This window comes from Lysinibacillus sp. DFXJR4 (assembly GCF_057196045.1).
Window position 1 is genome coordinate 1 of record NZ_JBXUNW010000019.1, and the last position, 57671, is coordinate 57671.

Annotated in this window: 53 protein-coding genes and 1 other annotated feature (1 of these 54 running past the window's edge); of the genes, 24 read left to right on the forward strand and 29 right to left on the reverse strand. The window is 36.3% G+C overall.

The genetic code is table 11. From position 1 onward, the window contains the following. Positions 1 to 214: 214 nt before the first annotated feature. From AC2CGN_RS22330 to AC2CGN_RS22350, 5 genes are all read right to left on the reverse strand, one after another. Positions 215 to 895 carry a cyclase family protein gene (locus AC2CGN_RS22330; protein WP_484516317.1) on the reverse strand — a complete coding sequence of 227 codons (681 nt, stop codon included), beginning with the start codon at positions 893 to 895 and terminating at the stop codon, positions 215 to 217. After that, a complete protein-coding gene (locus AC2CGN_RS22335) occupies positions 896 to 1960 on the reverse strand; it encodes a zinc-dependent alcohol dehydrogenase (RefSeq protein WP_484516319.1) in 1065 nt (354 codons plus the stop codon). Between the two features lie 40 nt (positions 1961 to 2000). Beyond that, positions 2001 to 2864 (reverse strand): 3-hydroxyacyl-CoA dehydrogenase NAD-binding domain-containing protein, encoded by an 864-nt coding sequence (locus tag AC2CGN_RS22340; protein WP_429986601.1) that lies wholly within the window; start codon positions 2862 to 2864, stop codon positions 2001 to 2003. Positions 2865 to 2879: 15 nt separating this feature from the next. Continuing rightward, entirely contained in the window at positions 2880 to 3512 is a 633-nt protein-coding gene (locus tag AC2CGN_RS22345; RefSeq protein WP_484516321.1) for a carboxymuconolactone decarboxylase family protein, read from the reverse strand. Positions 3513 to 3695: 183 nt separating this feature from the next. Continuing rightward, entirely contained in the window at positions 3696 to 5027 is a 1332-nt protein-coding gene (locus AC2CGN_RS22350) for a short-chain fatty acid transporter (RefSeq protein ID WP_286924485.1), read from the reverse strand. A 110-nt stretch (positions 5028 to 5137) separates the two neighbouring features. Here AC2CGN_RS22350 and AC2CGN_RS22355 point away from each other — a divergent pair, with 110 nt between their 5' ends. After that, a complete protein-coding gene (locus AC2CGN_RS22355) occupies positions 5138 to 5464 on the forward strand; it encodes a DUF3870 domain-containing protein (protein ID WP_429983832.1) in 327 nt (108 codons plus the stop codon). Positions 5465 to 5499: 35 nt separating this feature from the next. Here the strand turns inward: AC2CGN_RS22355 and AC2CGN_RS22360 are convergent, their stop codons facing one another. From AC2CGN_RS22360 to AC2CGN_RS22380, 5 genes are all read right to left on the reverse strand, one after another. Then, positions 5500 to 6693 (reverse strand): thiolase family protein, encoded by a 1194-nt coding sequence (locus AC2CGN_RS22360; protein ID WP_484516324.1) that lies wholly within the window; start codon positions 6691 to 6693, stop codon positions 5500 to 5502. Between the two features lie 11 nt (positions 6694 to 6704). Further along, positions 6705 to 7340, reverse strand: a complete 636-nt coding sequence (locus AC2CGN_RS22365) for a 3-oxoacid CoA-transferase subunit B (protein ID WP_484516326.1) — start codon at positions 7338 to 7340, stop codon at positions 6705 to 6707. Beyond that, positions 7333 to 8019, reverse strand: coding sequence for a CoA transferase subunit A (locus AC2CGN_RS22370; RefSeq protein WP_484516328.1), 687 nt, complete (start codon positions 8017 to 8019; stop codon positions 7333 to 7335). Before AC2CGN_RS22370 ends, AC2CGN_RS22365 begins: the two co-directional genes overlap by 8 nt. Positions 8020 to 8032: 13 nt before the next feature. Beyond that, on the reverse strand, positions 8033 to 8749 hold the full coding sequence (locus tag AC2CGN_RS22375; protein WP_429983830.1) for a carboxymuconolactone decarboxylase family protein: 717 nt from the start codon (positions 8747 to 8749) through the stop codon (positions 8033 to 8035). A gap of 199 nt (positions 8750 to 8948) precedes the next feature. Then, a complete protein-coding gene (locus AC2CGN_RS22380) occupies positions 8949 to 9782 on the reverse strand; it encodes an alpha/beta fold hydrolase (protein ID WP_429986599.1) in 834 nt (277 codons plus the stop codon). Positions 9783 to 9992: 210 nt separating this feature from the next. Between AC2CGN_RS22380 and AC2CGN_RS22385 the strand changes: the two genes are divergently transcribed. The 4 genes from AC2CGN_RS22385 to AC2CGN_RS22400 all read left to right on the forward strand — a co-directional run bounded on the left by AC2CGN_RS22385 (position 9993) and on the right by AC2CGN_RS22400 (position 13240). Further along, positions 9993 to 10571, forward strand: a complete 579-nt coding sequence (locus tag AC2CGN_RS22385; protein ID WP_484516331.1) for a dienelactone hydrolase family protein — start codon at positions 9993 to 9995, stop codon at positions 10569 to 10571. 13 nt (positions 10572 to 10584) lie between these two features. Continuing rightward, complete coding sequence (locus AC2CGN_RS22390; protein ID WP_429983827.1) at positions 10585 to 11541, forward strand: LytTR family transcriptional regulator DNA-binding domain-containing protein; 957 nt, start codon at positions 10585 to 10587, stop codon at positions 11539 to 11541. Between the two features lie 146 nt (positions 11542 to 11687). Beyond that, positions 11688 to 12536, forward strand: a complete 849-nt coding sequence (locus tag AC2CGN_RS22395; protein WP_484516333.1) for an ABC transporter ATP-binding protein — start codon at positions 11688 to 11690, stop codon at positions 12534 to 12536. Next, complete coding sequence (locus AC2CGN_RS22400) at positions 12533 to 13240, forward strand: ABC transporter permease (RefSeq protein WP_484516335.1); 708 nt, start codon at positions 12533 to 12535, stop codon at positions 13238 to 13240. Before AC2CGN_RS22395 ends, AC2CGN_RS22400 begins: the two co-directional genes overlap by 4 nt. 14 nt (positions 13241 to 13254) lie before the next feature. Here the strand turns inward: AC2CGN_RS22400 and ldmS are convergent, their stop codons facing one another. Beyond that, the gene (gene ldmS, locus AC2CGN_RS22405; RefSeq protein WP_484516337.1) at positions 13255 to 14409 is read right to left on the reverse strand and encodes an L-aspartate--L-methionine ligase LdmS; all 1155 of its coding nucleotides are present in this window, start codon (positions 14407 to 14409) and stop codon (positions 13255 to 13257) included. A gap of 106 nt (positions 14410 to 14515) precedes the next feature. After that, complete coding sequence (locus AC2CGN_RS22410) at positions 14516 to 15106, reverse strand: GNAT family N-acetyltransferase (protein ID WP_484516339.1); 591 nt, start codon at positions 15104 to 15106, stop codon at positions 14516 to 14518. 95 nt (positions 15107 to 15201) lie between these two features. Here AC2CGN_RS22410 and pdxR point away from each other — a divergent pair, with 95 nt between their 5' ends. The 4 genes from pdxR (at position 15202) to AC2CGN_RS22430 (ending at position 19839) form a co-directional block, all read left to right on the forward strand. Next, positions 15202 to 16560: a MocR-like pyridoxine biosynthesis transcription factor PdxR gene (pdxR, locus tag AC2CGN_RS22415; protein ID WP_484516341.1), complete on the forward strand. Its 1359-nt coding sequence runs from the start codon at positions 15202 to 15204 to the stop codon at positions 16558 to 16560. Positions 16561 to 16722: 162 nt separating this feature from the next. Then, positions 16723 to 17241: a DUF3221 domain-containing protein gene (locus tag AC2CGN_RS22420; RefSeq protein WP_484516343.1), complete on the forward strand. Its 519-nt coding sequence runs from the start codon at positions 16723 to 16725 to the stop codon at positions 17239 to 17241. A gap of 474 nt (positions 17242 to 17715) precedes the next feature. Next, the gene (locus AC2CGN_RS22425; protein ID WP_484516345.1) at positions 17716 to 18519 is read left to right on the forward strand and encodes an EcsC family protein; all 804 of its coding nucleotides are present in this window, start codon (positions 17716 to 17718) and stop codon (positions 18517 to 18519) included. Positions 18520 to 18573: 54 nt separating this feature from the next. Continuing rightward, a complete protein-coding gene (locus AC2CGN_RS22430) occupies positions 18574 to 19839 on the forward strand; it encodes a hypothetical protein (protein ID WP_484516347.1) in 1266 nt (421 codons plus the stop codon). A 47-nt stretch (positions 19840 to 19886) separates the two neighbouring features. On the opposite strand, the gene AC2CGN_RS22435 is transcribed toward AC2CGN_RS22430, so the two are convergent. Then, positions 19887 to 20855 carry a quinone oxidoreductase family protein gene (locus AC2CGN_RS22435; RefSeq protein ID WP_484516349.1) on the reverse strand — a complete coding sequence of 323 codons (969 nt, stop codon included), beginning with the start codon at positions 20853 to 20855 and terminating at the stop codon, positions 19887 to 19889. Positions 20856 to 20930: 75 nt separating this feature from the next. On the opposite strand from AC2CGN_RS22435, the gene AC2CGN_RS22440 reads away from it, so the two are divergent. The 3 genes from AC2CGN_RS22440 to AC2CGN_RS22450 all read left to right on the forward strand — a co-directional run bounded on the left by AC2CGN_RS22440 (position 20931) and on the right by AC2CGN_RS22450 (position 24805). Continuing rightward, complete coding sequence (locus AC2CGN_RS22440; RefSeq protein WP_484516351.1) at positions 20931 to 22568, forward strand: ABC transporter substrate-binding protein; 1638 nt, start codon at positions 20931 to 20933, stop codon at positions 22566 to 22568. Then, complete coding sequence (locus tag AC2CGN_RS22445; protein WP_484516353.1) at positions 22565 to 22972, forward strand: hypothetical protein; 408 nt, start codon at positions 22565 to 22567, stop codon at positions 22970 to 22972. Before AC2CGN_RS22440 ends, AC2CGN_RS22445 begins: the two co-directional genes overlap by 4 nt. 255 nt (positions 22973 to 23227) lie before the next feature. Continuing rightward, positions 23228 to 23493 (forward strand) — a binding site (T-box leader). Positions 23494 to 23560: 67 nt separating this feature from the next. After that, positions 23561 to 24805 carry an MFS transporter gene (locus AC2CGN_RS22450; RefSeq protein WP_484516355.1) on the forward strand — a complete coding sequence of 415 codons (1245 nt, stop codon included), beginning with the start codon at positions 23561 to 23563 and terminating at the stop codon, positions 24803 to 24805. 78 nt (positions 24806 to 24883) lie between these two features. On the opposite strand, the gene AC2CGN_RS22455 is transcribed toward AC2CGN_RS22450, so the two are convergent. After that, positions 24884 to 25612, reverse strand: coding sequence for an IclR family transcriptional regulator (locus AC2CGN_RS22455; protein WP_286924509.1), 729 nt, complete (start codon positions 25610 to 25612; stop codon positions 24884 to 24886). Positions 25613 to 26017: 405 nt separating this feature from the next. Between AC2CGN_RS22455 and AC2CGN_RS22460 the strand changes: the two genes are divergently transcribed. Further along, positions 26018 to 27622: a M20/M25/M40 family metallo-hydrolase gene (locus tag AC2CGN_RS22460; protein WP_286924510.1), complete on the forward strand. Its 1605-nt coding sequence runs from the start codon at positions 26018 to 26020 to the stop codon at positions 27620 to 27622. Positions 27623 to 27704: 82 nt separating this feature from the next. Beyond that, positions 27705 to 29201 carry an alanine/glycine:cation symporter family protein gene (locus AC2CGN_RS22465; protein ID WP_484516358.1) on the forward strand — a complete coding sequence of 499 codons (1497 nt, stop codon included), beginning with the start codon at positions 27705 to 27707 and terminating at the stop codon, positions 29199 to 29201. 123 nt (positions 29202 to 29324) lie between these two features. On the opposite strand, the gene AC2CGN_RS22470 is transcribed toward AC2CGN_RS22465, so the two are convergent. The 4 genes from AC2CGN_RS22470 to AC2CGN_RS22485 form a co-directional block, all read right to left on the reverse strand. Next, positions 29325 to 30347: a methyl-accepting chemotaxis protein gene (locus AC2CGN_RS22470; protein ID WP_484516359.1), complete on the reverse strand. Its 1023-nt coding sequence runs from the start codon at positions 30345 to 30347 to the stop codon at positions 29325 to 29327. Between the two features lie 70 nt (positions 30348 to 30417). After that, on the reverse strand, positions 30418 to 31602 hold the full coding sequence (locus AC2CGN_RS22475) for an NAD(P)/FAD-dependent oxidoreductase (protein WP_283870443.1): 1185 nt from the start codon (positions 31600 to 31602) through the stop codon (positions 30418 to 30420). A 45-nt stretch (positions 31603 to 31647) separates the two neighbouring features. Continuing rightward, positions 31648 to 32076, reverse strand: a complete 429-nt coding sequence (locus tag AC2CGN_RS22480) for a helical membrane plugin domain-containing protein (RefSeq protein ID WP_205446557.1) — start codon at positions 32074 to 32076, stop codon at positions 31648 to 31650. Positions 32077 to 32650: 574 nt separating this feature from the next. Further along, positions 32651 to 33274: a TetR/AcrR family transcriptional regulator gene (locus AC2CGN_RS22485; RefSeq protein WP_054771559.1), complete on the reverse strand. Its 624-nt coding sequence runs from the start codon at positions 33272 to 33274 to the stop codon at positions 32651 to 32653. A 442-nt stretch (positions 33275 to 33716) separates the two neighbouring features. Here AC2CGN_RS22485 and AC2CGN_RS22490 point away from each other — a divergent pair, with 442 nt between their 5' ends. Further along, on the forward strand, positions 33717 to 35903 hold the full coding sequence (locus AC2CGN_RS22490; protein ID WP_429983810.1) for an MMPL family transporter: 2187 nt from the start codon (positions 33717 to 33719) through the stop codon (positions 35901 to 35903). A gap of 108 nt (positions 35904 to 36011) precedes the next feature. On the opposite strand, the gene AC2CGN_RS22495 is transcribed toward AC2CGN_RS22490, so the two are convergent. Then, positions 36012 to 37526, reverse strand: a complete 1515-nt coding sequence (locus AC2CGN_RS22495; RefSeq protein ID WP_429983808.1) for a DHA2 family efflux MFS transporter permease subunit — start codon at positions 37524 to 37526, stop codon at positions 36012 to 36014. 155 nt (positions 37527 to 37681) lie between these two features. Between AC2CGN_RS22495 and AC2CGN_RS22500 the strand changes: the two genes are divergently transcribed. Then, positions 37682 to 38587, forward strand: a complete 906-nt coding sequence (locus AC2CGN_RS22500; RefSeq protein ID WP_429983806.1) for a TetR/AcrR family transcriptional regulator — start codon at positions 37682 to 37684, stop codon at positions 38585 to 38587. Positions 38588 to 38632: 45 nt separating this feature from the next. Here the strand turns inward: AC2CGN_RS22500 and AC2CGN_RS22505 are convergent, their stop codons facing one another. Continuing rightward, positions 38633 to 40282 carry a sensor histidine kinase gene (locus tag AC2CGN_RS22505; RefSeq protein ID WP_429983804.1) on the reverse strand — a complete coding sequence of 550 codons (1650 nt, stop codon included), beginning with the start codon at positions 40280 to 40282 and terminating at the stop codon, positions 38633 to 38635. Beyond that, a complete protein-coding gene (locus AC2CGN_RS22510; protein WP_429983802.1) occupies positions 40279 to 40980 on the reverse strand; it encodes a response regulator transcription factor in 702 nt (233 codons plus the stop codon). Before AC2CGN_RS22510 ends, AC2CGN_RS22505 begins: the two co-directional genes overlap by 4 nt. A 103-nt stretch (positions 40981 to 41083) precedes the next feature. On the opposite strand from AC2CGN_RS22510, the gene AC2CGN_RS22515 reads away from it, so the two are divergent. The 3 genes from AC2CGN_RS22515 (at position 41084) to AC2CGN_RS22525 (ending at position 43418) form a co-directional block, all read left to right on the forward strand. Beyond that, positions 41084 to 42247, forward strand: coding sequence for a DUF418 domain-containing protein (locus tag AC2CGN_RS22515; protein WP_429983800.1), 1164 nt, complete (start codon positions 41084 to 41086; stop codon positions 42245 to 42247). 180 nt (positions 42248 to 42427) lie between these two features. Then, a complete protein-coding gene (locus AC2CGN_RS22520; RefSeq protein ID WP_429983798.1) occupies positions 42428 to 42982 on the forward strand; it encodes an SLOG family protein in 555 nt (184 codons plus the stop codon). A 121-nt stretch (positions 42983 to 43103) separates the two neighbouring features. Further along, positions 43104 to 43418, forward strand: coding sequence for a hypothetical protein (locus tag AC2CGN_RS22525; RefSeq protein ID WP_429986583.1), 315 nt, complete (start codon positions 43104 to 43106; stop codon positions 43416 to 43418). Between the two features lie 83 nt (positions 43419 to 43501). Here AC2CGN_RS22525 and AC2CGN_RS22530 read toward each other — a convergent pair whose 3' ends face one another. The 3 genes from AC2CGN_RS22530 to AC2CGN_RS22540 all read right to left on the reverse strand — a co-directional run bounded on the left by AC2CGN_RS22530 (position 43502) and on the right by AC2CGN_RS22540 (position 47228). Beyond that, complete coding sequence (locus tag AC2CGN_RS22530; RefSeq protein WP_484516365.1) at positions 43502 to 44896, reverse strand: L-cystine transporter; 1395 nt, start codon at positions 44894 to 44896, stop codon at positions 43502 to 43504. Between the two features lie 516 nt (positions 44897 to 45412). Then, positions 45413 to 46369: a GGDEF domain-containing protein gene (locus AC2CGN_RS22535; protein WP_429988469.1), complete on the reverse strand. Its 957-nt coding sequence runs from the start codon at positions 46367 to 46369 to the stop codon at positions 45413 to 45415. After that, the gene (locus AC2CGN_RS22540) at positions 46347 to 47228 is read right to left on the reverse strand and encodes an EAL domain-containing protein (protein ID WP_484516367.1); all 882 of its coding nucleotides are present in this window, start codon (positions 47226 to 47228) and stop codon (positions 46347 to 46349) included. Before AC2CGN_RS22540 ends, AC2CGN_RS22535 begins: the two co-directional genes overlap by 23 nt. 322 nt (positions 47229 to 47550) lie before the next feature. Here AC2CGN_RS22540 and AC2CGN_RS22545 point away from each other — a divergent pair, with 322 nt between their 5' ends. The 4 genes from AC2CGN_RS22545 to AC2CGN_RS22560 all read left to right on the forward strand — a co-directional run bounded on the left by AC2CGN_RS22545 (position 47551) and on the right by AC2CGN_RS22560 (position 51447). Beyond that, positions 47551 to 47736 (forward strand): hypothetical protein, encoded by a 186-nt coding sequence (locus AC2CGN_RS22545; RefSeq protein WP_283870429.1) that lies wholly within the window; start codon positions 47551 to 47553, stop codon positions 47734 to 47736. After that, entirely contained in the window at positions 47726 to 49144 is a 1419-nt protein-coding gene (locus AC2CGN_RS22550) for an amidase (protein WP_429983788.1), read from the forward strand. The genes AC2CGN_RS22545 and AC2CGN_RS22550 overlap by 11 nt, the downstream gene beginning before the upstream one ends. A gap of 157 nt (positions 49145 to 49301) precedes the next feature. Then, positions 49302 to 50459: a PucR family transcriptional regulator ligand-binding domain-containing protein gene (locus AC2CGN_RS22555; RefSeq protein ID WP_484516369.1), complete on the forward strand. Its 1158-nt coding sequence runs from the start codon at positions 49302 to 49304 to the stop codon at positions 50457 to 50459. Between the two features lie 106 nt (positions 50460 to 50565). Continuing rightward, the gene (locus AC2CGN_RS22560) at positions 50566 to 51447 is read left to right on the forward strand and encodes a DMT family transporter (RefSeq protein WP_286924524.1); all 882 of its coding nucleotides are present in this window, start codon (positions 50566 to 50568) and stop codon (positions 51445 to 51447) included. Positions 51448 to 51485: 38 nt separating this feature from the next. On the opposite strand, the gene AC2CGN_RS22565 is transcribed toward AC2CGN_RS22560, so the two are convergent. Continuing rightward, entirely contained in the window at positions 51486 to 52058 is a 573-nt protein-coding gene (locus tag AC2CGN_RS22565) for a YitT family protein (protein WP_286924525.1), read from the reverse strand. A gap of 229 nt (positions 52059 to 52287) precedes the next feature. Here AC2CGN_RS22565 and AC2CGN_RS22570 point away from each other — a divergent pair, with 229 nt between their 5' ends. After that, positions 52288 to 53583, forward strand: coding sequence for a DUF2252 domain-containing protein (locus AC2CGN_RS22570; RefSeq protein WP_484516371.1), 1296 nt, complete (start codon positions 52288 to 52290; stop codon positions 53581 to 53583). A 49-nt stretch (positions 53584 to 53632) separates the two neighbouring features. Here AC2CGN_RS22570 and AC2CGN_RS22575 read toward each other — a convergent pair whose 3' ends face one another. The 4 genes from AC2CGN_RS22575 to AC2CGN_RS22590 all read right to left on the reverse strand — a co-directional run. Continuing rightward, on the reverse strand, positions 53633 to 54154 hold the full coding sequence (locus AC2CGN_RS22575) for a DUF2179 domain-containing protein (protein WP_286924527.1): 522 nt from the start codon (positions 54152 to 54154) through the stop codon (positions 53633 to 53635). Between the two features lie 116 nt (positions 54155 to 54270). Then, positions 54271 to 55656: an aspartate ammonia-lyase gene (locus AC2CGN_RS22580; protein WP_429983780.1), complete on the reverse strand. Its 1386-nt coding sequence runs from the start codon at positions 55654 to 55656 to the stop codon at positions 54271 to 54273. A gap of 260 nt (positions 55657 to 55916) precedes the next feature. After that, a complete protein-coding gene (locus AC2CGN_RS22585) occupies positions 55917 to 57026 on the reverse strand; it encodes a Zn-dependent alcohol dehydrogenase (protein WP_429983778.1) in 1110 nt (369 codons plus the stop codon). Positions 57027 to 57051: 25 nt separating this feature from the next. Then, positions 57052 to 57671 carry the 3' portion of an aldehyde dehydrogenase family protein gene (locus AC2CGN_RS22590; RefSeq protein ID WP_429983776.1) on the reverse strand. The gene runs 892 nt beyond the window's last position, so only the last 620 of its 1512 coding nucleotides appear in the window; its start codon lies off the right edge, out of view — the gene reads right to left on this strand; its stop codon occupies positions 57052 to 57054.

Below are 57671 nucleotides of genomic sequence, written 5' to 3' on the forward strand. Positions count from 1 at the left end.
GAAAGCAAAGCGACAGCTACAAAGCACTCAGTCGGAACGGAGATCAACCCCTCGTTTTGAAAAAGGGCTATACTTTTAATTTGTTACCTTGATTTCATTGACATAATAGTATTTCAACAACATGAAAATAGTATGCTAATAATCAGCATACTACTTTGAACTTTTTATTTATCTTTTGAAATGGTTTATAAATCACTAAACATTGCAATGCTAATTATTTAAGAAAGGCAACAGCTCTAACTGGTGAGGCTGTTGCATTTTTTAATTTCAGTGGTAATGCCATAAAAGTAAAATGTTCATGTAAAGGTAGATGTTCAAGATTTACTAGGTTTTCTACTATATATATAGGTGCACTTAACAGCTTTAAATGTACCTCACGTTTCATATTGTCATGTACATCAATATTGGCTAAATCTAGACCAATACATTTTACCTGCTTCTCCAACAACCAATCACCAGCACAGGTTGCGAATGCATGCTCTGCAAAAAAATCTCCCTCTCCCCATTTTTCAGTTCGAGTACGCACAATAACAATATCACCAGGATTCACAGAAACCCCCTGTGTCTCTTCTGCATGTTTCAACAACTCTGCTGTTACTGGCTCATATGGTTTTTTAATAGGAGATACATCTAATAGGACTGCTTCACCGAATGTCTTAGTTAAGTCCATTTCAGCAGTCGATTCACCGTTTCTAATAAAGTGGATTGGTGCATCAATATGTGTTCCACTATGGTCTGACATACGTAAAAAGCGTGATTCAAAGCCCTCACATGGTTCAATATAACGGTGACCAGAGTTTTCAAAGGTAGATTCCTCTTGAATAGCAATTGGTGGGTGAGATGTGTATGAAACTAAGCCGTCATAAATTTCTAAAGTTAAATCAACAATCTTCATCTATATCTCCTCCTTAAACTCAATAACGACCTTGCCACTTACTTTATTTAACGCACTTTCAAAGCCCTGTATACTGTCTTTAAATGGTACTGCACAATCGACCAATTGTTGGAAAGGGAAGTTCGGATTTGCTGCCATCTGCAATACAGCTTTGTAATTCTCCTGTGTAATGCCATAGCTTCCTTTAATCATAATCTCACCACGTACAATTTGATCCATGGGCACAGAAAACTCAACTGAATTAATACCTACAAGTACAAGTTGCCCACCTCGCTTGAGTAAACGGATTGCCTCAGTAGGGACAGTTGGGTGACCTGAACAATCAATAATCGCATCGTAACCAGAAAACATATCATCAACTAATTCATTTGAAGAGGTGAATGTTGCTTGTACGCCTATATTTTTCGCTAATTGTAGGCGACTTTGATCCTCTAGTATGCCTAGCATATGAACTTCTTTATTTCCAGACCCCACTAATATAGCTGCTACACCTAATCCTATCGGTCCTGGTCCAACTACCAGTATGGATTTCTTCTCAAATTCAGGAATCTTTAGCACTGCGGTATAACTTACTGCTAATGCTTCTGAGATTGCCGCCACCTGATCGGATACTGCATCATCTATAACAATAATGTTACGGCTATCTACTACCATATATTCTGCCATACCGCCATCTTCACGGAATCCGTAGCGCAATGCCTCGGAGGGTGTTTTTACAAATTTATAGTCATTAAAATCACAACAATTCGTGTCACCGTTCCTACAAAAATCACAAATACCACAGCTTTTATAAGGATTAACAACTACTCTTTTATTTAAGAAAGAAGGATGAACATCATCACCTAGTTTCATAACCACCCCTGTGACTTCATGTCCTAATACTAATGGATAATTGACCCAGTCATATCCACCATGGCCATCATACATATGAAGATCACTACCGCATATTCCAACTGCATTTACCTTTAATAAACACTCATTGTGCTTTAATTCAGGGACTTTATATGTTTTAAATTGAACATCTTTTTTCTCTGATGTACATTTTACTAATGCTTGATATTCCATACTTTCAGGTCAACTCCTATTCAACTTTTGACAGCTACTGCTATTGAATTAGCTTTATTATATCCCTCAATGTCTTTTCCTTTTTTGCTAAGTACTGTTGTTTATCAATGGATGACCAATTATAAAAGCCTTGCTCTGTTTTCATACCTAATTGCTTTGCATTGATTTTATCTTGATGGATTGTTAAAGGCTCTGTCCCATTCTCCAACGTTGGGTAAACGTAATTGACAATAGCATAATGTGTATCTAATCCGTTAATGTCTCGTTGTTCGAGTGGTCCTGTGTCTGCTAGACGAACACCTATGCTCATTTTAGCGATAAAATCTAACTCCTGCGCAGAAACGATTCCCCTCTCAACTAATGACATTGCCTCACGTGCAAGTGCACTTTGTAAACGGTTTGCTACAAAACCTTCAATTTCTCGTTTTAGTAGTACAGGTTTTTTCTTAGTATCTTGTAAAAACAGCATTATATCGTTTGCTACTTCCTTTGCTGTATAAGGACTAGGAATGACCTCTACTAAAGGTGTGATATCAGCTGGCGAAAAAAAATGTGTTCCTATCAAGCGCTCTTTATGCACCATTTTTTCTGCAACGTCACTAATAAGATAACTCGATGTATTGGTACAAAACGTTATATCTTTTGAAAAGAATGAATCTAATTGTTCAAATAAAGTTTGTTTGACCTGTAAATTTTCTATAATGGCTTCTATGACATAATTTAAGCCATCTATTTTTTCAAGTTGATGCAGAAAAGTAATATTTTGAAATTCAGGCTGTTTCTTTAACTGTTGTAATCTTTCTACATCTGGCTCATATAGGAATACGCTTACATTATTTTGTTCTAAATATTTTGCAACTGCAGAGCCCATAAAGCCCCCACCAATGATTAGAACTCGTTTCATGGTTAAATCCCCTTTTTAAGCTTTTCTATCGGTATCATTCCAAATGGCTTTTAAACCAACTGCATAAATACATAGTGCTTTGATCTCGTCAAACATAGCAGCATTTGCTCCAAGTGCTGAGGCATTTGATTTATGGATTGAAATCCCCTTGTCATATGCATCACAAACATTAATGGCATATAAGAATAATTCCTTTAGCAAACGTGATACTGCCCCATCACGTAGAGAAGTCGTACGAAGATTGCTATACTTCAACAATATATCCGGTGCATATTCAATTAAATATTGAATCCAGTTCGGCACAACCTCGAATTCTGTTTGATAGTAGTTAATACATTCCTGCTGTGAAGAAAATGTAGCTACTTCATCTATACTTACTAGATGGATTTTGCTTTCCTCTGAAAGACTAACTGCATATGCAATTGCCTCTATACCAGACAACCATGTTGGAATACCTCTTGAAATAATTGCTGATGCAATAAGCTCCGCAATTTCAACAACGCTATTGCCTGCTTCAACTGCTAACTCTACACAATGCATCATTTCCTTTTCTTCACGTCTAGCCGCAAATAACCCAACCATTAGTAATGCTTTATTCTTTTTTGTTAAAGCCCCTTCTACTAAGAGGGCTTGATATATGATAGACATTCATACTCCTCCTTGTTTGGAGAGCCTTCAAATCATTTCGCCTTGGCATAATTGTAGCTGCCGCTTTGCTTTCGCTTCAGAAAACATTTGTTGCTGTCGCTTCGCTTACGCGTATAAAACATCTTTCGCTATGCTTTCGATACAAATAACATTTGCTAAATGAAGATAAAGGCTCTCTGTCTACTAAAATAAGTATGACCAAGCTAAAGTAGCAATAATATAGATAACCCCAACAAAGAACATAATCATAACAAGGAAGCCCATAATATCTTTTAGCTTTAAACGTGAAAGTGCTAATGCTGGTAATATCCAGAACGGCTGTACTAGATCGTTCCAAGCATTCCCTAACATAACAGACATGGATGTCTCTGCTAAAGATGTTCCTAATTCTTTTGCTGCATCAATCATGAATGGTCCTTGAACTGCCCAGTGTCCACCTGCAGATGGTGCAAAGAAATTTATAAAGAAGGAACTAATTAAGCCCCAAAACGGTAATGTTTGTTCATTTGATAAATCAACAAATACCTTGGCAATTGTATCTACTAAACCAGAAGCAGCCATAATAGCCATGATACCTGCATAGAATGGGAATTGAAGTACAATCCCTGAAATTGTTTTAATACCATCTGCTAAATGCTCAGCATATTTTGCAGGTGTACCTAGTAAAATAATTCCCACGAATAAAATAATGAAGTTTAATATATTTAAATTTAGCGAACTGCCATTTGTAAAATAAATAACAATGTAAATTAGTCCAAGAATACCTATTGCATATGCTAAAATACGGCTATTATTTAATTTATTAGCCAGTGTATTCTCTTCTAATAGATTTAACTTTGCCTTAGGCTGATCCGCATATAATGCAGGGTCAATTTCAATCACATTACTTGGATCTTTAGGATGTAACATCGCATTAAATAAAGGTAATGTAATTAAAAGGACGATTGTAGTTAAAATCATTGGTACACTGAAAATTGTCTCAGAAAGTGTAACTAGGCCCATTGAATCCTCTAAAAAATGCCCAGGTGTTGAAATGAGGATTGGGATAGAAGCTGATAAACCTAATCCATAAAAAGTAAAGCCAGAGTATGCTGCAGCAATAATTAATGGATAATGAACTCCCTTAACTTGTAATGCTAATTTTTTCGCAATAATCCCACCAATTACTAAACCAAAACCCCAGTTTAAATAACTACCAATACCGCCTACAAGTGTTGCCACTATAATTGCAGTCTTAGGTGTATGAACCATACTGGCAATTTTATTTAAAAATTTATCAGTGATAGGAGCTGTAGCTAGTACATAACCCATAGCAAGAATAACGGCCATTTGTGTTGTGAATGCTAGTAAATCCCAAAATCCGCCACCCCAGGCTGTCGTTAAATCTACAAAGCTAATATCCTCAACAACTAATGCTAAAACAAATGTTACTAATGTTAACCCAATTGCAAATACAAAAGGATCTGGCAAATATTTCTTCATAATATTTGTGAAAAAATTCGTTAACTTTTCCATACTATTCTCCCCCTTGTTGTGTATGACTAAGTAATTTTTGGGAAGTGGCTCTTCCACGATAAAAAATGGTAAACTATAATCACAATCTATCCATTTTGGAGGTCATTTCCTTGCAAAAACTTACTAGTATTTTAGTGACTGCTTATGCAAAAGCTCCCCAAGGCACATCCATGTATGAAATGTACAAGCATGCTGGCATTGTGTTAGAAATTGATAAAGAAACTCATCATATTATTAATGCAGAATTTACATTTATCACTGGACTTGCCCAAGATTTCTTTAAACGTATGTTGATTGGCTTTGATCTTACAGCCAATATTGACGAGTTAATTGCTCGTGTAGATGACCACTATTATGCTCCATCAAGCGGTTCTGTTGTAGTGGCACTAAAATCTGCACAAAAGCGATACCTAGAAAAAATTCAAAAGGATTACTAAATATCTAGCACCGAGTCAAAATACTCGGTGTTTATTTATAGCTGGCAATTTTCAACGATAGTTGTTATACCTAGACCCCCAGCTATACATAAAGTGACTAGCCCATATCGCTTACCTGTTCGTTCTAGCTCATGAATGAGCTTTGTCATTAGAATAGCACCTGTTGCACCAATTGGGTGTCCCATTGCAATAGCCCCTCCATTGGGGTTAACACGATTGATATCTAATCCAAGCTCTCTGATTACTGCGATTGATTGGGCAGCAAAGGCTTCATTTAATTCAATGACATCTATATCCTGTATCGTTAAGTTCGCTTGCTTTAAAGCTTTGATTGTTGATGGTACTGGACCAATTCCCATGATTGTAGGGTCTACGCCAGCAGATGCTTGGGCAAGAATTTTTACTTTTGGTCGATATCCTAGCTCTAATGCTTTTTCTTTGGACATTAGTAACAATGCAGACGCACCATCATTCCGTCCACTACTATTTCCAGCAGTAACAGATCCACCTTTACGGAAAACAGGTTTTAGTGTACTCAACTTCCCTTCACTTGATAAAAATGGATGCTCATCTTTGTTAAAAATCTCAACTGTTTTTCTCTTTTTCACTTCATACGGAACAATTTGTTCAATAAAATACCCTTCTTGCTGAGCATTAGCTGTTCGCTCCTGACTTCGATGAGCAAAGGTATCCTGTTCATTACGAGTAATAGCATATTTCTCGGCTAAATTTTCTGCTGTTTCGCCCATTGTAGTAATACCATATACTTCAAAGGGCTGAGACCCTGGCTGACTTTCTGTATTCGGATCTAGAATCGAAGCATTTCCTACACCATATCCATAGCGAGCATTACGCAAATAATATGGCGCCGTACTCATTGATTCTGTCCCTCCAGCAATAATGATGTCGCTGTAGCCAAGAGCAATCTGTTGGGCAGCATTATTAATGGACTGTAACCCAGATCCACATTGACGATGTACTGTATACCCTGGTACAGAGATTGGTAAATCTGCTCTTAATGAAGCCACACGTGCCACATTCGATTGATCCGCACTTTGCTTGGCTTGTCCCAAAATTACCTCATCTATAATGGCTGAATCTAATTTTGTTCGTTCTAGTAGACCACGAATCACTTTTTCAGCAAGTTGATCTGCTGTTTCATTGACTAATGAACCACCTAATTTACCAATAGCTGTACGAACGCCATCTATAATAACAACTTCTCTCATGTTTCCTCCCCCTATTTCAAAGCATTCACAAAACTTGCTTCTGTACTTTTTTGCACTTGTTCTAATGTAACTTCTGGCATTAATTCGACTAAATGTAATTGCCCTTTAACAGACCTAAAGACAGCTAGCTCAGTAATTATCGTATCTACGCTTCTTGTTGATGTGATAGGGAATGTGCAATTCTTTAAGATTTTACTTTTCCCATCCTTTGAAGTATGAGACATCGTGACAATGACCTTTTTAGCTCCGATTAATAAATCCATTGCACCACCAACACCGATAATATTTTTCCCCGGGACTGCCCAGTTAGCGATACGTGCCTGTTCATCTACCTGAAGCACTCCTAATATCGCGACATCAACATGACCTCCACGGATCATGCCAAATGATTCTGCACTATTAAAAAAGGAAGAGCCAATTGCCTCTCCAACTGGCATTTTTCCTGCATTCACAATATTGGGATCAACATCCTCCTCATCGACCCCTACTACGCCAAGCATCCCATTTTCTGTATGGAAGAAGACATTGTTATTGTCAACGTACTTAGCCACCAATGTAGGAATACCAATTCCTAGATTTATAATTTGTCCATCCTGCACCTCTTCTGCTGCTCTTTTTGCTATTTGCTCTTGAATTGGGTTAATCATTTTCTACTACACCCTCCCTCGTTAAAATCTTTTTCGCTAAAATAATGCGATCTACAAATAAATGTGGAGTTATAATTTCATCGCTATTTAATTCACCAGGCTCTACTAATTCATCCACTTCAACAATTACAGTGCTAGCTGCCGTCGCCATTAAAGGATTAAAGTTTCGTGCAGTTTTGTAGTATACTAGGTTTCCTAACTTATCTCCCTTATGAGCACGAATAATAGCTACATCAGCCTTCAGTGCTTTTTCAAACACATATTCCTCACCGTCAATCATTTTTGTTTCTTTGCCCTTTGCTAAGTCAGTCCCTACGGAAGTTTTGGTATAGTAACCACCAATCCCGGCACCACCAGCTCGGATTGATTCAGCTAAAGTGCCTTGAGGTAGTAAATCAATTTCAATTTCACCTCGTTGGAATGCCTCACCGACATCACGATTCCCAGTAAAATAAGAGCCAATAGCCTTTTTAACCTTCTTTTGCTCTAATAATTTACCTAGACCCTTTCCTTTTTCTCCTAGATTATTGCTAATAATAGTTAAATTGTTTACATCCAGTTCCACAAGAGCATCAATTAACGTTAGGGGACCACCCACTAGACCAAATCCACCAACCATAATTGTTTGCCCACTCTTTACGCATGTTAATGCTTGCTCTACAGAATCATAAATTTTCATTGTACTCACTCCGTTATTTTTGAATAAGGGCATCACTCATCTCAAACCAAGAAGGTATGCCCGCTGTCAGTAGGCAAATATAGCCTAGCTCTGCTAATTCAGCTTCCACTACACCTACATCCCTCGATTTTTTAGCCCAATCATCTGTTTCTTTATTTTGTAGTGTAGTTGTATATATCCCTGTCATTAGGATGAATTTCATTTGAGTTGATACCACATTACCGTTAAGAAGTTCTTGCTTTAAAGCGTTTTCATCATTTGCTGTCAAGAAAGACAGTAATTTTTCAAAATATGCTTCACTTTTCTCTGTTGAAGCGAATGTACTGTAGTAACGTACAATATCAATGGCTGATGCTTCATGAGAAATCTTGTCTGCATCCATATTTGTTAGCTCTAAGGCATATTCAAATGATTGCAAGCCAAGCTGTAATGCTCTTTCTCCACCATAGTTAAAGGCTACAAGTAAATACTCAATTAGCTCTTCTAATGTAGCTCCACCATCTACTGCCCCCTTTGTGTGATACACCATGCTACGTGCATAATATCTTGCGGCATTTATACCAACTAACAGAATATCCTTCTCTTTCACTGAAAGAGCCCCTGGTGCCATCGCTGCACCTCTAAGCGCAGTATAATGATCAAGCATTGCTGGATTATAATCGTGCATTTTTTGTACCCATCCTGGTACAGCACCATAAACTTTTTTAAAATACGCTAAGCCTGTTGTCATCTAGCAACTCTCCTTTTAAGGTTGAATAAAAAAAGGCCACACTTACCTAAAGCACGGACTTACCCGCACATTTAGAAAAAGTGTAGCCAACAGTCAAGCAGGGAAAATAGAAAAAGGTCATTTTTCTATAGCTGCTCGATAGGCATTTATTTTAGTTATTTAATTATTTACACAAAATTTAAAAATCTGCAATAGTTTTTTATAAATTCTCTAAAAAACATTGAATAACTGGATTAACATCTTTTCTTTCTTCAAAGACTAATGTGTAATGATTGCTGCTAGATGTGTATTTCCAAATATTTTTAGCATTTTTCAATGTTTCAGTATAGGATTCTGCTAAAAATAATGCCGGCATAGTGCCAATTTCACCTGTAGAATGTATTAAAAGAACTGGGCATACTATATTTTTGAAAACTTCCTCTGGTTTATAGGCATAAAAACTTTGAAAATCTTGACGTATTTTCTCTTCATCAGATTTATTTTCCCAATGACCATCTTTTTCTGCAATCTCATAACGACCTACATTTTCTAAATGATCAGTCCACACAACACCAAGTCGACCATAGATTTCTTTAATTTCTTGAATATAGGCATTGGCATTTTCATAATGCTTACTAATACGACCAAGTGAAGGTTCAACAATTTTACGCTGATGATCCGTACAGGTTGCTGCCCCATCAAGTAAAACTACCCCTTTGACATCGGTACGTTTACTAGCAACATTCGCCATGATAAATGCTCCCATTGAATAGCCCATTAGAATGGGTTGCTTAATGTTCAATGCGTCCATTAAAGCCAAAATATCCTGTGTATGTAACTCTATTCCTGTATTTATCCCAGCAGGAGCACTTTTGCCACGCCCCTTTAAATCAACGGATATAAAACGATATTCGCCTTTTAATAGCTCTGCATAATAATGCATTTGCATGTGATTACCAGTGAGGCCATGTACTGCAATAATTGTACCTTTCTCTCCTGGGTAGTCAGCAAAATGTAACTCGCTACCATTCACATTTATTGCTTGATATTTCATTCCACTCATCCTCCTTGTAAAAGATAAAGCTAGTTTTACCACCCAAAATAAAAAAAGTCAAAAAATTTTTTATTTTTTCAGAGCTTGTATTTTTAATTATCATCCTCAAATAATTTTTCTACAATAATAAATACATACCTAGAATTTTCTAAAATATACACTATAATTTCTTTTTGGTACACTATTATAAAAAGTCAAAACGAGGTCAAAATGAAGCGAAAAGTATTTATTCTACATGAAATATATGGCATTAATAGTTTTATAAAAATGCAAGCTAACACATATGAAAATTCTAACACTAAGGTTGAGTGTATTTCTTTATATCCAGAAAATAAAATATTTACCTATGAACAAGAACAAGAGGCATATATGCATTTCATCAATAATGTTGGGTTTGATGCCCCACTTAAACTACTTACTCACAAATTGCTAGAAGCGAAGAAGCAATATGATGAGGTTATGTTAGTAGGATATAGTGTCGGAGCAACATTAGCATGGAGGCTATCCTCTCTCCCAATACATAGAGTTGTTTGTGTATATGGTTCACGTATTCGTCAATATCTTGATGTCATTCCTGCTTGTCCAACACTCGTTATTTTTCCTAGTACTGAGATCGGCTTTAATATACACGAATTAAAGGAAGCCCTTGATCAATTTTCAACAGTTGAAACGAAGCAATTTATTGGTCTACACGGTTTTATGGACTGTCATAATCCGAACTATTGTCATGAAAGCTATTTGCAAGCGCATTTCGATATCATCCAATTTTTAGAAAACAAACAATATTAAGGGGGGCAACAAAATGAAGCAAAATGAGGAGATAATTATTGACCCTTATATTGAAGGAGGCAATGTCATTTATCCAAGTTTCCGGTTTTCCCTACAATCAGAAAGTATTATAGGTATTTATACAGATGTTTCTAAAATACATACTTTAATGAATTGGTTTATGAAACACAATGAAGCTTTTACACATTTTCGTGAATGTGCTTTGTATGAGCGACTTACAGTTCGAGAATACATCCGATTTTACATAAAGCTTTTTAATGCTCCTTCTGAAAAAACAGAGGATTTATTAGGGTTGTTTGCTTTAGTGGAGCAAAAAAACAAAAGAATTGACAAACTTTCTAATGGAGAAAAGCAGCGTTTAAAGCTTATTCATACATATCTCCATCCAGCACGAATACAAGTGTTAGAAGAGCCATTTCAAAATCTTGATGAATTTTCTAAGCAAAATGTTCGGCAATTATTGGAAGTTCTTCAAAAACAGCAGAAAAAAATTATTTTGCTATCAAATAACATGGAAAATTTAATTATTTCGAGTACAGAAATATATAGATTAGATACGAATGGATTACATGCATTAGATGTAAAAGATGATGAATCTGAAACGATTGTTCCTTCAATTGAAAATACACCCATTCGACTTGATAAAATTCCAACAAAAAAGAATGATAAGATCATTTTATTTAATCCTCCAGAAATTGATTACATAGAAAGTGTTGAAGGGTCTGTTTCTGTATATGTTGCAGGTGAAGCCTATCCATGTACATTATCCTTAAATGAACTTGAACGGAAACTGACACCATTCGGCTTCTTCAGAAGTCATCGTTCATATATTGTCAATTTACAAAAGGTGCGTGAAATCATTACATGGACACGTAATAGCTACAGTCTTTCCCTTCACAGCACTGAAAAAACAGTAGTACCATTGTCGAAAAATAAACTAGCAGATTTAAAGGAAATACTCGGAATTTAGGAGATTTCCCAGGAAATAAACGACTCCTGTCAGATGAAGTATCTCTCCACTAAAGATCATTTTTCTGCCTTTCACCTTTAATTTACTGTTGTGTTTTTGATTGTTGTTTATAGTTTAGATATCAACAACACACAGGAGGTTAACACATGAACGCAGTGATTGAAGTTCAACATTTAAAAAAGATCTTTCAAAAGGAAACAGCTTTACAGGATGTTTCCTTTAAAATTCAAAAAGGGGAAATATTTGGATTCTTAGGACCGAGTGGCTCTGGAAAAACAACCACTATTAAAATACTAACTGCACAAACAGACAAAACAGATGGGGATGTATTATTATTTGGTCGTCCAGCAAAAGAAATGAAAAAAAGCCAAAATCGTAAACGCTTTGGCATTTTAACAGATAATAGCGGTTTGTATACTAGATTATCAATCGAGGAAAACTTACTTCTATATAGTGATTTATACCAATTATCTAAAACAGCTGTAAAAGAGGCTTTGGATTTTGTTAACTTATATACTGAGCGTAAAAAGAAGGTTAGTCAGCTTTCTAAAGGCATGATTCAACGAGTAACACTTGCACGAGCAATCATGCATAAACCCGATTTATTATTTTTAGATGAACCAACTTCCGCACTCGACCCTGTTAATACACAGCATATTTATAATGGTTTACGTAAATTAAATGAAATGGGAACTACCATCTTTTTAACAACTCATGATATGAGTGAAGCAGAAATACTTTGTGATCGTGTAGCCTTCTTACACAAAGGAAAAATTCGGGCAATGGGCTCACCTAAAGAATTGAAAAAGAAATTTGGCGATGAATCTATCACAGTCGAATTAAAAAATGGTGAGATTGCCGTTATTCAAAATGGCTCAGAAGATGCATCAAAATTGTATGAATGGATGCAATCTAACGAAGTTTCTCGTATTTATACAAACGAACCTACACTGGGTGATATTTTTATGCAAATAACAGGGAGTGATTTAGTATGAACATTTCAATGACACGTATTCAGGCTATTTTTATGAAGGATTATAAGGAGTTTTCACGGAACTATGCAGTATCTCTTATGATATTTGTACCATTTGTTTTAGCATTTTTTTATAACAAAACTGGAATCTCTTCTATCAGCGAGTATTTTCTACCAATTAATATAAGCTTTTCTATGGTGACTGCCTATGTACAATGCTGTTTAATTGCTGAGGAGAAAGAAAAAAATACGCTTCGTAATTTAATGCTTTCTCCTGCTTCACTTGGAGATATTTTAATTGGTAAAAGCTTGTTTGTCTTTATTATGACAATGATAGTAGTGGGAATCACTATTTTTCTTGTGGGCTATAATCCTGCCAACATATTCATCATAGCTATTGCTTTAATGCTTTCATCTGTGTTCTATATTGCACTTGGAACATTGTGTGGATTATTTGCGAAGTCTATTATGGAAGGATCAATAATCATCCTACCTGTTATTCTAATTTTCCCATTAGGCTCTTATGCTTCACTATTATCAACAATTTACCCAGCTTTGAAATTTATGGAATGGTTACCAAGCTCCCAGTTGGTCCTATTAGCAGAGGCTTTAGAGGGAAGCTATTCAGCAACAGATGTGATCATCCCGATTGTTACAATCATTGTATGGTCAATTTTTGCTTGGATAATCACAGCATTTATCTATAAAAAAAGAATGGTCGACTAATGACCATTCTTTTTCTAATATAACAATTCACGTTCAAATGTTTCAATTTTCTCTAATGTATCAGCATACCAGATTCCCACAAATCTCGATTCAACAGACTCAGGAAAATAGTCCCCATCATAAAAGGATAATGGAAATAGGACTCCTTGTGCTATGAATTTTTTGATTGTTTGATAAAAGGATTCATTTTGTTGAGGACTTTGAGCTACATAGGAGGCAAATTTATTAATAGGCTTGCCCAATGCATCATGAAACATTAGCATAGAGGTTGAGCCATTCTGTCTGAAATTCAAATCTATTGCCTGAACGTCTCCAGCCTCGGTAACAATTAAATCAAAGCCTGCTACTCCTACAAAGCCTTCCGCTACTCCTCTTTCCATAATATGTCGTCCCACCTCGATAACCTTTTTCGGTACTTTATCAATGATGATATTTCCTTCATAGATACCATTATCATCCGTTATTTGCTGAGAGGCTCCCAAAAATTGAATACCTAGCTCTTCCGAATGTACAAACTGACAGCTATAGTTATCCTTTGTCTGTAATAGCTCCTCAATAATAACGCTCTCCGTACCAGTCATACGAAACTGTCGTAACCCATCTGTGAGCTCATTTTTGTTTTGGCAAATAATGACCCCATACCCTCCGGAAGTGGGAGAATCATCACCGGGCTTCAATACGACGGGTGGCTGCCAATTTTTAATAGCATCTGACAGTCTATACGTTTCCACATTTAAACGACTAGGAACAAATTTACTATCAATTAAATGATCAATATATGCTTTTGTATTTAGCTCATTAAATTTCTCTGCATCCATCCAATAACAATCCCGATTCATATGTTCCATATCATGAATATATTGGCAGACAATGGTTTTCCCCTCCTCACACCAAGCTTGAACTTGTGCAATATACTCTTCTTGTGTTTCATAACTATAAGGCTGTTCCACCCATGGTATCCCTGCCAATTCATGAAGCTCTTGTGCTTTTCCTGTTTGCGTAGCACGATGTACTAACACAGGTATATCTGCTATTGCCACTTCCCTAGATGTTAAGGCGTCTAGTTTATGTGGATCATCCATCATCCAGGGATTATCACTGTATGGCGTTCTTGGTGTATACACAGCATGATTACCGTAAATTTGCCTTAGTGTCAATTTTGGTTTCAAGTAGATTACCCTCTTTCAAGTTTTAGGTATTCTACCCTTCTACTTTATTTTCAACACTTTTTCAGATAAAAATAGATATATAGCGTAATTAAATACTATATTTTTCCTAATTAATAGGAGAATAAACCAATAATTTCTGTAAATGCGTTTTAATCTCTGGCCAATCCTCTTTTGTGATACTGTACATAACTGTATGGCGAATCGTACCGTCTTTACGAATCATATGATTACGTAAAACACCCTCTTTTATTGCTCCAATACGTTCAATTGCCTTTTGAGAACGGTAATTTTCATGGTCGGTTTTAATTTGTACACGTTGCAATTTTAAGATTTCAAAACAATATTGTAATAATAAATATTTACAATTTGTATTGATAGCGGTCCTCCAATAAGCTGGTATCAGCCATGTTGTGCCTATTTCGAGCCGTTTATGTTTATCATCTATATCCATAAATCTAGTTGAACCGATAATTTGTCCAGATACCTTATCTATAATGATGAATGGAAATTCTGTTTTCTTCTCTTTCGTCGCTAAGGCATGATCCACAAAGCCATTCACATCCTCTATATTTTCCATAGCAGTAGACATGTGCAGCCATATTTCTGGAAAATTGACAGCCTCTAAAATACCCTGTACATCCCCTTTATCCAGTGGTCTTAATAAGACTGTTTCATTTTCTAATGCAATAAAATTCATGAGGCTTCACTCCTTTTTTAACTATTAAACGGCAATTTTGATATGATAGATAGAACCAAAAGTAAAAAAACACACCATACCAGGCGAGGTGCATAATGGAACTTTCCATTTCATTTACTAAAGATACAGCAAAATATGTTCAAATTTATGAAGAAATCAAAGTAGCTATCATCAACAAAAAACTTTGTGCCCAGGATAAGCTTCCTTCCAAACGAGCTCTTGCTAAAACATTGAATGTTAGTATCCATACGGTACAGGAGGCCTATGAACAATTACTAGCTGAAGGCTACATCTATAGTAAGGAACGCTTAGGCTATTTTATAGCTCCCTTTGAATTTGAATGGAATCAGCATTTACAGGATCACTCCTCCTCAGCATCAACAGCAAACTCTCATACGATCAAATATGACTTTCACAACGGGCATGTGGATAAAACTGCTTTCCCTATTGCAAGCTGGCATAAGTTGTTGAAAAAACACTTGAATATGGAAAATTTAACAATTAGTCCGTGGCAAGGTGAATGGACATTGCGAGAAGAGATTGCACGCTATGTGGCACGTTCAAGAGGTGTGCAATGTGAGGCATCACAGGTGTTTGTTTATAGTGGTACGCAAAATCAGCTTCAAGCATTATGCCATTTCTTTGGCTCAAAATCACATGTGGGCATAGAGGACCCTGGCTTTAAACGGGTATGTTCAACAGTACAGCAATGTGGATTGTTCACCCACGCTATTCCTGTTGATCAATCAGGTATTACAATCCCGAATGAATCTCTAAACTTGTTATACACTACGCCTGCACATCAGTTCCCACTTGGAATGGTCATGCCTATTGAGCGCCGCGCTGCTATTTTGCAATGGGCTACATCTAAAGAGGCCTTTATTATTGAGGATGATTATGATTCGGAATTTCGCTTTAAGGGGCTTCCCATTCCCTCATTAGCGAAAATGGATCAGCTTCAGCGTGTAATTTATTTTGGCACGTTTTCTAAAACGCTAATCCCATCTCTGCGTATAAGTTATATGATCTTACCTCATTCATTAGTAAATGATTACCAGCTTTTTCATCAAGATCAAAAATCGGTTGTGTCAAAAATCGATCAGCTTGCTTTAGCCGAGTTTATTGCACAGGGTTTATTTGATAAGCATTTAGCTAAAATGCGTACGATTTATCGTAAAAAGCAACAGGTATTACTTGCAGCTATACATACCCATTTTTCAGAAGAGTTCAAGGTGATTGGTGAAAAGTCAGGGCTTCATATTGTTGTGAGATTACCATCAAGGCTTTCCGAGCAAAATGCCATACAGCTAGCCATGCAAGTTGGAATTGCTGTCTATCCGTGCTCAACCTCTTATCAACAAGATTCTCAAGATGCAATGGTCATCATAGGCTATGGTGGGTTAACACTTGAACAGATTCAAGAAGGTATCGCTTTACTTGCGTCTATCTGGTAAGCGATTCAATAGTTCATGAAGCGTTATGTTTTATAGAAATTGCTTATTTATTGAACTAGACAATCTTTAAAATATTATTATATCCAATGAAAGTATTAGAAAATGACCTTTTATCTAAATTCCAATTTAATACAACTTTGCTAAAATAAAAGAGGTGTCTGTATGAAAAAATACTTTGTATTGATAATACTACTTGTCGTAAGCGGATGCTCCAATCCAACAACAACAATCGAGGATTACTCCTCTTCTTCCATTTCTGGCTATGTAACAGCTTTACAAGAAGGAAAGTTTTTAGTAGTGAGTGAATCCCCAAAATCTAAGGATGGACACAACAATGAAATCTTTGATGCCATTTGGTTTTCATCAGAGGAAAGTGAAGATGTTGAAATCGGGGATTATTTGCATGTTTGGAGTGGTGCTTCCTTTTTATCGTACCCAGGACAAGCTACTGCCACAAAGTTTGTTATAGAAGAGCAAGAAAGACAAAGAACAAATTTAACAAAAAAAGAAGTTATTCAAAAAGCTATTATTGAGCTTGACAAACTTACTGAAGAACATTATTTCTTCCCAATTTTAACAAAAATACAGTATGAAAAACAAAAAGATAGTTGGAATATTAGCTTTGAAAATATTAATCTAAATAAGCCTTATCTAACTATACATATTAAAGATTCTAAGTAGAATAAGTAAAATCAAGCTTGGGAAAAGCGTCAAAAGGATTTATGATTTTAGGAAAAACTAGGACATATTCCATTTAAAATTTTAGACAAGATAACTTCTTCTTTTCTTCTATTATAAGATAACCACGCGTGTTTATTATCTAATTTCTACCAATAATGCTAAAAAAGAGAGATTCTCATGTATACTGTTAGTTAGGACACAAAGCATTGAATCTTTTTTTCGTTGGATTAAGCAAAACTACAACACGTCAAACGTAAAGCTAGTTAAAATTTCACTAAACTATCGAAACCTTTTACCGAATTTCCTCGTATTGTAAATAAAGAAGACTTCATTCAGTAAAGATTTTCCTCATCTCTACTGAATGGTAGTTAAACAAATCGAGCTATCACTGGCAGTTCATCTCTTAATTTTTGAAGTGGTGGTCATACTGTCCGTTTTATGCAGGATAATGCATAACAAAGGGGAATCAACAAAATGGATAATCAAGAGCAATTAGAAAAGCTTTTGCAAGAAATTCAAGCTTGGGAAAAGGATCAAAAGGATTTATGGTTTTGGGAGAAACTTGGACGTATTCCATTTAAAATTTTAGACAAGATGACTCCTTCTTTTCTTCAAAATAAGATAGCCTTACTTGTCGATGAATTAGGGAGCTATGTTCAATCTGGCGGTAAATATTTAATTAATGAACAGGCCATGATGCAAAAAATCCGTAGCACTTCTTCGTTTCAGCATATTTTTGATATTTCCGATATTGGACAAATGCCTTTAGAGGATATGATTGCTCTTAGTGACAAGCTACAGGAAGAACGTGTGAAATTAGCAACTGTGCAAGGTGCTTCTACTGGCTTTGGCGGTATCTTTACATTGGCCATTGATATCCCATTTATTTTAGGAATGGCTTTAAAAACCTTACAAGAAATCGCCATTATTCATGGCTATGATCCAAATGATAAAATGGAGCGTATTTTTATTGTGAAATGCCTACAATTTACTTCTGCTGATATCGTGGGCAAGGAGGCTATATTAAAGGAGCTTTCTTCTATGCATGATACAAATCATGCATCAGAAAACATGGTTTCACAGCTTCAGGGCTGGCAGGAAGTATTCTTTACGTATCGAGATCAGCTAGGCTGGAAGAAGCTATTTCAGATGATTCCTATTGCGGGAATGATTTTCGGTGCCTATGCTAATAAGGGGATGATGCAAGATGTATCTGAAACAGGAATTATGCTCTATCGAAAACGAAGAATCGTTGAAAAACTTAATATGTTGAATTAATAGATGATATGAAAAAGATTTTTTACCTTCAAATTACTATCGAGGAGTGAAATCATGACAACAAAATTGACATCAGATGAAGCTATCCGATTTTTTAATGAGCATTTCCCTGAGGGCTGTTCCTATAATGAAAATTATTCACAAGTAGCCGCCATTCGTTCTGGAAGTAATGGTCAAGAAGTTAATCTTCGCTTTCAGCGTTTGGGCAATCAATTACAGTTTTTAGCAAGTTTATACGATAAGGCCCCTTCCATAAAGGAACAGGTGAAAATAGCCATTTTAGCTACCTTAACTGCTATGGAAGAATTACAGAATGCCTCCGGTGAATCACTTTTATTTAGCAATGCTACTTTAGGAGGCTCTCCATCTGGTGGTATTGTGTTAGCAGGCTTAGTAATAGCTTACGAGCATGTTTACAATGATTTGGATACTATCGACCAAAACCGTCTACTGCATGCAACAGAATCTTTGGCCAATCAAATTGCCTCTTGGATGGATAGCACAGCAAATCCAAGTTTCAATGCTTTAGAGGACACTGTTGATTGCTGGAGAAATCAAAAATTTGCCAATTTCGCCGTCAATGGCCCTATTTTGCATGTTGGGGGTCTTGGTTTATATTTAGATGTTTTGTCAAGTCATGCTTCCGCTACCGATTACCCAAAATATGACGTTTTATATAAATATGGAACATACGTGATGGACAGGTGGTCTACCTTGGACCCCTCAGACACAATGGCCTCTGTAGCTATAGGTGGCTTAGTAACTATAAATTCAGGTCGCAAGTTTTTCCCTTCATCAGGATATAATGCCTATGTTGGTATGGGCTTAGCTTGGTTAGCTCATGGGATTGCTTATACTGGCTCTACGGGAGTCATACCCGATTGTCGCTTAATCAATGATTCACAAAAAATAAATAATTTTTATAGAAATACTTTTGATTCTCAGCCTGACATGAAGGCTTATGAAATAAGTGAGCCAGCAGATTTTACAGGTGAGCAATTAAAAGAGGAAACCATTCTTGCAGTTGTAGAGCAAGGGTACACTAGAACAGAGATTGATCAATTGCGCTCTGCTCATCTTGATAGCTCTACCGGTTATTTATATACCCTCTCTTGGAATGGCGATGCGGCTTTTCTAATAGCATTGGACAAGGCTGTTAGAACTACAGGCGAAACTGTTTTTTTAGCAAATGAGGCCAATGACGGCTCATCCGTAATTGTCGCGTATGCACGCGTAGGCGAGGCTGCTGAACATAGGGCTATGGCTGGATTTGCCGGTATGCTTCAACGTGGCATCTTGACCGTCACTGATGGAAAATAAAAACAATCAGCCCTCTGTACAATCATCCTACAGAGGGCTGACATATTTTATATTTTTATTAAAATCTTTCCTTGATGCTGACGACTTTCCATTAACTTATGCGCTTCTTGCATATCCTCTAATGCAAAAACTTTAGCAACTGGTACTTGGAAGCTCTCATTCTTTAATATAGTAAAAATATTTTGGGCAACCTGCTGCAATAACTCAGGCTTAAGCTTTCGGGTAGTTCCTAGACTAAAGCCCTTGATATTCCGGCAGCTATTATGTAAATCTGAGGTCATGACTTGCCCAGCTCTACCACCGCTATTCCCAAATTGCACAAGGGTACCATATGGAGCTAAACAGCTTAAGCTTTCTTCCGTTATATGGCCCGCAATGGAATCAAAAATGATATTTACACCTAGTCCATCTGTATAGTCATTGACTTGCTCGCTAAAATTCTTATAGGTTAACACCTGATGTGCACCAAGCTTATAAACAATACTTGCTTTATCCATTTTACTAACCGTCCCAATAATCTTTCTTGCCCCTAGATTTTTGGCCATTTGAATAAGCATTGTCCCTACTCCACCAGAAGCTGCATGAATTAAAACAGCATCACTTTTTTGAATTGGCGCAATTTGATGTGTCAACAGATAGGATAAAAATAAAACTGTTGGAGCTGCGGCTGCCTTCTCCACTGGCACACCATTAGGGATACGAAATACTAGCTGCTCCTTTGCCACTACAAATTCCGCATAGGCTCCATTTTTCGGAAACGCAATAACAAGATCTCCTTTTTTAAACATACTACTCTCATCAAAAACCTTTTCAACTACCCCTGCTACATCTAAGCCTAAAATCATTGGGAAATTTGCTTTAGCCTTATTCCCTGTTCTGTTTTTAATATCAGCGAAATTTACACTTGTGTAGGTTGTACGTATTAATACCTCCCCAGAACTTATACTAGGTATTGGGCATTCTACATATTGCAAAACATCAGCAGAGCCAAACTCATTCAAAATCACAGCCTTCATAAATGTCCCCTCCTTGTTATGGTAACATTATAAAAGAGAATATTTTTTATAAAAAGAGACAAAAGGAGATAGTAAATGTCCACCTTTCTTTCAAAAAATAAAACACTTTTCTATTTACTTTCACTTTATTGCCATCAAAAAGGTAGCACTTTCAATCAACAGCAATTAGCAGCTTTACTACATATTAGTACGAAGCAATTAAATCGTTATCTTAAATTATTTCAGCAACACAATTGGCTAACTTATCAAGCAGGAAATGGACGCGGACACTTATCCAAAATTCAATGGCACCAGGATATTGAAAAAATGATTGTAGATGCTATGAAACCTCATATTTCAGTAATGACGATGATGGATTGGGAAGAGTTATTTGCATTTCCCCATTTAACAGATTCTCTAGCTATAAGCTTAAAGCAACTATATCAACAAAATATTACAAATAACATCCTATATAATGAACGATTGATAGTGCCAATCTATCACCCTATTTATAATCTTCAACCCAATCAAGTGAATGATGCTTATAGTGCCGCACTTTTATCCAATATTACAAATCGTCTGGTCGAAGCAGATACTAATGGTGCTATTATTCCGTCTCTTGCTCATCACTGGAAAATGAATGATCAAAAATTGCGTCTTTATCTGCGAAAAAATGTTACTTTCCACAATGGTGATTTACTAACAGCAAAAGACGTCGCATGGTGTTTATGCCAATTACTTCACCTTCCTCTATGGAAGCCTATTCAAGAAATCACAATCGTGGATACGTGGACAATAGATATTATTCTTTCGGAATCTTGCACATACGTGCTAGACTTACTGACCGATATTCAATCAAGTATTTATAAAATTGAAGATAATGTCGTTTACGGAACAGGTTCATTTGCAATTTCTACATATACAGACGATCAAATTATATTAAAAGCTTATGATAATTATTTTGGTATGAAGGCTTTATTGCAAACAGTGGAATTAAACTTACTACCCAAAACCTTAAATTCATTTTTTCAAACAAATTTCTCTACTTCTATTCATCATAAAAAGATGAATATCCAAAATGGGATTTGTGCCATTATATTAAATAAAAACACAGAGGTTTGTTCAACTAAAGCTCAAAGACAGCACTTAAAAAACATCATACATAAGCATTTATTTACATTGCTTCAAAAGGATTCATCCTTAAAAAATCATTTAAGCTATTTTAGTAGTAGTATTCCAACACTATGTAGAAATGAAAATTTAAAAATTGCTGTTTCTAAAAGAAAGAGCAAATTGAACCAACTATTAGTTTCATCTTTTAAACGATATGGTTTTCAACCACAAGTGGATACATTAACACTATCTCAATATATTAAATATAGTCTACAACAGCTTAATCATGATGTATTTGTGTATACGAATGTTGTATCTATTCCAACAGCCTTTCATAAATTACAGGCTATGTTCAGCCCAGACTCTCCTATTTATAAAGTCTGCAAAGATGATTTATATTTTAGCAATATACTTAACCAATTCAAATGTGCTTCAAAAACTGAATGGCCATTACTGTATGATGCTCTAAACAACTATTTAATGGAAGAAGCAATTTTGATACCATTATTTACAAATATTGATGAAATACCTTTTGCTCATGATATTTTAGAATTAAACTTTAATTACTTAGGGTATATTGATTTTTCAACCATTTGGTATGATAAGGAGGAATCTTTATGAAAGTTAAACAAAGAAAAACTCAATACAATAATATCCCATACAATTTTTTTGATAATACGAGTAACAAAGTTTGCTTTATGTTCTCTGGCACGGGCTATACCTATGACAGGCCGCTTCTTTATTACTCTACTCAATTAATGCTAGAGCTGGGCTATGATGTTGTACAGGTGTGCTATACATTTGAGCAACAGCAGTTTGAACAGGATCCAAAAGCTATATCAGATATGGTTTATCAAAAAGCAAACACTATCCTAGAATATATTTTACGCACAAAACCTTATGAGGAAGCTGTATACATAGGCAAGTCACTTGGAACATTACCGATTATTGATTTTTATATGCAGCAGTGTCCAGCTATATTTTCCCGCCCGCTATGTTATTCTCACCCCACTGCTGTCATTTGAGCATATTGGACAAAGCCTTATAGACAAAAATACATTTCTAGCAATTGGAACGGCTGATCCTCATTATTCGAAGGAAATAGTCGAGCAACTTTCTTCCCATCATCTTTCTATTATCGAAAGTGCGGATCATTCTCTTGAAATAACAAATAACATCGTAGAATCCATAATTATATGTCAGACATTATTAGCAGAGCTAAAAAAATACCTAAAGAAAACTAGTGCTTTACCAAAATTATAGATTTATGCTACAATATGCAAAATACAATGAAGAGAAGAGTAAATAAGGCTGTTCTTCCCAGAGAACTCGGGATGCTGAAAACGAGTAAGAACGAATTATTGAAACAAGTCTCGGAGTAGCGCATTGGATTTCTGCATAGAATGATGGTGCGACGGGAGCTCCCGTTACAGAGGAACAGTATAAGCATAAGTCGTTATGCCGTACTGAAAAGGCTATTATGGTGACATAATGGCGAACTAGGGTGGCACCACGTGAATATAAATTCCACAATCTCGTCCCTAAGACAAATCGTCTTGGGGGTGGGATTTTTTTATTTTGCAAATTATGACTTTGCTTAAGGAGGAATTTATATGAAAAAATCTTTAGAGACATGGCGCTATCCTGTCATTCTATTGTGTAGTATTGGTATCTCTAGTATTGGTGAATGGATCTATTTTATCGCCTTAAATCTCATTGTTTTAAAGCTTACAGAATCAGCTCTTGCTGTCTCTGGCTTGTATATTGTCAGAGCATGCTCATCCTTGCTCACAAATTTTTGGTCAGGAAGCCTAATCGACCGTTATAATAAGAAAAATTTAATGATTATTTTAAACCTTTTTCAATCTATACTAATCGTTTTACTCCCTTTCTTTTCTAGCTTAGTATCGATTTATGCCTTAGTGTTTATCATTACAGCTGCTAGCTCTATGTATCATCCAACTTCTATGACTTATATCACTAAATTGATACCTATTGCACAACGGAAACGTTTTAATTCATTGCGTAGCCTTCTCGATTCTGGTGCATTTCTAACTGGGCCTGCTATTGCTGGTTTGCTTTTTACACTTGGGACACCCAATATGGCAATATACTTAAATGCAATTGCTTTATCTCTATCAGCCTGTATAACCTTTAAAATGCCAAATGTTGAAGCCCATGAAAAATTTGATGGTGATACAGAAAAAGCATCGCTTTATCGTGTATTACTGCATGATTGGCAAATGGTCATACGCTTTAGCTTTAAAAATCGCTACGTAATGATGATCTATATGTTGTTTAGTGCTACCGTCGTCTTAATGACAGCAACGGATTCTTTAGAGGCAGCTTTTGCAACACAAGTACTAGCTTTATCAGAGGGGCAATATGGAATGTTAGTCAGTCTCGCAGGAGTAGGTGTTTTAATTGGCTCTTTAACCAATTCAGCTTTTGTTGAAAAAATTCCTACTGCATGGCTGATCGGTATGGGGGCTCTTATAACAGCATTAGGCTATTTAGTGTTTACTTCATCCTTTACTTTTCTTATTGCAGCTTTGGGATGCTTTCTATTGTCATTTGCAACGGCTTTTGCGAATACAGGGTTTTATACATTTTATCAAAATAACATTCCTTCTAAGATCATGGGCCGAATTGGAAGTATTTATGGATTCTTTGAAGCTCTTTTTATTATTATATTTACTGCTATATTTGGTTTAGTTGCTGAATGGATGACAATCCGTGTAGTTGTCGTTAGTGCTTCCTATATGATGTTGTTTATCGCCGTTATACTACTATTGTTAACGATACAACGTTCAAAAAGAAGCTACTATCAAGGTATTGTGAGTAGTAGGAAACAGTAATTCAAAAAGGAAGTAGATAAAAAAATTAACCATCTAATGTCGGCTTCATATTGACACTAGATGGTTATTAAAAAGTTTTTATATAAATCCTAATTCATGTGATAGCTGCTGTGCCGTTTTCATGACCTCTTGTGCTATACTCTCTAATTTTTCAGCATCTGTATCGTATTCAAAACACTCTGCACTAATTGCTGCAATAGGTTGTTTATTTGAATCAAAAATAGGTGCTGCTATTGATACTGTCCCCTTTGTTTTTTCCCCAAAGCTTATGGCAAAGCCTTTATCTCTCACACCATTCAGATTCTCAATCAATTCTTCTTTCTCCTGCTCCTTAAGCTGTTTTAAAAATTGCTGCTGTAGATCACTTTTAGAAAATGCAAGCAATACTTTATTAGGAGCTCCAATAGGATATGGAATTTTCTCGCCAATCATATCGATAATACGAACATTTTTAGGACTATCAATTCGATCAATAATAATGGATGCAAACTGTTTCGCAATACTTAAGTAGATAGTTTCACGAACATTATGGGCAAGGTTTTCTAAGAGAGGATGCGCTTTTTCCCTGATATCTGTTTCGTGATACATTTTCATGCCAAGCTGTAACCAAGTATAGCCAAGTCTAAATTCCTTTTTATTGTCATTCCTCTCTACTAAATCAAAGCTTTCTAATGTATATAATATTCTGTAAATTGTGCTAGTTGGTAATTCTGTTTCATTAAAAATTTCCTGCACAGAAAAAAAACGTTTTGGATGTCTTGCCAGCATATTTATGACTAACATTGCTCTTTCTATTGATTGAATCATTACATTTTCTCCCTTCCATTATCCTGTATTGACCTCTTTTCTAATGCTTTTACAGATCCAAAATAGCTGTTAGGGGAATAATTAAGAAATTACAATACATGCCTTTGATGTACTTTAAAATAAAGCCCCTGCTTTTGAACGTAGTTTCATTTAATTTTAACTAATTTTTAAATATTTAAATAGATACTAGATGAAATATGTATATAGGAATCCACCTAATTAGTACGGAAAATTACAAGTATTCATAAAAATTAAAATTGACAATTTTATATTTTCCCTTTACGATAATTTATATTCCACTATGCAGATTAAATTTCGTATAGTGGAATATATAGTGATCAAAAATATCTTGCTTAATAATTAATATCTAAAAAATTCACAGTCTACTATAAAAGGAGCAATAAAATGAATACTTATATGTGGAATACACCTGAAAAACTACGTGCCCTACTATGTGAAATTGTTAGCTGGGAAAGCAGAACTTTAACAAAGGGAGAAAATGAATTCGCCTATAAATTAAAAGAAAAATTGTTAACGCTTCCATACTATAAAAAACATCCTGAGTTCATTGAGTTACACGATGCAGGACTTGGAAGAAATGCTGTTACGGCCTTATATAAGCATCCAACTGCAACTGAAACAGTTGTGTTAATAAGTCACTTTGATACAGTGCATACAGAGGAATACGGAGAGCTAGAGCCATTAGCTTTTTATCCAGAAGAATTAACTAAAAAGTTGATGGAACCTAAATATAAAAAAGATTTACCAGAGGCAGCTAGAATGGATTTGGAGTCAGGCAATTATTTGTTTGGACGCGGCACAATGGATATGAAAATGGGACTGGCATTACACATGCAGTTGGTTGAAAAAGCAAGCTTTGAGCAATGGCCCATTAATCTGATTTTGACAGCTGTTCCTGACGAGGAAGTCAACTCTGCTGGAATGAGAGCAGCAGTTGTAGAGCTTGTGAGAATACGAGAACAACATGGTTTAACTTATAAATTATTTTTAAATAGTGAACCGTCCTTTTCACAAGGGCCATCCGATACGAATGAATATATCTATTCAGGAACAATTGGTAAGATCATGCCAGCTGCACTGTTCTATGGTAAGGAAACCCATGTAGGTGAACCATTAAAAGGGATGACGGCTAACTTTATTGCTTCCTATATGACACAGCATATGGAGTGGAACCCACTTTTCCGTGAAACAGATTTGGGTGAAAGTACACCATTACCAGTCTCTTTACAATTAAAAGATTTGAAAATGGAGTATTCTACACAAACACCATACCGTGCGGCGGCACTTTACAATGTCTTTTTGCTAAAGCGTACAGCTGCGGAAGTCATGACTATTTTTGAGCAAGTAGCGTTACAGGCTATGGCTGCATGTAATGAGCAATATCAGCAAATTTGTACACGAGAAAAAGTTCAGGGTGTGGGCAACGTAAAGGTATTACGCTACGAAGCACTATTGGAGCACGCTACTCATAAATTAGGCGCTGAAGAAGTTCATGCCATTAAACAGCAAGTTCTGCAGCATAGTGAATGGGATGATCGTGAAAAATCGATTCGCATCGTGGATCAGCTCATGATTCGCTGTCAGGAATTAGCACCAGCGACGGTACTGTTATATGCACCACCCTACTACCCTGCCATTAATTCATCCAATCATCCATTAGTGATACAGTCGATTGAATTAATGAAAAAGACGGCACAAACTTTCGACGTTGAAGTGGAGCAAATTCACTATTTTAATGGTATTTGTGATTTAAGCTATGTGAACTATACAGATAATTCCAATGAGTGGCTAGCATTTGAACGGAACACACCAGTATGGGGGGATACGTATAGTATTCCATTTAAAGAAATGACAGCCCTACAAGGTCCTGTGTTAAATGTCGGTCCATTTGGCAAGGATGCACACCAAAAAACAGAAAGGTTGCATGTAGATAGTGCTTTTAAAGAAATGCCTATGATGATTGATACGTTAATTAAAAGTTTATTTTAAGAGGAACCTCATACAAAAATGGTTTCCACTTTCTCCAATTTGAATTGTTACCTATTTATCTGAGTAGAAATGAGGTTATTATATGGATTTTGCCACTTTAACAGGGAAAATAGCAGGAATCATATGGAGTAATGCTTTAGTTTTTCTTTGTTTAGGAGCTGGCGTTTACTTCTCGCTTCTTATGAAGTTTCCCCAGCTACGTCTTTTTAAAGATATGATTACACAATTGTTTGATAGAAATAATTCAGCTAATGGCGTTTCATCTTTTCAAAGCTTTGCTATGGCATTAGGTGGACGTGTTGGTATTGGGAATATCGCAGGGGTAGCTACAGCTATTTATTTCGGAGGACCTGGAGCTATATTTTGGATGTGGGTCATTGCCTTTTTAGGAGCTGGAGCTGCCTATATTGAATCAGCTTTAGCACAAGTTTGGAAACAAGAAATTGCGGGAGAATATCGTGGAGGACCAGCCTACTATATCGAAAAGGGGCTAAAAAACAAGCCATTTGCTATACTTTTTGCCATCGCTACTATTTTAGCAACTGGTTTCACTGGCTCTGGTGTCCAAGCCTTTAACATTGCAGATTCTACAAAAAATGCATTCGGTATTTCACCAATAATCACAGGTATTATTGTTTCTGCAATATTTGGATTTGCTATTTTTGGCGGTATTAAAAGAGTTGGTAAGGTTGCTGAGTATGCTGTACCGTTTATGGCAACTGCTTATATCCTTCTTGCATTCATCATTTTATTTATCAATATCAAAGAAGTACCATCTATATTTGCTTTAATTTTTAGCTCTGCCTTTAATTTAAATGCTGCATTCGGGGCTGTGTTTGGGAATGCAATTATGTGGGGAGTAAAAAGAGGTGCTTATTCAAATGAAGCAGGTCAAGGTACAGGAGCACAAGCAGCCGGTACCGCAGAGGTATCTCATCCTGCCAAACAGGGGCTTGTTCAAGCATTCTCTGTCTATGTAGATACATTACTTGTTTGTACAGCAACAGCCATTATGATTATCTCCACAGGTAGTTACAATATTGCCCATCCTAACGGTGGATTTATAGTCGAAAATCTTCCAGGAGTTGAAGCTGGTACTGCTTTCGCTCAAGAGGCAATCAACTCATTTATCCCTGGCTTAGGAAGCCCGTTTGTAGCTATCGCTGTATTTTTCTTTGCGATTACTACTATGCTTGCTTTTGGGGTATATACAGAAAGTAATGTTGCTTACTTATTTAAAAACAATAAAAACTTTCCGACTATTGCAGTTGTTGTAAAAGTATTATTGGTTATTTCTATCTTTTTTGGAACTATTCGTTCATCCTCAACTGCTTGGAATCTTGCGGATATTGGTGTAGGTACTCTTGCTTGGTTAAACTTAATTGCTATTATCCTCTTAACAAAGCCAGGTATTGCTACGTTAAGAGATTATGAAGAACAAAAGAAGATGGGCCTTGATCCAGTCTTTATTCCAGAAAGATGCGGTATTAAAGATGCAGAATTATGGACTGAAATTACTGAAAAGAACTATCCAGATCAATTAGCCGCATTAAAAGAAAAAGTTGGCGATTTTAAATAATCAAATGAACCCTGTAGTAGACACTTTAGAAGGAGCTCTGCAGGGTACTTTCTTTTTTAAAATCTCCTTAAAAATTTTAGAGTGGTTTCAAGAGTTAAACATATCTTCATTTACGAAGTTTTATTATTTACTTTCGGTAGGAAAATGTTTCACTTGCTCTACTGCTTCTAATAATTTTTTTGTCACGATTTCGGACTCATCGATATGGCTTATTAGAACACGATTTGTTTCATCGAATAAGGCAGTTGTCGTCTTAAATTTATGCATAACATCTTCGTTTGATAGTTTTTGATCTTTAATGGAGCCTAGTAGCTCATTAATCCCAGTTTGAACATTGGTCATAATTTGTAGTAATTGATCAATTTTTACTGAGGTTTTAGTGCTTTTATCAATCCCTTCCGTTACTAGCTGCATATTATTTTTATTATCCTCGTAAGCAATTCCAATTTGCTCCTCAATTTTCTTTGTTAAATTTGCAATATCCTCTGTGCTAGTCTTCGTGCTTTCAGCTAATTTGCGAACTTCCTCAGCAACAACTGAAAAGCCTTTACCATGCTCTCCTGCTCTTGCTGCCTCAATAGATGCATTCAGAGCTAGTAAATTGGTTTGATTTGAAATTTCCCCAATAACATTTACAATTTCTGCAATTTGTTTTGATCGCTCACTTAAATTAGTCATGCTTAAAGATGTTTTTTGAGACTGCTCTCCTAATGCATCAATAAGCTGTTCTACTTCATGGACAGCCTGCTTGCTTTCTACTGATAATGTCATCATTTGGTTGGAGGAAGAAATTAATAAATTACCCTTATCTAGTGCGTTTTCAGAAATTTTATTTGATTGAATTGTGCTAACCTCAACTTTATTAAATTCTCCAACAATATCAGTAACCATTTCTCCTAAAATGGCATGCTGATTATTTACCTTATTATGCTGTTCAATGGTTTCAATGATATCCTTATGTAATAGATTTAAAAATAGTTGAAATTCATTATCCTTTTTATCCAGCGTCTCATTCAATTCATCAATTTTCTTTTTAAATTGCTCAACATCCTCTTCTTTTGATCGAAATATCGTGAACATCGTCCTATCACCCCATGCAAAATTTCCTATCTCCTTGATTTTATCCATTTTCTTATAATTAATCAATGTTATCCCAGTATTTTACACATAAAAAAATCCCCTTAAACACAAATTGCATTTAAGGAGATTCCTTATTTTAATATGCTAAACCGAATAAAGCTTTAATATGAGTTAAATAACGAATGTTAGAAGCTTCTTTCATTAATGTTGCTGGAAGACCTTTAAGCTCTGTGTTGCTAGCACCAATCGTAGCAACAGCATCTTTACGACCTAAGCTTGCAAGTGTACCAGAGTTTACAGCAGAGAATGATTTCATTTCTTGGTTTTTGTATTGTGCGAATACGTTGTAGCCAGCACATTCACCCATTTGCCATGCAACTTGAGCAGTTGGAGCGTACAGTGGACGACCACCATCAGCTGGTAATGCAACAGATGCGTCACCAATAACAAATACATCTTCGTGAGATGTAGATTGTAAGAATTCATTGATTGTTGCTTTACCGCGATCTGCTGCAAGACCTGATTCGCCTACGATTGGAAGTGGTGCTACCCCACCCGTCCAAACAAGCGTGTTTGCAACGATTGGTTCACGGTCCTTAAGAGAAATAACATTACCATCTACACCTGTTACAGGCGTACCTGTAATAAATTCTACTCCGCGTTTTGTTAAGCTTTCAGTAGCGCGTTGGATAAGTGTATCTGGAAGTACTGGTAAGATTTTTGGACCAGCTTCAACAAGTTTAATTTTAAGATCAGCAAAGTTAACACCGTGTTTGGCAGCGATTTTCGGGAAGTTGTCCACGATTTCACCAACAAGCTCAACACCTGTTAAACCGCCTCCACCGATAACGATTGTTGCATCTGCTTCATCTTTAGATTGTGCATATGCTTTAATGCGGTCTTCAATATGTCTGTTAATTTTATTGGCATCGTTTACTGATTTAAGGACCATTGAGTTTTCTTCTAATCCAGGGATACCGAAGAATCCAGTTTGGCTACCTAAAGATACCACAAGTGTATCGTAAGTTAATGTATAGCCTGTATCTAGGTCTACTTTTTTAGTGTCTACATTGAATTTTGTTACTTTCGCAATTTGTAGATCAATGTCTAACCCTTTAAAGATTTTTTTAAGTGGTAATGCAACAGCACCTTCAGCAATTGTACCACCAGCTAAACGGTGAAGTTCAGTGATGATTTGGTGTGTTGGGAATTGGTTTACTACAGTAATTTTAGCTTCATCAGCTGATAGATACTTACGTGCTGTTAATGCAGTTAGAACGCCAGCGTAACCAGCACCTAAGATGACGATTTCTTTTGACATGATTAATTAATCCTCCGTCCTTACGAATTGAATTTACCTTGAGTCTTATTTAGCTTTGCGTTCTGAGCTTACTTGTAAGAAAGCATTAACAAAACGGAAAACATTTTGAACTTGAGGGTCTTTTAACATTTTCACAAGACCGAATAAACCAATTACTTCATGGCTTTCAGATGCACGGTCTTTTGCTTCAATTGCAGTTGCTGCAAGGTTTTTTGCAGAGCCTACTACAGGACCAGCCATTTCTGTTACTGCTCCAACTGTATCGTTTTTAAGCACTTCGTCTGTTGCAACAGCTTGAGCAAACTCGTATGATTTCGTTAATAATGTCATCATTTCAGTTAACTTTGGTAATTGCTCAACTAAAGTTGTAAGAGATTCTTGAACTTCAGGCTTTAATAATTGATCTAGGACATCTAATTGTTCTTTACTCACAGTTACTTGCTCAGCCTGTGTTTGGTTATTCGTTTCTGACATGTTGAACTCTCCTTTGCCATCACTAATACTTTTTTTTATTACTTACATGTAAAAAAGACCATTAAGGTAAAACTTAACAGTCGTTACAGCGTATATCTTCCACATTCACCAGTCACAAGGGCTGGATAGCAATTCGTATGACTTGTTATTACAGTGTTAACTTCAATCCGCAAAAAGCGCATCATAATTCCATCCTTATCTTATCTTGGTGACATTACAACCTTCATTATAAGACTGTTTGTCCATTATTTCAATGAGCTAAATCACAATTTCGACAATCTTTTCAAAATTCATTGTTTTAGTCAACTATTAACTGTTTGACTATAATAAATTTTCCAAAGCAGTAAACGTAAGAATCGTCATTTTTTTGTCGTCCATCCTTTTGTCTCCCTCTTTTTGGAAGCAGATAAACAGTGCTTATTAAGGTCGTCATTCGTCTATTGGGGTCTTGCTCTGCGTGAAAGCGAAGCGTTAGAGACAAAGCGATAGTCTGGAACGAAAATCTCCCCCATTTTGACTTTTGATTATTTAGGACATTACCGGATAATACCTTTCGAAAGGAGTTTAAAGGTGCTTATTCATTATTATGAACAGATTGCCAAAAGAAAGTGGTCACTTCTTTAGCGGTTTCTTGTACTGTGTTAAACAATCGCTTTCCTTCCCCATCTTTGAAATATCCAATGGACATCATCGCCATAAACGTATGTGCAAAGAAGGTAGCATTTCCTTTACGTATTGTCCCCTTCTCCATCTCTAGCTGCATGGCCTGTTCAATTGTTTGATATATTTTATTTTCCGAGATATGTACTTCCTTTAACTGAGATTCCGATAAATTAATGGATGCCTCTCTCATAAAGTTTTTCATATCAATATCTACAGTAGCAGATAAGTGAACTTCAACAAGTTGTTCTAGTCGTTCTTTAAAGGGGCTTGGCTGCTCTAAAATATGTAGAATAGCTAGTCTAATCCTATCCATCATTGCAATTAATGCAGATGTATATAGATCGCCTTTAGTTGGGTAGTAATAATAGACTGTTGCCTTTGTCACGTTACAAGCTTTTGCTACATCATCCATCGAAATATTTTTGTAGCCCTCTTTTATAAAAAGTCTTGTGGCCGTTTCAAGGACAATATCTTTTGTTGGTTTTGCATTTTCATTATGGCGAGGTCTTCCGAGAACACGCGGCGACTGTTTCATCATATCGCCTCCTTTTAAAGCATTGTTTATCAATTATGCCTCGGCATAATTGCGTCCGGAATCGGCTTTGTGCTTAGGCCTGCGTGATGCAGGTCAGTTAGCCATTATCGCATGGATGCGATGATTTTAGGCTAACATCCTTTAAGAACTCCTTTTCGATTCCGTGACATCCGCCGGAGGCTTTAACTTCTTTCAGCGGAAGTTTGGACACCCTCTGAAAATTAAATTCGCATTCAGCTCACCACCTATAGAGGTGGGAGACTTCTGTATCTGCCGCTGCCGCTACGCTTACGCGCATAAAACATCTGCCGCTACGCTTTCGATACAAAAAATATTGCTGAAAGAAGTTAAACATAGTATAACATATTAGTATTTCGTAATTGATTAATTAACCTACTAGTATATATAATTAATAATACTCATACGGAATGGAGGTCTTCTCGTGAAAAAACGTCCACTCGAGCAATGGGGCTCGATGGTAGCAAGTAAAAAGGGGCGCATTTTAACTCTTGTCTTTTGGGTTTTACTTGTTACTGTTCTATCCCTTGCTTGGCCACAAATCAATAGCATTGAAAGTGAATCAGGTAAAAATCTACCTAGTACAGAAATGTCAGAACAAGCTGCTGCTATTATTGCAGAACAATTTCCTAATGAAGCAGGTACACCTTTATTACTTGTTTGGCACCGAGAAAATGGTCTAACTACTGATGATTTTGGTGTTATCCAAAAGATTTATGGAGAGCTAACAGATAAACCTTTAGCTCACCAAACACTGATTCCACCTTATGATCAAATGCCTACACAAGCCATTGCTGCATCCGCATCTGAAAACAGCACAACCATTGTTACTCCTGTTTTCTTTGAAAAAGGACTAGCAACAGATGTTTTGCAAGAGAGTTTAAATGCATTAACGAAAACAATGGATGAATATAATGTCCAATCAAAAAAGGACTTGGCCAGTGATGCACTTCATGTCCGTTATTCTGGACCAGTTGGCATTGCAACAGACGCCGTCAGCCTTTTCTCAAAAGCTGATACAAAATTATTAATGGCGACTGTACTCCTTGTTTTAGTGCTATTAATTATTATTTACCGTTCACCACTATTGGCTGTTATTCCTTTAATCGTCGTTGGTCTTGCTTATGGTGTCATCAGTCCGACACTGGGCTTCTTTGCTGATCAGGGATGGATTGCTAAGGATTCGCAGGCTGTTTCTATTATGACCGTATTACTCTTTGGTGCAGGTACAGACTATTGTCTATTTTTAATCTCAAAGTACCGCGAAATTCTCTTTGAGGTTGAGGATAAATCAACTGCTATGAAGCTTGCTGTAAGGGAATCTGGCGGCGCAATCTTGATGAGTGCCTTAACTGTTGTGATTGGACTAGCTACTCTTAGTCTTGCCCATTACGGTGCATTTCAACGCTTTGCAGTTCCATTTAGCTTTGGCGTACTTGTAATGGGAATTGCGGCACTTGTTGTCCTACCAGCAATTCTTGTCTTAATCGGTCGCGTAGCATTCTTCCCATTTGTACCTAGAACAGTGGACATGGCTCAAAGGAAAGGCAAAAAACAAAACAAGCCTTCCCATAAAACAAGTCATAAAATCGGGCATTTCGTGACACATAAACCATGGATTGTGATTGTAGCAACTTTATTATTATTAGGTGGTTTAACCGTATTTGTGCCACGCATTCAATATACATTTGATTTATTATCTTCCTTCCCAGAGGATATGCCGTCACGTGAAGGCTTTACTTTAATAGAAGAAAATTTCTCCCCTGGTGAATTAGCACCTATACAGCTAGTCATTGACACTAACGGAAAAGATATTAACTTACAACAGCAATTAGCATCTATCTCTTATATTGATAGTGTTTCAGATGTTCAAATTGGAGAAAAGAATAATCATATACAATTGTATGAACTGACTTTAAATTTAAACCCTTATGCTAAGGAGGCATTAGCACATATTCCAGAGCTGAAAGCAGAAGTTGGAAAAATGCTTGAAACTGAAGGTATTAAGGAGGCAGATCAGCATCTATGGATTGGCGGCGAGACAGCTAGTCAATATAATACGCAGCAAATTACTGTAAGGGATGAAACAGTTATTATGCCAACGATGATTGCCTTGATTGCTCTATTATTATTTATCTATCTTCGTTCCCTTACAGCGACAGTTTATTTATTAGCCACTGTTATTATTTCCTATTTCGGTGCACTTGGGGCTGGCTGGCTTATTTTACATCATGTTATGGGAGCTGAAGCCATTTCAGGAGCTATTCCACTATATGCCTTTGTCTTTTTAGTAGCACTTGGAGAAGATTATAATATCTTTATGATTTCAGAGATATGGAAAAAACGTAAGACTTCAGATCATTTAACTGCAGTAGAAGAAGGTGTTGTTAGAACAGGTAGTGTCATTACATCTGCTGGGCTAATCTTGGCTGGAACATTTGCAGTACTTGCAACATTACCAATTCAAGTATTAGTGCAGTTTGGTGTCGTTACAGCAATTGGCGTACTTCTAGATACATTCATTGTGCGTCCTTTACTAGTTCCAGCGATCACTACCGTTCTGGGTAAATATGCATTTTGGCCAGGGGCATTATTTAAAAAAGATATTTAATATCAACCCGTTTTGTATTCACTATTGTGTCTACAAAAACGGGTTATTTTTATGCCTACTACAAAGAAAAAACCTGCCAGTATAGAGTTTTTTCTGGCAGGTTATAAATTATTTAGTTGGTTTTTTCAAATCCATATGTGCAGCTGTACTTTCAATTTTTACACGTTTTAAGAAGAATGCAAGGACAAAGGCAATTACTGTAACGCAAGCTGCTATAAAGAATGAGTGCGTAATCCCATCCAATAAGGCATTTTGCATAATTTGGTCCTGCATTTGCTGCATTTGTTCAGGTGTTGGAGCTACTCCAGATTGCGCTGCATTCGCTTTAGCTTCTGCAATTAAATCCTGGGCTGTAGCTTTTGTACGATTATTCATAAACGTAACCATTACAGCACTACCAATTGCTCCTGCCACTTGCTGTACAGTATTATTAATGGCTGTACCATGCGGGTTCATCATTTGTGGTAATTGATTTAAACCATTTGTCATAATTGGCATCATAACCATTGACATACCGAACATACGAATTGTGTACATAGACACGATAAATGTATAGCTTGAATCTAATTCTAATTTTGTTAACCCGAATGTTGCAGCTGTTGTAATAGCTAACCCGATAATTGCTAGGATACGCGGCCCAAATTTATCAAAAAGTTTCCCTGTAATCGGCGACATAATCCCCATTACAAGTGCTCCTGGAAGCATCATTAGGCCTGCTTTAAATGGATCAATTCCACGAATCGATTGTACATAAGCAGGCGTTAAAATCATACCAGAGAACATAGCCATTGACACGATAATTGAGATAGCTGAACCCAATGCAAACATTGGATATTTATAAATACGTAAATTTAGCAAAGGTTGATCCATGCGTAGCTGTTTAAAGATAAATATCAGTAAAGCAATAAATCCAACTGAAATTGGGCCATAAACCCAAGGACTTGACCAGCCCTTATCCCCTGCAGTACTGAAACCATATAGAATACCACCGAATGCAATTGTTGATAATAGGACTGAAAGTAGATCTAAATGAACCTTACGTGTCTCCATCACGTTCTCTAATTTCCAAATTCCAAACAACAAACTAATAACAGCAAACGGAATAATCATTTGGAATAGCATGCGCCAATCATGGTGCTCAACAATATATCCTGATAGTGTAGGACCTATTGCTGGCGCAGATATCATTACTAGACCAAAGATCCCCATTGCTGCACCGCGTTTTTCTTTTGGAAAACTAATCAGCATTACATTCATTAAAAGCGGGGACATACTTGAAGCACCAGCTGCTTGCACCATACGACCTGCTAGTAATACTTCGAAGTTAGGTGCAAAGCCGGCCATAATTGTACCAATTGTAAAGACTGACATCGCTGCAATAAACAAATGTCTATTTTTAAAGCGTGTTACGAAGAACGCTGAAGCTGGCACTAGAATACCACTTACTAGCATATAACCTGTTGCGAGCCATTGTACCTTTGAATACGTTATACCAAAATCATTCATGATTGTTGGTAAAGCAACATTTAACAATGTGTTATTTAGAAAAGCAACAAATGCCCCCACAAATAAAATCGAAATCATTCCATATGGGGGCTTTTTCATTGTTTGCTCACTTTCCATATAAATCCCTCAATTCTTTCTTGTTTTTCGATAAAACTTATTTTATACTCGCAGTCTACTTTTTTCAAGAATTAAGTCTATAAAAATTTTAAACGTTGATAAATAAGCATTTAGGCTATAGAATAAGAGTATAATATTGATAAAAAGGTGAGGTTATGAATAAAAGAAAAAGACAAATTATTTCTGCAGCTAGAGACTTATTTATTGAAAAAGGATTCGTTGATACATCCATTAACGACATCATCGGTGCAGCTAAAATTTCTAAGGGTACATTTTATAATCATTTTTCTTCTAAAAATGAATGCTTAATCGCCATATTGGATGAGGGGCGTGAGGAAGCTAGTAATCGTCGTCACGAACTTCTATACGGGAAAGATCCTACAGACCTGGAAGTCTTAACTCAGCAAGTAGCAGTACTTATGTATGTCAATCGTGAGCATAATTTAATCCAAATCTTTGAGTCTATATTCCATTCTCGGGATAATGAACTTAAAAAAATCATTATAAATTATCACTTACAAGAGCTGGAGTGGCTTGCAAATCGACTTGTACAAGTATTTGGAGAAGAAATTAGTCCAATAAGCTATGAATGTGCCGTGCAAACGCTCGGTATGATTAATCTGACATTGCGGGCTGTTTTAATTGCTGATTATAAATATATAAATCGCGAGGCAATTGTACGTGTAGCATTACGCAATATTAGCGTAATTATACCTGCTATGCTTGAATCAAAAGAAATCATTGTCAGTGTTGAAATGATTAACACCATCCAAAATGTTGTGAATTATAAAGCAGTTAATAAAGACACAGTTATTGAGCAATTAAGAGGCTTTAAAAAGGGTTTATCTAAGAATGAAACAGTGGAAGGCTTAGAATACGTGGAATTTTTATTAGAGGAACTACAGCGTGAAAAACCAAAGCTTTTTATCATTGAATCACTTCTTACACCTTTCCGTAAAGCTTTCGTTGGAACGGAGCACGTAGCAGAAGCACGGGATATTGCCAATAGCCTTTGGCGATATGTAAAAGTTGAGCAGCCATCTGAGAGATGCAAAAAATAAAGCAAAGGGTAGTACAAAGTGAATCATCACCTGTACTACCCTTCTTTATAATGATTGACATTGAAACGTTAAAACAAAAACTGTGCCATCCGAGTCTGTTCGAACGCTGATCGATCCATTATGCAGATCAATTAATTGTTTCGTAATAGCTAGTCCCAATCCTGTACCAGTAGTATCATCCGTAGTATTAGTACCTCTATAATATCGTTCAAATAAATTATCTAACTCTTCCTGTGGTATGCCAGGTCCTTGATCAGTGATTGTCATTACTACAGATTTATTGATTTGCTGTGCATCTACCATTACTTTGGTGCCTTTAGGTGTATATTTTTTCGCATTGGTAATCAAATTATCTAAAATTCGTTTTAACAAAAGCTCATCAGCTTCCAACATAACATCTCCATATACATTTACAGATACTTGCTCATCCACGAACTTTGGTAGCCACGAAGCAAGTGGTATCAATACTTTTTCAAGTTGAATGGCTTTATTTTTTAATTGATACGTATAGGTTAAATCCTGAATAAGTGCATCCATATACGTTGCTTTTTCCTGCATTGTACTTGCAAAAATACGCATTTCCTCCATTGACCAATTATAGTCTTCTGAAGCAAGCATAGTGGAGTAACCATAAATTGAGCTAAGAGGTGTTTTTAAATCATGTGATAGCCCTGTAATCCACTCTTCGCGTAATTGCTCTGCTTGTTTAATTTGCCGTTCATTAAAAGAAAGTCGTTCTGATAAATGGTTGAGAGATTCATCCACAGGTTGAAATAATTTAAATTTCTTTTTTAGCTTCCCTGTCTTCTGATGATGAATATTCTTGTCACTTACCTCACTATAATCAAACTGAGTAAGTCGGTCGATTCGAGATAATACATAAACAAGTGGTCGTACAAATTGACGAGAAATGCTTATCGATAAAAATATTACACCAATTAACAAGATAATGTGCCCTCCAAAAAAGGTGGAGATAAATAACAGCATTGCTTTATTAAATGGCTCCTCAAATGGCTTATACGATGGATTTGGCATGCGCACAACCAGTGTTGAACCATTTTCTAAAGCTGCACTCTGTATTAACTCTGCATGCTCAAAAATATCGTATTTTTCTTCTAGCAACTGTGGCTTATTGAGTTTTTTATAACGCTCTCCAATGACTTCTACACGGTCCCATTGCTCATTATAGATTTCAATAGATGCCTTTTTATCCTGAATACGTGGAAGTAGCTCTGACGGTATCTCTCCTTTTTCTTCCCAACCTTGAAGTGAATCCTCAATAATTGACTGAACAGGTGATATTGGCAGAAATAATAAATAATAGTCAGGAATCTCCCATGTATGCATACCTAGTCTCTTAAGATTCAATACCTCACTATCCGTCATTCCACATAGCTCACATATGTCTCCTGTGTAATCAACGATGTTCATGGATTGATCAAATAAGTATAGCTGTCCTGCATTCTCATTCGCTCTCTTCACTAAATAGTCAGCAATTTTAATAGATGCTCCCTTTTCTACAACAGCATCATCTTTAATTTCGTAGGAGGTCATTACATGAATATTATCGCCCACTCGTTTATTGATAAAGATCCCGAAGGACACCAAACTAATGACAAAGCCTGAGATAATTAGCAAATAAAAGACAATGAAATAAGATACAAAGCGAAGTGTTAATTTTCTGGCTGGCTTCATGAAAGAGCATCTCCAACAAGTTTATAACCAATGCCTCTTACAGTTATAATGCAAGTTGGTTTACCTGGATTCTTTTCTATTTTTTCTCGCAGTTTTCGAATATGCACCATCACAGTATTATCATCAAATAAGCAATCGCCCCATACACGCTCATAAATTTGCTCCTTTGATAATACCTGCCCAGTATTTTCACATAAATATTTTAATAAATGAAATAAACGCCCACTAATAATTTCCTTTGTCCCATCTACAGTTATCTCTGCTGCATCGATATTAAATGTAAATCGACTACATACAAAGAGATGGTTTTGTGATACATCCTTCTTTTTAAGATAGCGTCCAAGCTGTACCTTCACCCTCGCTACCAGCTCAAGTGGATTAAATGGCTTTGTAATATAATCATCTGCTCCGTTCATAAACCCCCGAAGCTTATCAGCATCACTACCCTTGGCAGTTAAAAAGAATACAGGCGCATCACTACGCTCACGAATTAAATTCGCCATTTCTATCCCATTTCCATCTGGTAGCATTATATCTAATAAATAAAAATCAAAGGTTTTCATCTCTAAGTTCTTTTTCGCTTCTTCTACAGTGCTACATAATGTAATGTTTAAAAATCCATCTTTCCCCAATATAATTTCAATCATTTCCGCAATAGCACGTTCATCCTCTAACACTAAAATTGATGCATCTTGCATTCTACCACCTACTTTTAAGATTACTTTAAGGCTGTCATTATTTAGCCATAAGCTTTATTAATTACACTATGTATAAGATAACCAATTAAGGAGATAAAACGCAATGACAACAAACCGTGTAACCTTCATTGATACAATGCGTGGCTTTAGTTTATTTGGCATCTTAATGGCGAATTTACTGATTTTCCAATTTGGCATGTATGGTAAAGATGAGCTTCAACATCTTTCAACCATCGATAATGGTGCTTTATATTTCGTTAAAATCTTCATTGAAGGATCATTCATGCCTATTTTTACAATTTTATTTGGCTTCTCTCTTATTAAAATGATTGAATCCATTCGTAAAAGAAAAAATAAAAGTCGCTGGTCCATTTTACGTCGTGCCACTGGGCTTATTGCACTTGGCTGGCTTCATTCAACACTGTTATGGGAAGGAGATATACTTTTATCCTATGGCTGTATGACTCTATTTTTACTCCCTTTTATTAACCGTAAGCCAAAAACGCTTTTTATTTGGGCTGGGATTCTTTTTGTACTGACAACCGCTTTAACATTCGGTCACATGGACCCAACTAAAAAGGAACAAAAAGAATTAGAGACTTACATCGAGCAAGCCGATCATGTGTATGCAAATGGAAGTTATTTAGATATTTATGATTTTCGAGCAAATACTTTACCTCCTGGAATGGATGATCCTTCCTATATTTTCATCATCCTTATATTTGCACCTATCTTCTACGCTCCTTTGTTCCTACTTGGTATGGGATTCGCTAAAAAGCAAGCATTTGTGAATATGGAGGGCGAGAAAAAATGGTATAAACTAGGTGCATTACTTGTTCCGATTGGGCTAGCTTGTAAAAGTTTTAGTTTTATAGAAAATAATCTCTCAAATCTTTTAGCAATGGGAGGCTCACAGCTTTTAGCAATTGGCTATGTCTGCCTAGCAGCACTATTATTTAAATCACGTCCTGTTCAATTGCTCTCCCCTGCCTTTGAAAGTGTTGGTAAATTATCACTTACTAATTATCTAATGCAAACCATTATTTGTACAACAATCTTTTACGGATATGGCCTAGGATTATATAGTAAGCTGGGCGTTCTTGGCGGCATTGTATTCGGGATTATAGTTTATAGCTTGCAATGCGCGTTTAGCATTGCCTATTTAAAGAAATTTAAGCGTGGACCATTCGAAGCTGTACTCCGAGCATGGACAAATTGGTCATGGAATGGACAGATTAAAAAGAAAGGACAGGTAACACATGAATAGTGACACCAAAGAGGACTTTACAGACACATGGTGGTTTTTAGGCATCTGTGCGGCTGTAGCTGTAGTCCTAACACTATTTGCATTTTAATTTTTTATAACGACTGTAAAGCATAAAGGAATTCGTTTTCTATTGCCTCCTACTGTATACTATTACTACTATACAGATTAGGGGGCATTTTATTGTTACAACGACTCATTATCACTGGCTATAAGCCTCATGAACTCGGAATTTTCAATGACAAGCATCCAGGTATAGCCATTATCAAAAAAGCGCTTGAAACCCGTCTACGTATACTAATTGATGAAGGATTAGAGTGGATTATCATTAGTGGACAGCCCGGTGTAGAAACTTGGGGAGCTGAAATTGTCTTGCTATTAAAAAAAGAATTCCCTCATTTAAAATATGCTGTTATTACTCCCTTCCTTGAGCAGGAGAAAAATTGGCAGGACCATAAAAAGGAAAAATATCAAGCCTTACTAGGTCAAGCAGATTTTGTGACGAGTGTTACGAAAAAGCCATATGAGGCTCCCTGGCAATTTATCGAAAAGGATAAATTTATCATTCAAAATACAGATGGTCTGCTCCTTGTTTATGATGAAGAAAACGAGGGCTCCCCAAAATATATGAAGCGTCTAGCAGAAAAATATATGGACACTCACGACTACACACTTATAACAATTAATGCTTACGATTTACAGGTAATAGCTGAGGAAATAGCGCAGCAAGATTGGTAGAAAAATATTGATATAATTTTCTGACAATTATATACTTAATTATAAGATTAACTCATTAAAATAACCATCTTTGAATTTCATCTAGTCATGTTGCTAATATCCTAAAAGGAGCTGTTGACATTTGAATAAAAAAATCGAAATGATTCTTGAGCCTTTCCCAGTCAATGTTTCCCATGATACGTACCGCAGAGAATGCAAATATACGCGCGGAATTCATATTGAAGAGCAAGAGTTTAAAGCTATTTTGGATACAATGTGCCACGATTCACGCTTGTATTTTGATTTTCATAATCCACGCAAGGAAATTATAAAGGGAACATATTTAAATGGTCACTCCGGGTTAGCACGCGATATATACGATTATTATAAAACCAATTATGCCATTGAACTTAGCGAACTAATTAATGGTAAGGATTTTTATGTCAAAATAATTTAAATGCCCAATTATTAAAAACAATGGCTATTCACAAGCAGTTATAAAGGAGCTACTCTCAATAGAGAATAGCTCCTTCTTAATTTTTATAGGTCTGATACTTGGGCACCTAATTCTTTATTATTGTACATGTCTGTGTCCAATTCTTTGGTTACACGTGCAGTTGTTACACCCGCTGTCATAGAACCACTTACATTTAGTGCCGTACGACCCATGTCGATTAATGGCTCAACAGAGATTAAAATACCTGCAAGCGCAACTGGTAAATCAAGAGCTGATAAGACTAGAATTGCTGCAAATGTTGCACCTCCACCAACACCAGCTACACCAAATGAACTAATTGCCACTACTGCAATCACAGTAATGATGAACACTGGATCAAGTGGATTAATGCCAACAGTAGGCGCAATCATGATGGCTAGCATCGCAGGATAGACACCGGCACAGCCATTTTGACCAATCGATAAACCAAATGAACCTGAGAAGTTCGCAATTCCCTCTGGTACACCTAGACGGCCAGTTTGCGTTTTAATGTTCATTGGCAAAGTACCAGCACTTGAACGTGATGTAAAGGCAAATAATAGTGTTTCTGCGGTTTTTTTCAAATACGTAAATGGATTTAAACCACTTAATGTTAAGATTAATAAGTGTACTATTAACACAATAAATAGTGCTGCATAGGATGCAATAACAAATTTACCTAAATTATAAATTGCCCCAAAATCAGATGTTGCTACTGTACGTGCCATAATGGCAAGGATACCGTATGGTGTTAAACGTAAAACGATTGTTACAACACCCATTACTAATGCATAGATGGCATCTAGACCCTTCTTAATCGTTGCACCCATCGCTTCATCCTTACGTGCTACACGTAAATAGGCAAAGCCTAGGAATGCTGAAAAAATTACGACAGCAATCGTAGATGTTGAACGAGCTCCCGTTAAATCAAGGAATGGGTTTGCTGGGAACAGCTCAATAATTTGCGTTGGTAAATCTGGTGCAGCTAATCCGGAAGTTTTTTCTTCGATATATGCACCACGCTCAGTTTCTGCATCACCTTGCATAATTTGTGATGCATCTAAATCAAATACAGTTGCTGATAAAATACCTACTGCTGCTGATACAGCCGTCGTACCAATTAAAATGGCTAAAATGAGTGCAGCCATTTTACCAAAATTTTTACCCACCTTCATTTTTGTAAAGGCGATTAAAATTGAAATAAACACTAATGGCATAGCAACCATTTGTAGTAATTTCACATAACCCGTACCGATAATATTGTACCAAGAAGTCGTTTTAGCCAATACCTCAGAATCGATACCATAAATTAAGTGAAGTCCAAGACCAAGTGCAATTCCTAGACCTAAACCTGTAAAAACACGATTTGAAAACTTAACATGTTTTTTGTTCATAAAATATAAAATTCCAACGAACACGAGCAAAACGGCTACGTTAAGAATTATTTGTAATGTAGACAATGGAAATCCTCCTAAGATGCTTAATTAAGATGTAAATCGAATTATATACCCATAATCCCTATAATTCAAGTATGTTTTATTCAGATTAATAATTTCCTAAAATGAAAGCGATTCCTTGTCTTTGATTATGCCCCAAACACAAAATATAATAAATTTAGTTTAACGTTAAATCTTTTTACTTTGAAAAAGAAGTTCTTTATATAGAAAATACAAGATAAAGACTGGTAATGGTGTAGTAATAGGAAAGAAATATAAAATGTAATACATTCAATTTGAATTGAACAGAATAAATGTCGTTTTTACAGAAAGTCCTTCATGGCCAAATTCTTTATAATTACGAACCCAGCTTCGCATGGACAGAGCTATCCGATAGATCATATTTTTAAGTAAGTAAGTGGTATCCTAGATTACCCTCAAAATACTCTTTTATCATCTTTAATTTCTTCGCTATATTTTGCCATACAAAAACACTCCAAAAGTTAGTTTGTTAGCTCTAACTTTTGGAGTGCGGACCCATTAATGAATGAGGTAGGGTTCTTTTTTGTATTCATTAATTAAATAACAGCTTCCTGAAATCTTTTTGCATTGTTTTTTTACACGCGTCACAGCATCTGACAATTGCTCGACAGAGGTGAATTGTTGATTTTGATTGGTAATCACCGCGATTGATAGAGATGTACATCTAAAGGGCTCTAGCTTCCCCATTCTATTATGAAATTGTAATGAAGCTAAATCCTCTGGGTTATAAAAGTCTAAAATTTGAGCATCGAACTCATTTATAATTTTTTCGCAAATAGGAAGGGTATCAAAATGAGGGAGAATTGCGACAAAATCATCTCCTCCAATATGCCCTAAAAAATCTTCTACACCAACGATATTTCTTTTCAAAATATCTGTTAAATATAGTAGGATTTTATCTCCTTTATTAAAACCGTACGTGTCATTATAGGTTTTAAAATGGTCTAAATCGAAATAGATTAAGCTATATTGTGGTAATACCAACGCTTCTTCTAGTTTTTCATCAATTAATTTATTACCCGGAAGGCTACTTAATGGATTTAAGAAGCTTGCAATAGCTACTTGGGTATCTACAAGCTTTAGTAATAGTTCGCGAATGCTAACTACCCCAACATATAAACCATTTCGTGTAACTATAACATCATCGTATAAATCTTCTGGAGGTCTACTCATTGCAACTGTGCTAACTTCAGTAATAGGTGCATGATGTTCTACCATTAAAGGATTGTCCTTAATAACAAGCTGGTTTTGACGTCCCATAAATAAATTATAGCCATAACGTGTACCAATTTTTTGATAGAAATGTGTGCGTGTAATATGCCCAATTGGTCTCTCATCTCTGACAACAACAACACTGCGCAACGATAGATTATTAGTAAACAGTAAATCCACCTCTCTGTTTTTCACAAATTCATCAATACAAGGAACCGTTTCAATGACTTCCCCTATCTTCATGGTCACCCATCCTTATTTCCCCCAAATGTATTTCCTTTGCGGGCTTTCCTATCACATATCCTTGGGCATAATGAATACCTATTTTATGCAAATATTCAAGCTCCTCTTGCCGCTCTATACCCTCTGCAATAATTTTTGTTTCTACCTGCTCTGCATATCCCATCAACAATGTCACAAGCTGTTGCTGTTCACTATTTTGATCGATAAATTGAATTAATGAGCGGTCTAGCTTAATAAATTCGGGCTTTAAATAAATAAGTGTTTTTAGGCTGTTATAGCCTGAACCCATATCATCCACTGCAATTCTATAGCCCTGTGATCGATAATGTGATAACACACGTTCAAACTCTATAAAATCTACCACTGCACTACGCTCTGTAAGCTCAAATACAACCTGCTGCGGTTTAATTCCCAACTCCTTTAACAATTGCAAGGTTTCACCACTATGATATTTCTTATCTAGTAGTACATTCGGATGTATATTTAGAAAAACTAAAAAATCTCTATTTATCAAATCTTCGGGTAATCTCTCTTTAAAACGCTGCAATGAAAGGTTACGACAAAAGCATTCAAATAAAAAAACACAGTCAGTCTGTCCAACGAATTCATAAAACTGATCGACATTTGAAAACAGTTGAGAAGGCTCTGGACGATTTAGCGCTTCAAACCCTAAAGTCTGCATAGACTGAATATCAACAATTGGTTGAAAATAAGTATGTAAAGCATTTTCTTGAATAATTTGCTTTAATATCTTTAAACGTTTTATAAACAATGTATTGTTTTGATGCTGCTCGTATAGATGCTTCAAATAAGAAAATACATTATTATTTTTTATGCTTTGTCTCACAACAGACTCCATTCTTGCACCTCTTAAATTGGTTATTATGATCTATTGTACCCCTTTATTGTAAATGTACTGTGAAGAGGATGTAAAAAGAGGTAGCCCAAGCACTAGATTTCTATCAAACACACTCATTGCTCTCTTAAAAGTAAGCTTTTTTAATTATATTTAATCATAGTACATTTTTCGCAATATACAAACTATTCAAATATAATTTTGATATATTTCATAATTAGTGTATGCTTGTAATAATAGTATTTTATTAACTTTTATAAAAATTTGTTCTTAGTAGGGAAACCTATTTAGATAAAAACTTTTTTTCCAAGGGAGGATCCTGTTAATGAGCTTGTCTATTCAACAAATATTGGAGAACAAAGGAATTACACCAAAATCTGAACACCTTGAACAATTAAAAATACGGTGGGAAGGCATGCAGTCGCTTCGAGGTAATTTAGAGGGAATCGCTATCGATGACGCTGATATTGCTATCCGTAATCTCCCTGGAGGTGATCATATTGACAACTGATTTACATTTAAAGTCTGTTGAAGAGCTGGCACCTTTACTGGAGGCTAAAAAACTTTCTCCCGTAGAATTGACGAAATCAATCTTAGATTTTGCAGAAGAAAGTCAGCCAAAGATTAACGCATTTATGGCATTTTACCGTGAAGAGGCCTTAGCACAGGCACAAATTGTAGAAAAAGAGATTTTAAACGGACAATACCGTGGAATGTACCATGGAATTCCAATGGCTTTAAAAGATAATCTGTATTTTAAAGATAAAATTACAACGATGTCTTCCAAGATTCATAAAGATTTCGTATCAGGCTATGACGCGACTGTCGTAGAAAAGCTTCGTGATGCTGGTGTGATTTTCACAGGAAAATTAAGCATGCATGAATATGCTTGGGGGATTACTAATAATAACCCCCATTATGGACCTGTTCGCAACCCTTGGAACTTAGAGAAGATTCCAGGAGGATCTAGTGGTGGCTCTGGTGCAGCAGTAGCGGCAGGAGCTAGTGTTGCCTCATTAGGTACTGATACTGCTGGCTCTATTCGAATTCCTTCATCAGCCTGTGGAATTGTTGGCTTAAAGCCTACCCATGGACGTGTAAGTAAGTATGGCTGCTACCCGCTTGCCTGGAGCTTAGATCATATTGGACCTATGACTAAGACAGTCAAAGATGCGGCAGGTATGCTAGAAATTATCGCCGGTTTTGACCATAGAGACCCTACTTGTGTAGATGTCAAAACTGAGAATTACAGCCAGCAAATCACAGGCGATGTAAAAGGTTTAGTTATTGGCATCAACGAAGATTATTTCTTTAATCGCGTTGATTCAGATGTAGAAAAGGCTGTGCGAGCAAGTATCCAAAGCTTAGTGGATCAGGGTGCAAAAGTTGAAACTGTTCGTATCCCTTCCCTGCAATATGCTGAATGGGCTGAGCTGGTTACTTCCCTTTCAGAGGCTGCAGCCATCCATCATTCAGATTTACAAAGCAGACCACAGGATTTTGGTGATGATATCCGTCTGTTATTTGAGCTAGGTGAATTACCATCTGCAGTGGATTACTTGCAGGCTCAGCAAGTGCGTCGACAAATTAAACAAGAGTTTTCACAAATATTTAATCAGGTAGATGTATTAATATCACCTACATTGCCTGTAGTAGCTAGTACTATCGGTGATAATTTTGCCACTTTAAATGGTGAAAAGGTTGATTTAATTGACAATATCATTCGTTTTACAGGCCCAAGTAACTTAACAGGATTACCTGCCCTTTCCGTCCCTTGTGGCTTTAAAGACAATTTACCAGTAGGCCTACAAATCATAGGGCCAGCCTTTAAAGAAGGTCTTATTCTGAATGTTGGCTATGCCATTGAGCAAACAAATCCACTGAAAAATAAAAAGCCTAATATTTTTGCAAACCTTTAAGCATTAAATATTTTACTAGAAATCTGCTGATTGTAATCGTCAGCAGATTTTTTTCGTTGAAATCTGTGATTCATCAATTCTAATAGAATTTTATTGACAATTACTTTTATAATAAGTAGTAGAAGCTCAATCTCAAGAAAGGTTGCTTGATATCCTTATGAACGTGGAGAACTTTTTACAACTACCTATTACAAAAGCTTTTACAGTCGTTGCTGGTCGCAATGGATTACATAAATCAGTTCAAAATGTTGAAATTCTAGACTTTGAATTTTCACCTGATATTCAAACTGTGCGTGACACGATTTTCACACCAAATAGTGTTGTGTTAAGCAGCTTATTATTTGCTAAGCAGCAGCCAGAATATTTATTGAATGCAGTGAAAAATCTTATTGAACTCGGGGCAAGTGCTTTAGCTTATAAGCCTGTAATCTATGAAGATTTACCAAAGGAAGTTTTAATGTATGCGGATAAAAACAATTTCCCAATATTACGATTTGGGGGAGATGAATTTTTCGAAAAAATCATTTTAGAAACGATGGCCTATGCAAAAACACAGGATTATTCATTTTTTTTAGAGACGATGATGAGACGTCTTATCGAGGAGGATGTCCCTGATGAACAAATCAAGTCCTTCTTACAGCAAATCAATAAGCCCTTTGATAAATATGTATTTGTCGCCAATATTCAAATACAAGAATATGTCGAAAGTCAATGGATGCAACCCCTATTTCAATTAGAGCCCCTAATGAAATCTGGGATGATTTGTTCTTATAAACAGAGTCTCTTCGTTTTATTTACACATTCATCTGAGCAGTTTCAATTTGAAGAATTTCTAAATGAATGGTTAGGGATGTATGCCATTTCAACTGAATCATTAACCTTTGGCTATAGCAGTTGTCATGTAGCTCAATCGGAACTAGCCATTGCTGTTCGTGAGGCTTACTATGCACGCATCATGGCTGAAATCGAAGCAATCCCTCATCTTCAGTACCAAACCCTTGCATCAGACAGTTTGTTAATTGAATTACATCGTAAGGACGCTAAATTTGCTATGGACTATGTGAATAGCTATCTAGGCCCCATACTTGAGGAAAAGGCTGATCCAGATTTAATTAAAACCGCCGTTACCTATATTACAAAAAAAGGGAATATCAAAGAAGTGGCGGTTGCTCATTTTTGCCACCCAAACACTATTCGCTATCGAATGGCAAAAATTCGTCAGCTATTAGCACCTATGGAAAATGAATATGTTTTCTATGAACGTCTGGCAGCAGCCGTTAAATTGTACTTATTACATAGCAAAATGAATAATTAATTAGCAGCTTTGGAATAAGTACAAAGAAACGCCTGAAAATTTAGAATTAAAATCAAAATAATTTCCTCCATCTCATGCTATTCTAGTAAAGTTAGGAGGAAGATAGATGAAACAATATATGGCTGACGGTATGCTTTTAGTTACGGCTATCGTTTGGGGTAGCGGATTTGTTATAACAGCTATCGCTTTAGAATATTTAACAGCGTATCAAGTTATGGCAGGGAGATTTTTATTAGCCGCCATTATACTAACCATTATATTTGGCTATAGATTAAAAAAAGCTTCAAAATCAGTAATTTGGAAAGGGATTATATTAGGCACCATATTGTACATTGCCTTTGCTCTTCAGACTGTTGGTTTACAATATACGACCCCATCTAAAAATGCCTTTTTAACAGCAGTCAATGTTATTGTTGTTCCACTAATCGCATATGCCGTCTACAAACGTCGTATAGATGGCTATGAAATTATTGGTTCAATTATGGCTATTGTCGGAATCGGTTTTTTATCACTACAGGGCTCATTGACAATGAATATAGGAGACGCACTTTCCTTAGCATGTGCTGTTGCATTCGCCTTTGATATTTTCTGTACAAACCTCTTTGTCCAAAAGGAAGATGCCATTGCCCTAACAATTATTCAATTTATCACAGCATCATTATTAGGTATTCTGGTTGTAGTCAGTCAAGGTGACATCCCTACTACGCTTGAAAAAGAAGCTATTTATTCTATTATATACTTAGCTATTTTTTCAACTACCCTTGCCTATCTATTTCAAAATGTGGCTAATCAATATACTTCTGCTACAAAGGCTGCAATTATCTTGTCGACAGAATCTTTCTTCGGTATGGTATTGTCAGTCATATTCTTACATGAGGTATTAACAGGTCGCATGGTTGTAGGTGCGATACTAATTTTGCTTGCTATATTAATTGCGGAGGTCAAACCCGCTCATCCCAAAAAAAGAATGATGAAAAGCTCTCGCTAGTACTTTAAAATAGTTTCAGTCTTACTGAAGCTATTTTTTTATTTTGGATGACTAGTCATTAAGCTGGTAGTAATGCCGACAACAAATACTGTGATAATGGACAGCATCAGTGTACTAGAGGATAAAAGGAACCCTCCTACAACGATAACAATGGAATCAATCATAAATATAAGAATCCCTACATTAATGCCAGTTTTATCGCATATGAACTGTGCTATTAAATCTGTACCGCCAGTGCTTGTCTGAAATCTAAGCATTAAACCTATCCCAAACCCCATAAGAATCCCACCTAATATGGCACTATAGATGGCTTCTATTTGAATAAGATTGCGAACAGGCTTCAATAAATCGATAATAAGTGAAGAAGCAATTAATCCATGTATACTATTGTAAAAATACGCTCTATATTTATACCAAGCTATTATAAAAATCGGAATACTAATGATGATAATCATTAAGCCGATTTTTAACTTGTACAAATAGTATAAAATAAGTGCTATTCCTACAACGCCCCCATCTAAAATTTGATAGGGCGTTAAGAATAAATTAATTCCTAACGATACAGCAGTACTTCCTATAAGAATAACCAGGCCTTTCGTAAAAAAATACATACAACCCCCCTCCGGGACTTAGCATGTAAATATAGTATGAAAATTTTAATATGAACATGTTATCAAATACGCCTTTGTACAAGAATACTCCCAATTTTTTTATCGAGTCCGCTCGATAAAATTCTTAATAATAGGTACACTTAAAAAATTTCATTCTTCTACTTAACAATCAAATCTTATTCCTTTATTCTCAGTATATAGTTGTAAATAAATGAAAAGAGGTATAAATATGGAACATGCACTATTAGAGCGTGTAAAGAATACACGCTTACATTTAAGAAAATCTTTGCTAGCTACTATTTTTGAAGAGTTTGATGTACAGAGAATGCAATTAAGCGAAAAGCAACGAAAAGAAAAGTATGATACGATGCTAGAAAGTCCCTTCCGCTTCTTCCGAGGAAGTGCCTACTTATTTTATTTTGATGTGACAAAATCCCCCTCTATCTTCCATACCTCTGATGTTAAACCTGCATGGATACAGGGTGATATGCATATGGACAACTTTGGCGCCTTTCAAAATGAAACAGGCGACATTGTGTTTGATGTTAATGATTTCGATGAAGGCTATGTTGGCTCTTACCTCTATGATATTATTCGCATGAGTGTTAGTATTGCACTGTATCTTGAGGAGCAGGGCTTACAGCAGGCTGCCCAGGAAACAGCTATTCATCATTTTTTACATAGTTATATTCATCAATTAAAACGATTTCAACGTAAGCAGGACGATCCACTGACACTAACATTCACTAAACATAATACAAAGGGGCCGATTAAACGAGTGCTGAAAAAGCTGGAAAAACGGCAACGTTCACATTTTTTACAGGATATAACATATATTAACGATGCTGGTCAGCGTGTTTTCCAATGGAATGATGAAGTACAGCCCGTCTCTGCTGAGGAATATGCTGCTATTACCACTGTATTACCAAGCTATAAAATTAAAGATATTGCCATCAAATACGGCTCAGGAACAGCATCTATAGGCCTGAAACGTTATTATATTTTAGTTGAGGGGCAAACAGATGCGTTAGGAGTAGATGATTTAGTGCTTGAAATGAAGGAGGTCCGCACAGCCATTCCAGCTTACTTTTTGCCATATAATGAGGTTTTTTGGGAGAATTATAAGCATCAAGGGGCCCGTGTAATCAGCACTCAAAAAGCAATGCATCATCTAGAGGACCCACATCTTGATTATGTTACAATGGATGGTCAAGAATACTACATTCGAGAGCGCTCTCCTTATAAGAAAAAGGTTAAGCCGAAAAACTATCAGGATTTAGAGGATTATTTTACAACTGCTGCAACTATGGGCCAAATTGCCGCTAAAATTCATGCCCGTGCCGATGTTGATTACTCACAGGTTTTCACCTACCATAGTGAAGAGGAAATTTTAAATGCCATTGGAAAAGAGCGCCGTGTATTTGTGGAAAGTAGTATTTTACAAGCAATGCGCTACAAGGAAGTCGTTTATACTGATTTTGAATTATTTAAAGAATGGGTTAACGAAAAGTTTCATAATAGTTAAAAATAGACCTCTGCCAAAAAAGCAGAGGTCTATTTTGTGGTAAATCCCATTATTTTTGCCTTACCTTCATTCGATTTAGCAAAAATCCACCTTTAAAAGACTTAGGCTCATAAGAAATAATAAACGCATTTGGTTCAAATTGCTCCACGATTTGAAAGAGCTCCACCTCGCGATTTCTCTTTGTTAATATTTCATATTTATAGCGATTACTATCTCGTCCTTCACCAACATAGATGGTTACAGCAAAGCCTTCATTCCGCAGGTAATTTATGAGCTCTTCGTTTTTATTCTGAGTATTGATAGTCGTATAAACGTAGCCAATCGCAAGTTTTCGTTCGATTTTTGCACCTAAAAAAATACCTAGACCGAAACCAATGGCATAAACGACCATGGCTAACATACTTTGTTTTCCACTAAAAACTAGGGAAAGGCCAAATACATACACTAACATCTCCATCATACCGAATAAAGCAGCAAGAAAAGTAATATTTTTTACCAAAAATATTGTTCGTAATGTTAGAAAAGGCACATAAACCAATTGAAGTATTAAAATCAGAACTATACTTTGCATTTGTAAGAGACCTTTCAAAAAGTAATGGATATACTCTATATATGTTTAAATAAGTAGTTACATTCTATAAAAAACTAGCATTGCCGTTTATTTAGCAATTCCCGATTCATTTTATTTCAAACATCTACATGGACTAAATTCATCGGATTTAGTAATTCTTCAGCGTCTTCCTTACTTAGCAAACCATTCTTAATAACAATTTCTTTAATGGTTGCATCTGTTTTAAAAGCTTCGGTTACTATTTTATTTGCCATTTCATAGCCAAATAATTTAGAAATGACAACAGATATCGAATAAGAGCTTTCCGCGTGCATCTGATTTATTGCCTCATTTATTTGAATGCCCTGTACACATTTATGATTAAATATAGGAATACTTGCTATTAAAAGCGAAAATGCATCAAATAAATTTTTCATAATAATTGATTCCCATATATTTAGCTCTAGCTCTCCTCGATCAACAGCGATTGTAATCGTCTGATCCTTCCCATATATATCAAAACAAACCTGCATCATCATCTCTGGAATACACGGATTGATTTTCCCAGGCATAATGGATGAACCTGGCTGTACAGATGGAATAGTAATTTCAGCTAAGCCTGCTCTAGGTCCTGAGGCAAGTAGTCTAAAATCACCTGCCATTTTAGATAACCCACTACACAATCCCTTTAAGCAGCCAGATATTTTTATATAACTATCCGTATGCTGTAAGCCATCAAAATAATCTTCTATTTTGGTCACTGTCATTCCGGTAACTTCAGGTAAATATTGGTACATCGCTTCAATATAGCCTTTCGCAACGCCTAAGCTTGTACCTACTGCAGTAGCACCAATCACAAGTTTTAAACAATCTTGTTGGACCTTTAGTAATTCGTTCTTCTGTCTTGTAATAAATGTTAAATAAGCATTAAATTGCTGACCAAAAGTCATTGGAAGAGCGTCCTGCAAGCAAGTTCTAGATAATTTAATGCTTGATTGAAACTCATTGACTTTACTTTCTAGCGTATTTTCAAGCTGTTCTAAGTGTTTAATCAAGTCCTCCAAATAAAGATAGCTAGCCATTTTCATAGCACTTGGCAATACATCATTTGTGGACTGAGACATATTCACATGCTCATTTGGATGTACACAAGTATAGCCTTTTTCACCAGTAATAATTTCATTCGCTCGGTTGGCAATGACCTCGTTAACATTCATATTTGTTGAAAGTCCTCCGCCACCCTGATAAATATCAACAGGAAATTGATTTTCAAATTTTCCTGCTAAAATTTCATCTGTCGCCTCTACAATGGCAGCTTTGATATGGTTATCAAGTGCTTCAACATGATGATTTGAAAGTGCTGCTGCTTTTTTTATATAAGCCACAGACTTTATGAGGTAGGGATAACTTTCAATGGTTCTCCCTGAGATAGGAAAATTCTCTAGGGAACGCATTGTTTGGATACCATAATATACATCGGAACAAATTTGCATTTCACCTAAGAAATCTTTTTCTATACGCATCTTTTAATCCCTTTTCTTCTATTATGAATTTACATCAATTATGCCTCGGCATAATTGAGTCCGGGATCGGCTTAGTGCTTGTACAAAGAACTCCTTTCCGATCCCGTGACATCCGCCGGAGGCTTTACCTTCTTTCAGCAGGTGTTTGGACACCCACTGAAAAGGAATCTAAACCCGCATTCATCTCACCATCTATAAAGGTGGGAGACTTCTGTACCTGCCGCTACGCTTTCGGTACAAAATACATTTACTGATAGAAGTTAGAACTCTATGACTGCTCGACCAACATTGATACAGCTACAATCATGGAAGGAATCAAATGCTTTATTAATTTCATCAAGCTTAATACGCTCTAAAACTAGCTCGTCAAGCTTAAACTTCCCATCTAAATATAATTGTGCAATCATTGGGAAATCACGGAATGGCTGTGTATCTCCATAGAAGCTGCCTTTTAGTACCTTTCCAACCCGATGGAATCCACCAGCAGGTAAATTTAATTTCTGCTCTGGATTAAAGGCACCTACTACAACTACAGTTCCACCTTTACGTGTTATTTTCCATGCATTTTCAGTAGCAATCGTATGTCCTGAACAGTCAATTGCATAATGGACACCCACACCGTTTGTAATTTCCTTGACAATTGCTTCAATATCTTGATCTTTTGTGTTAATAATGTGTGTTGCGCCAAATTCCTTAGCAATTTCAAGATTGGCATCTTTTACATCACAGGCAATTATTTTAGCTGCACCTGCTATGGCAGCTCCTTGTATTGCATTTACACCAACTCCACCAATTCCGAAAATCGCTACTGTGGATCCTGGTTTTACACCCGCTGCATTGACTGCAGCCCCATAGCCAGTAGCTACACCACAGCCAATAAGTGATGCTTGTGCAAGTGGCATTTCATCAGGTATTTTAATACATGACATCTCTGGTACAACTGCATATTCAGCAAATGTTGAAAGTAACGAATTATGATACACCTTCTCATTGTTCATACTTAATCGAGAAGTACCATCCAATAAGGTACCATCAAACATTGGTCCAAATGCAGATTCACAAAGATGGACCTTTCCTGTTACACAAAATTCACAAGTACCACAGTAAGGTACCCAACTCAGCGCCACCTTATCGCCGACTTTCACATTCGTTACACTTGAACCAACAGCTTCCACAATTCCTGCACCCTCATGGCCAAGTATGGTTGGCGTTGGTGTTGTTGCATCACCCAATGCATTTAAATCACTATGGCAAACGCCTGTAGCCGCTATTTTTACTAACACTTCATTGTGCCTTGGCTCCGCAAGCTCTACTTCTAAAATTGCTAATGGTTTATTTATTTCTGTCATAACAGCAGCTTTCATTTTCATGATGATTTCCCCTTACGATATCAAATTAATATGCAAACCAAATTGCTCTTGTTTTGGTAAAAGCAGATAAAGAATGGATGGCGTATTCTTTACCCCAACCACTTTGCTTGACGCCTCCAAATGGACTCGCAAAATCATAACAACCATATTTATTAACAAATACCATACCTGCATCTAATTGATTGGCTACACGGTGGGCACGTGATGTATCACCTGTCCATAGACCCGCAGCTAGGCCATAGATTGTGTCGTTCGCCATTTTAATCACATTTTCTTCTGTATCAAAAGGAATGATGCAAAGTACTGGGCCAAAAATTTCTTCCTGTGCAATTTTCATATTGTTATCTACATCGGCAAAAATAGTTGGTTGTACAAAATAGCCTTCTGCATTTGTACCCGTTAGATCACGCTCACCACCAGCAACAATTCTTGCCCCCTGCTCTTTGCCGCTTTCGATATAGCTTAAAATTGACTCCATATGCTCTTTTGATATTTGAGCACCCTGCTTGCTGTTTGGATCAAACGGGTCACCACACTGATAATTTTTTGCATAGTCAGCAATCTTCTCGACAACTGTATTATAAATAGCATTCTGAACAAATAATCGTGTTGGTGAAGAGCACTTTTCACCTTTATGTGTAAATA

Excerpts from the sequence above, each read along its gene's own strand:
- AC2CGN_RS22495 (WP_429983808.1), bottom strand. The coding sequence starts at position 37,526 with ATGGAAAGTGAGCAAACAATGAAAAAGCCCCCATATGGAATGATTTCG.
- AC2CGN_RS22360 (WP_484516324.1), bottom strand. The coding sequence starts at position 6,693 with ATGAGAGAAGTTGTTATTATAGATGGCGTTCGTACAGCTATTGGTAAA.
- AC2CGN_RS22575 (WP_286924527.1), bottom strand. The coding sequence starts at position 54,154 with ATGCAAAGTATAGTTCTGATTTTAATACTTCAATTGGTTTATGTGCCT.
- AC2CGN_RS22410 (WP_484516339.1), bottom strand. The coding sequence starts at position 15,106 with ATGAATTTTATTGCATTAGAAAATGAAACAGTCTTATTAAGACCACTG.
- AC2CGN_RS22440 (WP_484516351.1), top strand. The coding sequence starts at position 20,931 with ATGTCCACCTTTCTTTCAAAAAATAAAACACTTTTCTATTTACTTTCA.
- AC2CGN_RS22385 (WP_484516331.1), top strand. The coding sequence starts at position 9,993 with ATGAAGCGAAAAGTATTTATTCTACATGAAATATATGGCATTAATAGT.
- AC2CGN_RS22365 (WP_484516326.1), bottom strand. The coding sequence starts at position 7,340 with ATGATTAACCCAATTCAAGAGCAAATAGCAAAAAGAGCAGCAGAAGAG.
- AC2CGN_RS22585 (WP_429983778.1), bottom strand. The coding sequence starts at position 57,026 with ATGAAAATGAAAGCTGCTGTTATGACAGAAATAAATAAACCATTAGCA.
- AC2CGN_RS22400 (WP_484516335.1), top strand. The coding sequence starts at position 12,533 with ATGAACATTTCAATGACACGTATTCAGGCTATTTTTATGAAGGATTAT.
- AC2CGN_RS22330 (WP_484516317.1), bottom strand. The coding sequence starts at position 895 with ATGAAGATTGTTGATTTAACTTTAGAAATTTATGACGGCTTAGTTTCA.
- AC2CGN_RS22370 (WP_484516328.1), bottom strand. The coding sequence starts at position 8,019 with ATGAAAATTTATGATTCTGTAGAGCAAGCATTAACATGCGTAAAGAGT.
- AC2CGN_RS22570 (WP_484516371.1), top strand. The coding sequence starts at position 52,288 with ATGGAACATGCACTATTAGAGCGTGTAAAGAATACACGCTTACATTTA.
- AC2CGN_RS22465 (WP_484516358.1), top strand. The coding sequence starts at position 27,705 with ATGGATTTTGCCACTTTAACAGGGAAAATAGCAGGAATCATATGGAGT.
- AC2CGN_RS22505 (WP_429983804.1), bottom strand. The coding sequence starts at position 40,282 with ATGAAGCCAGCCAGAAAATTAACACTTCGCTTTGTATCTTATTTCATT.
- AC2CGN_RS22500 (WP_429983806.1), top strand. The coding sequence starts at position 37,682 with ATGAATAAAAGAAAAAGACAAATTATTTCTGCAGCTAGAGACTTATTT.
- AC2CGN_RS22335 (WP_484516319.1), bottom strand. The coding sequence starts at position 1,960 with ATGGAATATCAAGCATTAGTAAAATGTACATCAGAGAAAAAAGATGTT.
- AC2CGN_RS22535 (WP_429988469.1), bottom strand. The coding sequence starts at position 46,369 with ATGAAGATAGGGGAAGTCATTGAAACGGTTCCTTGTATTGATGAATTT.
- AC2CGN_RS22350 (WP_286924485.1), bottom strand. The coding sequence starts at position 5,027 with ATGGAAAAGTTAACGAATTTTTTCACAAATATTATGAAGAAATATTTG.
- AC2CGN_RS22480 (WP_205446557.1), bottom strand. The coding sequence starts at position 32,076 with ATGTCAGAAACGAATAACCAAACACAGGCTGAGCAAGTAACTGTGAGT.
- AC2CGN_RS22455 (WP_286924509.1), bottom strand. The coding sequence starts at position 25,612 with ATGATTCAATCAATAGAAAGAGCAATGTTAGTCATAAATATGCTGGCA.
- AC2CGN_RS22580 (WP_429983780.1), bottom strand. The coding sequence starts at position 55,656 with ATGCGTATAGAAAAAGATTTCTTAGGTGAAATGCAAATTTGTTCCGAT.
- AC2CGN_RS22420 (WP_484516343.1), top strand. The coding sequence starts at position 16,723 with ATGAAAAAATACTTTGTATTGATAATACTACTTGTCGTAAGCGGATGC.
- AC2CGN_RS22340 (WP_429986601.1), bottom strand. The coding sequence starts at position 2,864 with ATGAAACGAGTTCTAATCATTGGTGGGGGCTTTATGGGCTCTGCAGTT.
- AC2CGN_RS22485 (WP_054771559.1), bottom strand. The coding sequence starts at position 33,274 with ATGAAACAGTCGCCGCGTGTTCTCGGAAGACCTCGCCATAATGAAAAT.
- AC2CGN_RS22425 (WP_484516345.1), top strand. The coding sequence starts at position 17,716 with ATGGATAATCAAGAGCAATTAGAAAAGCTTTTGCAAGAAATTCAAGCT.
- AC2CGN_RS22545 (WP_283870429.1), top strand. The coding sequence starts at position 47,551 with ATGAGCTTGTCTATTCAACAAATATTGGAGAACAAAGGAATTACACCA.
- AC2CGN_RS22435 (WP_484516349.1), bottom strand. The coding sequence starts at position 20,855 with ATGAAGGCTGTGATTTTGAATGAGTTTGGCTCTGCTGATGTTTTGCAA.
- AC2CGN_RS22345 (WP_484516321.1), bottom strand. The coding sequence starts at position 3,512 with ATGTCTATCATATATCAAGCCCTCTTAGTAGAAGGGGCTTTAACAAAA.
- AC2CGN_RS22395 (WP_484516333.1), top strand. The coding sequence starts at position 11,688 with ATGAACGCAGTGATTGAAGTTCAACATTTAAAAAAGATCTTTCAAAAG.
- AC2CGN_RS22390 (WP_429983827.1), top strand. The coding sequence starts at position 10,585 with ATGAAGCAAAATGAGGAGATAATTATTGACCCTTATATTGAAGGAGGC.
- AC2CGN_RS22475 (WP_283870443.1), bottom strand. The coding sequence starts at position 31,602 with ATGTCAAAAGAAATCGTCATCTTAGGTGCTGGTTACGCTGGCGTTCTA.
- AC2CGN_RS22430 (WP_484516347.1), top strand. The coding sequence starts at position 18,574 with ATGACAACAAAATTGACATCAGATGAAGCTATCCGATTTTTTAATGAG.
- AC2CGN_RS22460 (WP_286924510.1), top strand. The coding sequence starts at position 26,018 with ATGAATACTTATATGTGGAATACACCTGAAAAACTACGTGCCCTACTA.
- AC2CGN_RS22375 (WP_429983830.1), bottom strand. The coding sequence starts at position 8,749 with ATGACAACAGGCTTAGCGTATTTTAAAAAAGTTTATGGTGCTGTACCA.
- pdxR (WP_484516341.1), top strand. The coding sequence starts at position 15,202 with ATGGAACTTTCCATTTCATTTACTAAAGATACAGCAAAATATGTTCAA.
- AC2CGN_RS22445 (WP_484516353.1), top strand. The coding sequence starts at position 22,565 with ATGAAAGTTAAACAAAGAAAAACTCAATACAATAATATCCCATACAAT.
- AC2CGN_RS22510 (WP_429983802.1), bottom strand. The coding sequence starts at position 40,980 with ATGCAAGATGCATCAATTTTAGTGTTAGAGGATGAACGTGCTATTGCG.
- AC2CGN_RS22555 (WP_484516369.1), top strand. The coding sequence starts at position 49,302 with ATGAACGTGGAGAACTTTTTACAACTACCTATTACAAAAGCTTTTACA.
- AC2CGN_RS22565 (WP_286924525.1), bottom strand. The coding sequence starts at position 52,058 with ATGTATTTTTTTACGAAAGGCCTGGTTATTCTTATAGGAAGTACTGCT.
- AC2CGN_RS22560 (WP_286924524.1), top strand. The coding sequence starts at position 50,566 with ATGAAACAATATATGGCTGACGGTATGCTTTTAGTTACGGCTATCGTT.
- AC2CGN_RS22450 (WP_484516355.1), top strand. The coding sequence starts at position 23,561 with ATGAAAAAATCTTTAGAGACATGGCGCTATCCTGTCATTCTATTGTGT.
- AC2CGN_RS22540 (WP_484516367.1), bottom strand. The coding sequence starts at position 47,228 with ATGGAGTCTGTTGTGAGACAAAGCATAAAAAATAATAATGTATTTTCT.
- AC2CGN_RS22380 (WP_429986599.1), bottom strand. The coding sequence starts at position 9,782 with ATGAAATATCAAGCAATAAATGTGAATGGTAGCGAGTTACATTTTGCT.
- AC2CGN_RS22515 (WP_429983800.1), top strand. The coding sequence starts at position 41,084 with ATGACAACAAACCGTGTAACCTTCATTGATACAATGCGTGGCTTTAGT.